Source organism: Marinobacter lipolyticus, from assembly GCF_018424605.1.
Taxonomy (GTDB): Bacteria; Pseudomonadota; Gammaproteobacteria; order Pseudomonadales; family Oleiphilaceae; genus Marinobacter; species Marinobacter lipolyticus_B.
This window is the reverse complement of the sequence record NZ_QTKT01000005.1, coordinates 57,672-115,342: the sequence shown is the minus strand read 5'-3', so window position 1 is coordinate 115,342 and position 57,671 is coordinate 57,672. Positions and strand designations below refer to the sequence as shown.

At 60.9% G+C, this 57,671-nt stretch carries 54 protein-coding genes (2 of these 54 cut by a window edge); 20 read left to right on the top strand and 34 right to left on the bottom strand.

The features are described 5' to 3' along the window. From leuS to DYI22_RS09060, 5 genes are all read left to right on the top strand, one after another. On the top strand, positions 1-33 hold the final stretch of the coding sequence (gene leuS, locus DYI22_RS09080) for a leucine--tRNA ligase (protein ID WP_213477877.1). It extends 2,553 nt beyond the left edge of the window; only the last 33 of its 2,586 coding nucleotides appear in the window; the start codon falls outside the window, past its left edge; its stop codon occupies positions 31-33. Position 34: 1 nt separating this feature from the next. Beyond that, entirely contained in the window at positions 35-613 is a 579-nt protein-coding gene (gene lptE, locus DYI22_RS09075) for an LPS assembly lipoprotein LptE (RefSeq protein WP_228300927.1), read from the top strand. 2 nt (positions 614-615) lie between these two features. Further along, positions 616-1,623 carry a DNA polymerase III subunit delta gene (gene holA / locus DYI22_RS09070; RefSeq protein WP_213477745.1) on the top strand — a complete coding sequence of 336 codons (1,008 nt, stop codon included), beginning with the start codon at positions 616-618 and terminating at the stop codon, positions 1,621-1,623. Positions 1,624-1,723: 100 nt separating this feature from the next. Next, positions 1,724-1,987 carry a hypothetical protein gene (locus DYI22_RS09065; RefSeq protein ID WP_213477744.1) on the top strand — a complete coding sequence of 88 codons (264 nt, stop codon included), beginning with the start codon at positions 1,724-1,726 and terminating at the stop codon, positions 1,985-1,987. A gap of 187 nt (positions 1,988-2,174) precedes the next feature. Beyond that, positions 2,175-2,810 (top strand): endonuclease, encoded by a 636-nt coding sequence (locus tag DYI22_RS09060; protein ID WP_213477743.1) that lies wholly within the window; start codon positions 2,175-2,177, stop codon positions 2,808-2,810. Between the two features lie 83 nt (positions 2,811-2,893). On the opposite strand, the gene DYI22_RS09055 is transcribed toward DYI22_RS09060, so the two are convergent. The 9 genes from DYI22_RS09055 to bioB all read right to left on the bottom strand — a co-directional run bounded on the left by DYI22_RS09055 (position 2,894) and on the right by bioB (position 12,439). Further along, positions 2,894-4,684, bottom strand: coding sequence for an acyl-CoA dehydrogenase C-terminal domain-containing protein (locus DYI22_RS09055; RefSeq protein ID WP_213477742.1), 1,791 nt, complete (start codon positions 4,682-4,684; stop codon positions 2,894-2,896). Between the two features lie 189 nt (positions 4,685-4,873). After that, positions 4,874-6,673: an acyl-CoA dehydrogenase C-terminal domain-containing protein gene (locus tag DYI22_RS09050; protein ID WP_213477741.1), complete on the bottom strand. Its 1,800-nt coding sequence runs from the start codon at positions 6,671-6,673 to the stop codon at positions 4,874-4,876. Positions 6,674-6,913: 240 nt separating this feature from the next. Then, positions 6,914-7,549, bottom strand: coding sequence for a putative metalloprotease CJM1_0395 family protein (locus DYI22_RS09045; RefSeq protein WP_228300926.1), 636 nt, complete (start codon positions 7,547-7,549; stop codon positions 6,914-6,916). Positions 7,550-7,600: 51 nt separating this feature from the next. Next, a complete protein-coding gene (locus DYI22_RS09040) occupies positions 7,601-7,846 on the bottom strand; it encodes a flagellar basal body rod C-terminal domain-containing protein (protein WP_213477740.1) in 246 nt (81 codons plus the stop codon). A 51-nt stretch (positions 7,847-7,897) separates the two neighbouring features. Further along, positions 7,898-8,590 (bottom strand): dethiobiotin synthase, encoded by a 693-nt coding sequence (gene bioD, locus DYI22_RS09035; protein ID WP_213477739.1) that lies wholly within the window; start codon positions 8,588-8,590, stop codon positions 7,898-7,900. Between the two features lie 3 nt (positions 8,591-8,593). Continuing rightward, positions 8,594-9,400, bottom strand: a complete 807-nt coding sequence (bioC, locus tag DYI22_RS09030; RefSeq protein WP_213477738.1) for a malonyl-ACP O-methyltransferase BioC — start codon at positions 9,398-9,400, stop codon at positions 8,594-8,596. An 11-nt stretch (positions 9,401-9,411) separates the two neighbouring features. Beyond that, positions 9,412-10,155, bottom strand: a complete 744-nt coding sequence (locus DYI22_RS09025) for an alpha/beta fold hydrolase (RefSeq protein WP_213477737.1) — start codon at positions 10,153-10,155, stop codon at positions 9,412-9,414. Beyond that, positions 10,152-11,342 carry an 8-amino-7-oxononanoate synthase gene (gene bioF, locus DYI22_RS09020; protein ID WP_213477736.1) on the bottom strand — a complete coding sequence of 397 codons (1,191 nt, stop codon included), beginning with the start codon at positions 11,340-11,342 and terminating at the stop codon, positions 10,152-10,154. The genes DYI22_RS09025 and bioF overlap by 4 nt, the downstream gene beginning before the upstream one ends. A 38-nt stretch (positions 11,343-11,380) precedes the next feature. Further along, entirely contained in the window at positions 11,381-12,439 is a 1,059-nt protein-coding gene (gene bioB / locus DYI22_RS09015) for a biotin synthase BioB (RefSeq protein WP_213477735.1), read from the bottom strand. 188 nt (positions 12,440-12,627) lie between these two features. Between bioB and DYI22_RS09010 the strand changes: the two genes are divergently transcribed. Further along, the gene (locus tag DYI22_RS09010) at positions 12,628-13,224 is read left to right on the top strand and encodes a ComF family protein (RefSeq protein WP_323132898.1); all 597 of its coding nucleotides are present in this window, start codon (positions 12,628-12,630) and stop codon (positions 13,222-13,224) included. Here the strand turns inward: DYI22_RS09010 and DYI22_RS09005 are convergent. Then, positions 13,221-14,330 (bottom strand): NAD(P)/FAD-dependent oxidoreductase, encoded by a 1,110-nt coding sequence (locus tag DYI22_RS09005; protein WP_213477733.1) that lies wholly within the window; start codon positions 14,328-14,330, stop codon positions 13,221-13,223. The two genes, DYI22_RS09010 and DYI22_RS09005, sit on opposite strands and share 4 nt — an antisense overlap. Positions 14,331-14,484: 154 nt before the next feature. Between DYI22_RS09005 and DYI22_RS09000 the strand changes: the two genes are divergently transcribed. Genes DYI22_RS09000 through cmoB form a run of 5 tightly spaced genes read left to right on the top strand, consistent with a single transcriptional unit; the run spans position 14,485 to position 18,071 of the window. Continuing rightward, positions 14,485-14,910, top strand: a complete 426-nt coding sequence (locus DYI22_RS09000) for a hypothetical protein (RefSeq protein WP_213477732.1) — start codon at positions 14,485-14,487, stop codon at positions 14,908-14,910. A gap of 22 nt (positions 14,911-14,932) precedes the next feature. Further along, on the top strand, positions 14,933-15,934 hold the full coding sequence (locus DYI22_RS08995; protein ID WP_213477731.1) for a serine/threonine protein kinase: 1,002 nt from the start codon (positions 14,933-14,935) through the stop codon (positions 15,932-15,934). Between the two features lie 30 nt (positions 15,935-15,964). Further along, positions 15,965-16,318, top strand: a complete 354-nt coding sequence (locus DYI22_RS08990) for a kinase (protein ID WP_213477730.1) — start codon at positions 15,965-15,967, stop codon at positions 16,316-16,318. Further along, entirely contained in the window at positions 16,311-17,069 is a 759-nt protein-coding gene (gene cmoA, locus DYI22_RS08985) for a carboxy-S-adenosyl-L-methionine synthase CmoA (protein WP_213477729.1), read from the top strand. Before DYI22_RS08990 ends, cmoA begins: the two co-directional genes overlap by 8 nt. Positions 17,070-17,078: 9 nt before the next feature. Beyond that, the gene (gene cmoB / locus DYI22_RS08980) at positions 17,079-18,071 is read left to right on the top strand and encodes a tRNA 5-methoxyuridine(34)/uridine 5-oxyacetic acid(34) synthase CmoB (protein WP_213477728.1); all 993 of its coding nucleotides are present in this window, start codon (positions 17,079-17,081) and stop codon (positions 18,069-18,071) included. 58 nt (positions 18,072-18,129) lie between these two features. Here cmoB and DYI22_RS08975 read toward each other — a convergent pair whose 3' ends face one another. From DYI22_RS08975 to DYI22_RS08925, 11 genes are all read right to left on the bottom strand, one after another. After that, positions 18,130-19,425, bottom strand: coding sequence for an adenylosuccinate synthase (locus DYI22_RS08975; RefSeq protein ID WP_213477727.1), 1,296 nt, complete (start codon positions 19,423-19,425; stop codon positions 18,130-18,132). 14 nt (positions 19,426-19,439) lie between these two features. Then, a complete protein-coding gene (locus DYI22_RS08970) occupies positions 19,440-20,621 on the bottom strand; it encodes an ATP phosphoribosyltransferase regulatory subunit (RefSeq protein WP_213477726.1) in 1,182 nt (393 codons plus the stop codon). Positions 20,622-20,801: 180 nt separating this feature from the next. Continuing rightward, positions 20,802-21,677 carry a protease modulator HflC gene (gene hflC, locus DYI22_RS08965; protein ID WP_213477725.1) on the bottom strand — a complete coding sequence of 292 codons (876 nt, stop codon included), beginning with the start codon at positions 21,675-21,677 and terminating at the stop codon, positions 20,802-20,804. Positions 21,678-21,679: 2 nt separating this feature from the next. After that, positions 21,680-22,870, bottom strand: a complete 1,191-nt coding sequence (gene hflK, locus DYI22_RS08960) for an FtsH protease activity modulator HflK (protein WP_213477724.1) — start codon at positions 22,868-22,870, stop codon at positions 21,680-21,682. 78 nt (positions 22,871-22,948) lie between these two features. Further along, the gene (gene hflX, locus DYI22_RS08955; protein WP_213477723.1) at positions 22,949-24,247 is read right to left on the bottom strand and encodes a ribosome rescue GTPase HflX; all 1,299 of its coding nucleotides are present in this window, start codon (positions 24,245-24,247) and stop codon (positions 22,949-22,951) included. A gap of 120 nt (positions 24,248-24,367) precedes the next feature. Next, positions 24,368-24,619: an RNA chaperone Hfq gene (gene hfq / locus DYI22_RS08950; protein WP_012136350.1), complete on the bottom strand. Its 252-nt coding sequence runs from the start codon at positions 24,617-24,619 to the stop codon at positions 24,368-24,370. Positions 24,620-24,653: 34 nt separating this feature from the next. Further along, positions 24,654-25,703: a tRNA (adenosine(37)-N6)-dimethylallyltransferase MiaA gene (miaA, locus tag DYI22_RS08945; RefSeq protein WP_228300925.1), complete on the bottom strand. Its 1,050-nt coding sequence runs from the start codon at positions 25,701-25,703 to the stop codon at positions 24,654-24,656. A gap of 7 nt (positions 25,704-25,710) precedes the next feature. After that, complete coding sequence (gene mutL, locus DYI22_RS08940) at positions 25,711-27,651, bottom strand: DNA mismatch repair endonuclease MutL (RefSeq protein ID WP_213477722.1); 1,941 nt, start codon at positions 27,649-27,651, stop codon at positions 25,711-25,713. Between the two features lie 20 nt (positions 27,652-27,671). Beyond that, on the bottom strand, positions 27,672-29,033 hold the full coding sequence (locus tag DYI22_RS08935) for an N-acetylmuramoyl-L-alanine amidase (RefSeq protein ID WP_416234582.1): 1,362 nt from the start codon (positions 29,031-29,033) through the stop codon (positions 27,672-27,674). Positions 29,034-29,061: 28 nt separating this feature from the next. Beyond that, complete coding sequence (gene tsaE, locus DYI22_RS08930; protein WP_213477721.1) at positions 29,062-29,568, bottom strand: tRNA (adenosine(37)-N6)-threonylcarbamoyltransferase complex ATPase subunit type 1 TsaE; 507 nt, start codon at positions 29,566-29,568, stop codon at positions 29,062-29,064. 19 nt (positions 29,569-29,587) lie between these two features. Continuing rightward, positions 29,588-31,138: an NAD(P)H-hydrate dehydratase gene (locus tag DYI22_RS08925; RefSeq protein WP_213477720.1), complete on the bottom strand. Its 1,551-nt coding sequence runs from the start codon at positions 31,136-31,138 to the stop codon at positions 29,588-29,590. Positions 31,139-31,270: 132 nt separating this feature from the next. On the opposite strand from DYI22_RS08925, the gene queG reads away from it, so the two are divergent. After that, complete coding sequence (queG, locus tag DYI22_RS08920; RefSeq protein ID WP_213477719.1) at positions 31,271-32,335, top strand: tRNA epoxyqueuosine(34) reductase QueG; 1,065 nt, start codon at positions 31,271-31,273, stop codon at positions 32,333-32,335. Here queG and orn read toward each other — a convergent pair. Next, on the bottom strand, positions 32,330-32,872 hold the full coding sequence (gene orn, locus DYI22_RS08915; RefSeq protein ID WP_213477872.1) for an oligoribonuclease: 543 nt from the start codon (positions 32,870-32,872) through the stop codon (positions 32,330-32,332). The genes queG and orn overlap by 6 nt on opposite strands. A gap of 260 nt (positions 32,873-33,132) precedes the next feature. Between orn and rsgA the strand changes: the two genes are divergently transcribed. After that, positions 33,133-34,188 carry a small ribosomal subunit biogenesis GTPase RsgA gene (gene rsgA, locus DYI22_RS08910; RefSeq protein ID WP_213477718.1) on the top strand — a complete coding sequence of 352 codons (1,056 nt, stop codon included), beginning with the start codon at positions 33,133-33,135 and terminating at the stop codon, positions 34,186-34,188. Positions 34,189-34,203: 15 nt separating this feature from the next. Here rsgA and motB read toward each other — a convergent pair whose 3' ends face one another. Both motB and motA read right to left on the bottom strand, forming a co-directional pair. Continuing rightward, a complete protein-coding gene (gene motB, locus DYI22_RS08905) occupies positions 34,204-35,163 on the bottom strand; it encodes a flagellar motor protein MotB (protein ID WP_213477717.1) in 960 nt (319 codons plus the stop codon). A 56-nt stretch (positions 35,164-35,219) separates the two neighbouring features. After that, entirely contained in the window at positions 35,220-36,071 is an 852-nt protein-coding gene (motA, locus tag DYI22_RS08900) for a flagellar motor stator protein MotA (RefSeq protein WP_213477716.1), read from the bottom strand. Positions 36,072-36,216: 145 nt separating this feature from the next. On the opposite strand from motA, the gene asd reads away from it, so the two are divergent. Next, complete coding sequence (asd, locus tag DYI22_RS08895) at positions 36,217-37,074, top strand: archaetidylserine decarboxylase (protein WP_213477715.1); 858 nt, start codon at positions 36,217-36,219, stop codon at positions 37,072-37,074. 32 nt (positions 37,075-37,106) lie between these two features. Here asd and epmA read toward each other — a convergent pair whose 3' ends face one another. Together epmA and efp are read right to left on the bottom strand one after the other, a co-directional pair. Then, positions 37,107-38,081: an EF-P lysine aminoacylase EpmA gene (epmA, locus tag DYI22_RS08890; protein WP_213477714.1), complete on the bottom strand. Its 975-nt coding sequence runs from the start codon at positions 38,079-38,081 to the stop codon at positions 37,107-37,109. Positions 38,082-38,090: 9 nt separating this feature from the next. After that, a complete protein-coding gene (gene efp / locus DYI22_RS08885; protein WP_213477713.1) occupies positions 38,091-38,666 on the bottom strand; it encodes an elongation factor P in 576 nt (191 codons plus the stop codon). A gap of 45 nt (positions 38,667-38,711) precedes the next feature. Here efp and epmB point away from each other — a divergent pair, with 45 nt between their 5' ends. From epmB to DYI22_RS08870, 3 genes are all read left to right on the top strand, one after another. Next, positions 38,712-39,752, top strand: a complete 1,041-nt coding sequence (epmB, locus tag DYI22_RS08880; RefSeq protein ID WP_213477712.1) for an EF-P beta-lysylation protein EpmB — start codon at positions 38,712-38,714, stop codon at positions 39,750-39,752. 222 nt (positions 39,753-39,974) lie between these two features. Beyond that, the gene (locus DYI22_RS08875) at positions 39,975-41,786 is read left to right on the top strand and encodes a GTPase (protein WP_213477711.1); all 1,812 of its coding nucleotides are present in this window, start codon (positions 39,975-39,977) and stop codon (positions 41,784-41,786) included. Between the two features lie 88 nt (positions 41,787-41,874). Then, positions 41,875-43,959 carry an EAL domain-containing protein gene (locus tag DYI22_RS08870; RefSeq protein WP_213477710.1) on the top strand — a complete coding sequence of 695 codons (2,085 nt, stop codon included), beginning with the start codon at positions 41,875-41,877 and terminating at the stop codon, positions 43,957-43,959. An 11-nt stretch (positions 43,960-43,970) separates the two neighbouring features. On the opposite strand, the gene serB is transcribed toward DYI22_RS08870, so the two are convergent. Together serB and parC are read right to left on the bottom strand one after the other, a co-directional pair. After that, positions 43,971-45,188 carry a phosphoserine phosphatase SerB gene (gene serB / locus DYI22_RS08865; RefSeq protein ID WP_213477709.1) on the bottom strand — a complete coding sequence of 406 codons (1,218 nt, stop codon included), beginning with the start codon at positions 45,186-45,188 and terminating at the stop codon, positions 43,971-43,973. Then, complete coding sequence (gene parC, locus DYI22_RS08860; protein ID WP_213477708.1) at positions 45,181-47,475, bottom strand: DNA topoisomerase IV subunit A; 2,295 nt, start codon at positions 47,473-47,475, stop codon at positions 45,181-45,183. Before parC ends, serB begins: the two co-directional genes overlap by 8 nt. A 270-nt stretch (positions 47,476-47,745) precedes the next feature. Here parC and DYI22_RS08855 point away from each other — a divergent pair, with 270 nt between their 5' ends. After that, positions 47,746-48,000, top strand: a complete 255-nt coding sequence (locus tag DYI22_RS08855; protein ID WP_213477707.1) for a hypothetical protein — start codon at positions 47,746-47,748, stop codon at positions 47,998-48,000. 113 nt (positions 48,001-48,113) lie between these two features. Next, positions 48,114-49,751: a methyl-accepting chemotaxis protein gene (locus tag DYI22_RS08850; protein WP_213477706.1), complete on the top strand. Its 1,638-nt coding sequence runs from the start codon at positions 48,114-48,116 to the stop codon at positions 49,749-49,751. A 33-nt stretch (positions 49,752-49,784) separates the two neighbouring features. Here DYI22_RS08850 and DYI22_RS08845 read toward each other — a convergent pair whose 3' ends face one another. Both DYI22_RS08845 and DYI22_RS08840 read right to left on the bottom strand, forming a co-directional pair. Beyond that, positions 49,785-50,369: a YceI family protein gene (locus DYI22_RS08845; protein WP_213477705.1), complete on the bottom strand. Its 585-nt coding sequence runs from the start codon at positions 50,367-50,369 to the stop codon at positions 49,785-49,787. 66 nt (positions 50,370-50,435) lie between these two features. After that, positions 50,436-50,987: a cytochrome b gene (locus DYI22_RS08840; RefSeq protein WP_213477704.1), complete on the bottom strand. Its 552-nt coding sequence runs from the start codon at positions 50,985-50,987 to the stop codon at positions 50,436-50,438. A 570-nt stretch (positions 50,988-51,557) separates the two neighbouring features. Between DYI22_RS08840 and DYI22_RS08835 the strand changes: the two genes are divergently transcribed. Further along, positions 51,558-52,853 carry an EAL domain-containing protein gene (locus DYI22_RS08835; RefSeq protein ID WP_213477703.1) on the top strand — a complete coding sequence of 432 codons (1,296 nt, stop codon included), beginning with the start codon at positions 51,558-51,560 and terminating at the stop codon, positions 52,851-52,853. Here DYI22_RS08835 and DYI22_RS08830 read toward each other — a convergent pair. The 4 genes from DYI22_RS08830 to DYI22_RS08815 all read right to left on the bottom strand — a co-directional run. After that, on the bottom strand, positions 52,837-54,615 hold the full coding sequence (locus DYI22_RS08830; protein ID WP_213477702.1) for an SLC13 family permease: 1,779 nt from the start codon (positions 54,613-54,615) through the stop codon (positions 52,837-52,839). The two genes, DYI22_RS08835 and DYI22_RS08830, sit on opposite strands and share 17 nt — an antisense overlap. 95 nt (positions 54,616-54,710) lie before the next feature. Beyond that, positions 54,711-56,606: a DNA topoisomerase IV subunit B gene (gene parE / locus DYI22_RS08825; protein WP_213477701.1), complete on the bottom strand. Its 1,896-nt coding sequence runs from the start codon at positions 56,604-56,606 to the stop codon at positions 54,711-54,713. 101 nt (positions 56,607-56,707) lie between these two features. After that, on the bottom strand, positions 56,708-57,097 hold the full coding sequence (locus DYI22_RS08820) for a protease complex subunit PrcB family protein (protein WP_213477700.1): 390 nt from the start codon (positions 57,095-57,097) through the stop codon (positions 56,708-56,710). A 110-nt stretch (positions 57,098-57,207) separates the two neighbouring features. Beyond that, positions 57,208-57,671 carry the end of a S8 family serine peptidase gene (locus DYI22_RS08815; RefSeq protein ID WP_213477699.1) on the bottom strand. It continues 2,089 nt past the right edge of the window, so only the last 464 of its 2,553 coding nucleotides appear in the window; its start codon lies beyond the right edge, outside the window — the gene reads right to left on this strand; it ends in the stop codon at positions 57,208-57,210.

Genomic DNA, 57,671 nt, shown 5'->3' with positions numbered 1-57,671 from the left:
CCGGGCAAACTCGTGAACGTGGTGGCCAACTGACATGACCAGCAGCCTGACCCTCGCCACATTCGTTCGCATCAGCAGTATCACGATGCTGTATGCCGTTATGGCGGGGTGCGGCTTCCAGCTTCGTGGAGCACCTCCGGTTCCCCCGGGGCTGCAGCCCCTGGCGGTGACCTGCGTTGAGCAGATCCCGGCACAATTGTGCCAGTCGGTGACCGAACAACTGGAGCTCGGTGAAATCGATGTGCGCCCTCCGGCGGAAGCCGATTACCTGCTGCGCCTGAGAGGATTCCAGCAGGATCGTCGCGCCAGTGCCATCACCGTGCAGGCGGCGGCCGCGGAGTATACCCTGCGCCACACCGTGCAGATTGACGTATTGACCCGCGATGAGCTGCCGCTGATCGCCGAAACCAGTCTCTACAGCAGCGAAACCTACCGCTACGACGAAACCAACGTGCTTGCGAAGCAGCGCGAGGAAGAGGAGCTTCGGCTGCAACTCTACGAGCGACTGGCGCAACAGATTATCTTCCGGCTCGCTCCGCTGAACGAAGCGCGCATCGCGGAGTTGCGCAAAGCAGCGGAGCGGGAGCAAGAGCAGACCGAAGAAAGCCGCTGACTATGAAAACCCAGCCGGCCCAGCTCCCTCAGCTCCTGAAAAAGTCCCTGGCACCGGTATACCTGGTGTCCGGTGACGAACCGCTGCTGGTTCAGGAGTGCTGCGACCAGATTCGCGCCGCAGCGCGGGACGCCGGCTTCCATGACCGGATGACCTATCACGCCGACCATCAGCTGGACTGGAGTGCGGTGGGAGAAGAGTTCGGTGCGCTTTCCCTGTTTGCGGAGCAACGCCGCATTGAAATCCATCTGCCCACCGGCAAACTCGGCGATGGTCGCGCGGTGCTGGAGCGGGTGCTGCAGAATCCACCGGATGACATCATTCTGCTGCTGATCAGCGCTCGTCTGGACGCGGCGGAAACCCGGCGCAAGTGGTACAAGGAACTTCAGAACAAGGGTGTGCACGTGCCGGTCTGGCCGGTGGACGGCGACAAATTCGCCGGCTGGCTGCAGCAGCGGGCACGAGCACGGGGCCTGCAGCTGACACGCGGGGCACTGGATATGCTCGCTGAACGGCTGGAGGGAAACCTGCTTGCCGCCAGCCAGGAACTGGACCGCCTGGCCTTGTTCCGCGGCGACAAAACCATCGACGAGGAAGCCATTGAACAAGCGGTGCAGGACAGCTCCCGTTTCAACGGCTTCGAACTCGTTGCCGAACTGCTTGCCGGGCGCGCCGCGCACGCGCGCAAGATGATTGGCGTACTGAGGCAGGAAGGCGAGAACCCACTGGGATTGCTGGCCGTGCTGACCCGCGATCTGAATCTGACGCTGGAACTGAGCGCCGCCCTTGGGCGCCGGGAAGCACCCGCTGGTTTCCTCAAGCAACGCGGTGTGTTCCAGCCCCAGCGGGCCCGCACCATCGAACAGGCCGCCCGTCGCCTTTCCCGCCTCCAGCTGCACAAGGCACTCGAACTGTGCAGTCAGATTGATCGGGCCACCAAAGGCTTCGAAACGGCCTCACCCTGGCACTTCCTGGAAGATATGGCCACCCATCTGAACCGATCGATCTGATCCAGATCAAGCCTGCCGCCACTGTGTCGGCGGCGCTATTGACAGTTTTTCCCGTTCCGGAGCATTGTATAAGCATCATCAGACAACGGAGGTGCTTGGTATGAATTTTCAGGACGATCTCAGGAAACTCGCGGACAAGATCAGACAGTACCGCGACGAAGCCCGGGTTCAGCTACACCTGGCGCGGGAAGATGTCAAAGACGAGTGGGATGATCTTGAAAAGGACTGGGAAAAGTTTCGCAACAAGCTCGATAGCGTCATTCATGATGCGGAAGACGCCAGTCACGATGCCAAAGAGACCGCCCAGCGACTCGGTGAAGAGGTCCGTGCGGGCTATCAGCGCCTCCGCGACCGCCTGAAGTGAAGTGTTAACTGGTTAACACAATGCTACAAAACGAGACAACAGAGACTCTGTTTCACGGAGTCTCTGTGCCATACTTCACAGTGTAAGTGAACCAAGTGTCATTTTATTGACCGCCTCTGGTTATCCATTAACCAAAGGTGGCCCGAATGGCAAAGGCACTTGCCGGCACTGCGAGGTATAACAAGCCATGAATAGAACAAAACTTGCCACCCTGACATTTTCTCTCTTGCTCCTGCCACCGCTGGTGATCGGCCAGAACACCCGGTTCAGTGACCCCGATGCCGTCGCCCGTGACCAGTTCTGGGGCACCCTGTACGCCGGAGGAGGTACGTCCTTTTTCTGTGATACCCCGTTTTCCAGTAAGGGCTTCACCATGACCGAAGGGCACATCTACCCACTGTCTGTGGTTCGCAGCTCCCTGGGCTGTGGCACGTCCCGTCAATGCAGTAACGACGATCGCTACCGCCAGATTGCCTCCGACCTCCACAACATGGTGCCGGTTTCCAGCCGCGTGGAAATGCGGCGGCGCAATGCCCGTTATGACCAGTTGGGCGCTGGGGCACGGGAGGACGAATGCGGCAACCGGGAAAGCGCCCAGTTTTTTGAACCACCCGCGCCGGTCAAGGGCGATGTCGCGCGTACCGTCGCCTACATGGTCGATACCTACGACCTGCCCTGGGTTGGCACCTCCACCGTGTTCAAAAACTGGAACCGGATGGATCCACCGGATGATCGTGAACTCACCCGTCACCGCCAGGTCAGCGAACTTCAGGGCAATGACAACCCGTTCATCGCACAGCCGGAGCTGATTGAAAGCCTGTAACCCACCAGCCTGGCCATCCTCGATAAAAAAGGCAGATCCCGAAGGATCTGCCTTTTTTATCGGAAAGGTCTGATCGCGAGGGATCAGAACTCCTCGGCGGTGAGCGCCATCATGGCGTCACTGCCACTGCGGATGCCTTCCGCCAGAGACACCGTCTTCGGTAACAAACGGTCAAAGTAGAACCGAGCCGTTTTCAGCTTGCCGGTGTAGAAACCGGAGGTGTCACCCTCGGCTTTCGGCGCGGCCGCCTTGACGATCTTCGCCCACATGTACCCCAGCGCGGTCAGACCAAAGAGGTCAAGGTAGTCCACCGAGGCAGCCCCGATGGCGTCAGGGTTGTCGCCGGCCTGCTTGATGACATGCTCGGTAACATCGGAGAGGCGCTCAAACGCGGCTGCCAACGGCTCGAGGTACGGACGCAGATTCTGGTCGCCGCTGTTCTCCTCGATGAACGCTGCCACATCGTTGGCAAACAGTTCGTACAGCTTGCCCTGGCTACCCACTACCTTTCGGCCCATCAGATCCAGCGCCTGGATGCCGTTGGTGCCTTCGTAGATCTGGGTAATCCGGCAGTCGCGCACCAGCTGTTCCTGACCCCACTCGCGAATGAAGCCGTGACCACCGAACACTTGCTGCCCGATGATGCACGCATCCAGGCCACGATCGGTCAGAAACGCCTTGGCAACCGGAGTCAGCAACGCCACCATGCCTTCGGCATGCTTGCGGCGTTCGTTGTCCTCGGCGTACTTGGAAATATCCAGCCACTGGGCAACGTAGGTCGAGAAGGTACGACCGCCTTCCACGTAGCTCTTCATGGTCAGCAGCATACGGCGCACGTCCGGATGCACCAGAATCGGGTCGGCCGCTTTTTCAGGCTGCTGGGCACCAGTCGGTGCGCGGCTCTGGATGCGCTCAAGGGCGTATTCGCGAGCACTCTGTAGCGAAGCTTCCGCTGCGCCGATACCCTGGATACCAACACCCAGGCGCTCGTAGTTCATCATCGTAAACATCGCCGCCAGGCCCTTGTTTTCCTCGCCCACGAGCCAGCCTCGGGCACCGTCGAAGTTCATCACGCAGGTGGCCGAGCCCTTGATGCCCATCTTCTTCTCGATGGAGCCACAGCTGAAGCTGTTGCGCTCACCCAGCGAACCGTCTTCGTTCACCAGGAATTTCGGCACCAGGAACAGGGAGATGCCTTTCGGACCCTTGGGCGCGTCCGGCAGCTTGGCCAGCACCAGGTGGATGATGTTCTCCGCCATGTCGTGCTCGCCCCAGGTAATGAAGATCTTGGTACCTGTTACGTTGAAAGAGCCATCGTCGTTCGGCTCGGCCTTGGTGCGGATAATACCCAGATCGGTACCGGCGTGTGGCTCGGTCAGATCCATCGCGCCAGACCAGACGCCGGAATACATATTCGGCAGGTACTTTTCTTTCAGTTCCTGGCTACCGTGGGCATCCAGCGCCAGACAGGCACCGGCGGTCAGCATCGGAGCCAGGCCAAACGCCATGTTAGCGCCCTGCATCATTTCCTCGAACTGGGCAACCAGCGTCTTGGGCATGCCCATGCCGCCGAATTCCGGGTTACCGCCCAGGCCGTTCCAGCCACCTTCCACGATGGTCTGATAGGCTTCCTTGAAGCCCTCCGGGGCAGCAACTTCGCCGTCAGTCCACTTCGAGCCCTGCTCATCACCTTCGCGGTTCAGGGGTGCCAGTACACCACTGGTGATTTTGCCGGCCTCTTCCAGAATGGCATCGGCCGTATCCGGGTCCACGTTTTCCGCCACTTTTGGCAGTGAGGCCCAGAGTGCCGGGGCATCGAAAACTTCGTTCAGAACAAAGCGCATGTCACGTAAAGGTGCCTGATAATCAGCCATCTAAAAACTCTCCAAAATCCAGTCAGTCTGTCGGCGCGCCTCCAGCGGTCGGCTGTGGCGCTCCTCTCGGCTATGTGTCCGCTCAAGGTTATTTTTATAGGTGCGTATTCTACCCTATTGGCGAGGCTAACTCATGAAAAAAGCCCGCCTCCGGGGAGAGCGGGCTTTCTGGGTCTGCCTGCCCGCGCCTTAGATGGCGAAGGCGTCTTCCGGCATGTCCATCAGGCTGTCTGCGCCAGCCAGCATCATTTCTGCGTGGCCCTTGGCGCGCGGCAGCATGCGCTTGAAATAGAAGCGCGCTGTCTGAACCTTGGCGTTGTAGAACGTTTCCTCGGTGGTGCCCTCGACCATCTTGTCCAGCGCAACCTTGGCCATACGCGCCCACAGATAGGCAAATACGGCGTAACCAGAGTACATCAGATAATCCACAGACGCCGCACCGACTTCTTCGCGGTTCTTCATCGCGGTCATGCCGATCTTCATGGTGAGGTCGCCCCACTCCTTGTTGATCGCTGCCAGCGGTTCGATGAATTCCTTCAGCTGTTCATTGTCGGCGTTTTCCTTGCAGAACACGTGAACCTGCTTGGTGAAGCCTTTCAGGGATTCGCCCTGGGTCATCAGAACCTTACGACCCAGCAGGTCGAGCGCCTGAATGCCGGTGGTGCCCTCGTAGATCATGCCGATACGGGCATCACGTACGTTTTGCTCCATGCCCCACTCGGAAATGAAGCCGTGGCCACCGAATACCTGCATGCCCAGGTTGGCCGCTTCGTAACCGATTTCAGTCAGGAACGCCTTGGCAATCGGAGTCAGGAAGCCCAGGGCTTCGTCAGCCGCCTTACGGTCTTCCTCGGTTTTGCCGCTGTGAACAATGTCCGCCTGCTGCGCGGTCAGGTAGATCAGCGCACGGGCGCCTTCGGCAACCGCTTTCTGAGTCAGCAGCATCCGACGCACGTCCGGGTGAACGATGATCGGATCGGCAATGCCTTCCGGATTCTTCGGGCCGCTCAGCGAGCGCATGGCCAGACGGTCCTTGGCGTAGGCCAGGGAACCCTGGAAGCCCAGCTCGGCGGCGCCCAGACCCTGGATCGCGGTACCGATACGAGCCGTGTTCATAAAGGTGAACATGCAGTTCAGGCCTTTGTTCTCCGGCCCGATCAGCCAGCCCTTGGCACCATCGAAGTTCATCACGCAGGTGGCGTTGCCGTGGATGCCCATCTTGTGCTCGATGGAACCACAGGAAACAGCGTTGCGCTCACCGGAAGATCCGTCGTCGTTCGGCAGGTTCTTGGGCACGATGAACAGGGAGATGCCCTTGGTGCCTTCAGGTGCGCCCGGCAGGCGCGCCAGCACGATGTGGACAATGTTCTCCGCCATGTCATGCTCACCGGCAGAGATAAAGATCTTGGTGCCAGTAATGTCGTAGGTGCCGTCGGCGTTGGGCTCTGCCTTGGTGCGCAGGGTGCCCAGATCGGAACCACAGTGCGGCTCGGTCAGGCACATGGTGCCAGTCCACTCGCCGCTGATCAGTTTGGTGAGGTAAGTCTGCTTCTGCTCCTCGGTGCCGTGGGCCTCAATGGTGTTGGTCGCACCGTGGCTCAGGCCGGGGTACATGCCCCAGGACCAGTTGGAGGTGCCAACCATCTCGCTCATGACCAGGCCCAGAGAATGAGGCAGGCCCTGACCACCGTAGTTGGGATCGGCAGTCATGGACGGCCAGCCGCCCTCAACGTACTGCTGGTATGCTTCCTTGAAGCCGGTCGGCGTTTTAACGCCGTCTTCGCTCCAGGTACAGCCTTCTGTGTCACCCACCTGGTTCAGCGGAGACAGTACCTGCTCACAGAATTTGGCACCTTCCCCGATGATGGCGTCCACCATATCCGGAGTTGCATCCTCGGCACCTTCCAGATTGGCGTAGTGCTGCTCGCTATCCAGCAGCTCGTTCATTACGAATTTGATGTCACGCAGGGGCGCTTTATATTCAGGCATGTAATCCACCTCAGGTTTTCGGTCGCATCTGCAACGCTGGCTGCAGAACTTGGCCTTGGGGTTTGCTCAGACACCGTGACGCTGTCGCGCCACAGCCTTAATTAAACACTTGTTTGAAACATACGTTTAGAGGCACAGAATTGTCAATAGCCGGGCCCGAAATTTGTGTTGAGTTTTGTGGCCGACGAGGGCCCCGGGAAGGGGTGTGCAAGAAGGGGTTACGGGGAAAAGTAAATCGAATCAGGCCATTATTGAGCGCGAGCGAATGACCTCCGGCTCATTCATCCTTGCGACCGACTCATAGGCATCTCGAGCCTGGCGCATGACGCCCGGACTGTCCCCGTCCTCTGGCGACATCAGCTCGCGGGACATTTCCGCCTGGGCCTGTAACATGGCCTGCATCGCCTGGGCAGCGACGGCCCGATCCTGGGCTGCCGGCGCCATAGCGGCGGCACGGACCACCCGCATCTTTTCGATAGTGGCCTGCGGATCGCCCTGCACCGGCGCAACATCAATGGGCACTTCGCCCCCAACGGCGTATTGCGCGCCGTCGGGGCCGCGTTCGTAGACATAGGAAATGGCCCCGGCGTACTGACCGCCCACCGCCTGGTGAGCCGCCTCGTGCGCCCTCACCTCCCGATCCCGCGCCTTGAGTTCAGCCAGCTCCCGGAGCTGCGCCTCGTCCAGCATCTGGCCTTTGTTCGCGGCCTCTGCCTTTCGCTCGCCGGCAGCCCTGTCTGGCCGCTCCCTGCGCGCTTTGTCAGCGCCCGCTGATTCCGTCGGGCGGCTGACGTCACCCGCGACAGCCGGGCGGCCGGAAGCAACGCCATTCAGCGGGGGTGCAGACGCAACAGAGGGGGAAACACCGGATATCATGGCGTATGGGGATCAGCGGTAAAGGGTCGGGGGCGGAATCGCAAGGCCCGATCAGGCCTTGAGATCCAGCAGCGTGCCAAGCGTTTCGTCGGCCGTTCGGACGACCTGGGCGGACGCCTCGACGCTGCGCTCATAGAGCTTGAGATCGACCATCGGTTCGATCAGGGAGCCGGCGCCTTCAGCGGTGCCTTGCGGACCATCAACTCCGCCACGGGCAATCTTGCGGGCTGCGTTTTCCATGCCCATCATGCCGTCCTGGATGCCCTGTATTCCGATACCCAATGTGTTGTTGATCATAATCAGACCACCTGATGACCGATAATTGACTTAAGTAAGCCATAAAAATGGTCAATTTTCAAACAAAGGATCGATATTGAGGTAACGAGCCAGATCTGCCGGCACCGGCTTGGATTGCCAAGGAATAACCCCCAGGCAGGGCGCGGCGAGGTGCATCAGCAGATAATTCAGGGTTTCCTGCTCGCAGCTCATGGGCTCCTGGTCCGGGCGGTTAGCCACCCATCCCGCCAGCGTCAGGCCATCGTTTCGAATGGCTTCAGCACTCAGCAACGCGTGGTTAATGCAACCCAGCCTGAGTGGCACCACAAGAATAACCGGCATGGACAGTTCCCGCGGCACGGCCGAGTAGGTTTCGCGATCGTTCAGCGGCACCCGCCAGCCACCGGCGCCCTCGACCAGGAACAGATCCGCGGGGCGGATCTGCAGCCCACGACAAAACCCCACCAGACGCTGCGCCGTCAACTGGCGGCCGGCCATATCGGCCGCCACATGGGGCGCAATCGCCGGCTTCAGGGCAACGGGATTGACCTGATCGTAGGGTAAGGGTTCGGTCATCGCCGACTGCAGGATCAACGCGTCTTCGTTGCGCAGTCCATAAGGAGTATCCTCGCAGCCCGACGCGATGGGCTTCATCGCCATGGTGTGCTTGCCCAGCGCCCTGGCGGCCTCAAGAATGGCCGCGGAGGCAACCGTTTTGCCTACGCCGGTGTCGGTTCCGGTTACGAAGTAGCTTCTTCTCGCCATATCTCAGTGTCCATATGAAATCCAGCATGCGCCGTAGGATGCCACAACTTTACCGGACGGCGCCCGCGGATAATGCTCCAACATTGCGCGAACGCGACCGGGGGCGGTCATAGTGCGGCGACGGTCGTCGCCCTTGTAGACCGCTCCGAGGTGTTTCAGTTCGCGGATAAGTTCCAGTGGCGAATCGTAGCCAAGCACCACGGTTTCCGTGTTCACGGCCGCGCCCGGCAACCGCGCACAGGCATGACCGGTGACAGCCGCCCGGGTTTCGAAACGGTTCACATGACGCCGCCCCGGATCCGCCTTCTCCCAGGCCTGCGCGAGCTCATGGAGACTGCCATCAAGCAGCGTGGAGCACTGCAGCATCCCACCGCGCGCCAATACCCGCCGGCACTCGTCAAACACCTGATCCGGGCGGTCGCACCATTGCAGCATCAGGTTGCTGAACACCACATCGAAGGTGCCGTCGGCAAACGGCAGGCGCTCGGCATCTGCCTGCGCCCAATGGACCTTTCGGTCAGCCCTCGTCCGCGCATACTGAAGCATGCCCGGAGACAGATCGACAGCGCTGATGCGCGCGTCGGGGTAGCGACGCGCCAGTTGGCGGGTAAAGTAACCAGTCCCACAACCCAGATCGAGTATACGCAGCGGCTTGGCATCCGGGCGCCCCACTGGCAGGCGCTCCAGCATCGCCTTGCCCATCAGGCGCTGAAGCCGGGACGCCGACTCGTAGGTATCACTGGCGGCGCCGAAATCACGGGCGATCTCATGCTTTGGAGCCGACGCCCCCGAAGCCGGCAGCGCTGTCATACTGATTTCCATCACGCGGCCCCGACCGGCTCGTCCAGAAAGTCCGCAATTATTTGTTGGCACTCCATGGCCGCTTGCTCCGCGGGCCAGTGCGCCATGCCACTGACTACCCGGGCGCGGTGGCAACCGGCCAGATCCTGCCAGTCCGACCAGGGTCGGACCACGGCATCCTGCTCACCCAGCAAGTGCAATGCCGGCGTTGTGGAGCCGGCCCAGAGTGCACGCTGATCTCCCGATCGCAGCCAGTCCAGCCCCTTGTCGAGGCTGGCATGGGACACTGGCACGCCTGCTTCCAGCCAGGGCTTCAACCGTTTTCGGGCCTGCTGTTCGTGGCGATCGCCGTTAATCATCAACAACAGAAAGTGGAGCCAGTACCGCTCCGGGTCTTTGGCAATGCCCCGGGCAAAGGCTTCAAACTCCCGCTGCGGCATACCACTGGCCCAGCCTTCGTCGACGGTAAAGCGAGGAAAACCGCCGGAGGTCACCACGGCAGTTACCGCACCGGTCTGTCGTTGTGCGGCAGCCATGACGATCTGCGCCCCCAGGGACCATCCCAGCCATACCGCCGGTTCCGGGTAGCGGCCCAGCAATTCGTCAGCCACATCCGATACCGAATCGCAGGAAGACATCAGCTCGTCATCCAGAGTGACCGTGATTACCTTGCCCGGCCACTGGTCATAGAGTCCCGAGAGCATTTCGCAACGCACCCCCCAACCACCAACGACGACCAGGGTGCCAGCTCGCTGTTCATTCATGCCATTTGTTCCGGGTACGGGCTATCCATAGCGGTAATGAACGAGCGGCAACTGCCAAGGCCTGCCAGCAACCTGTCAACATCCTCAAGAGTGTGGGCCGCACTCAAGGTCACCCTCAGACGGGCTTCACCTTCGGGCACGGTAGGAGGGCGAATGGCCGTGACCAACAGACCCTGGGCCTCGAGGGCCTCACTGAGTGCAAGCGCGGCCCAGTTATCACCCACCATGATGGGCTGGATCGGGGTGACCGAATCCATCAGCTGATAGCCAAGCTGCCGGGCACCGGCGCGGAACCGGTCAATCATGCGGTCCAGATGCGCCCGCCGGTCGTTCGAGCGCTCGATCAGATCCAGACTGGCACAGGTCGCAGCCGCCAGCGCCGGCGGCATTGCGGTTGTGTAGATATAGGTACGCGCCTTCTGCACCAGATAGTCCGTCAGAACCGGTGGACCGGCCACAAAGGCGCCGCTGGTGCCAACGGCCTTGCCCAGCGTGCCAATCACCAGCGGTACGTCGTCTTCCGACAAGCCCTGGGCCACCACACTGCCCCGCCCCTCAGGGCCGAGCACGCCAATGCCATGGGCGTCGTCCACCACCAGCAAGGCATCGTAGGCACGGCATACGGTTGCCAGCTCCCGCAGCGGCGCCACGTCACCGTCCATGCTGAAGACGCCGTCGGTCACCACCAGCTTGTGGCCCGTGGTCTTTGCCAGCATCGCCTCCAGTGCCGACACATCGCCGTGCCGGTAGCGTTTCACCGTCGCGCGGCTGAGAATGCAGCCGTCGATGATCGAGGCATGGTTCAGACGATCGGAAAAAATCGTATCACCCCGCCCCGCCAGAGCCGAGATAACACCCATATTGGCCATATAACCGGTGGAGAAAAACAGCGCCGAACTGCGTTGCGTAAACGCGGCGAGACGTTCTTCCAGACGGTGGTGAGCGTCATGGTGGCCGCAGATCAGATGGGAGGCGGCACCGCCAAGCCCGGCGTCCGGCAACGCCTGGCGAAGCGCGTCAATATTGCCGGGGTGGTTCGCCAGGCCCAGGTAATCATTGCTGCAGAACGACAACAAAGGCCGCCCACCAACGGTCAACTCGGGCTGCTGGGGACCAGAGACAAGCCGGCGGCTACGGTACAGGCCTGCCTGCTTGCGCTGTTCAAGTTCTGCCGCAAAATCTCGCACTTGGTCAATTCCCGGGCAAAGGTTCTCAGGAGGCCGTTTTATGCGGATTCACGGGTGGCGTCGTAGAACATGTGACGGGTCGCCTCATACTCTACCGCTTCGGCAATCGCTTCCTCTTCCTGCGCTTCGGTGGCGCACTGTTCGCGCTGCTCTGGCCGGATGCCCAGGCGACGGAACAGCGCCATGTCGGCGTCAGCCTCCGGATTGGAGGTGGTCAACAGCTTCTCGCCATAGAAAATCGAGTTGGCGCCAGCCATGAAACACAGCGCCTGCATTTGCTCGTTCATGTTTTCGCGACCGGCAGACAATCGCACGTGGGACGCCGGCATCATGATGCGGGCAACCGCGATGAGACGCACGAAATCGAACGGGTCCAGGTCTTCCACGTCTTCCATCGGCGTGCCTTTTACCTTCACCAGCATATTCACCGGCACGCTTTCGGGGTGGTGCGGCAGATTTGCCAGCTGCATCAGCAGGCCAACACGGTCGTCTTCATCTTCACCCATGCCCATGATGCCGCCGCAGCAGACTTTCATGCCGGCTTTGCGCACGTTGTCCAGGGTGTCCAGGCGATCCTGATAGGTGCGGGTGGTGATGATGTGGCTGTAGTACTTCTCGGAGGTGTCCAGATTGTGATTGTAATAATCAAGCCCGGCCTCGGCCAGGTCGGCCGCCTGGTCTTCCTTCAGCATGCCCAGCGTCATGCAGGTCTCCAGACCCAGTGATTTGACCTGACGAACCATGTCGAGCACATACGGCATATCTTTTTTGGTCGGGCTGCGCCAGGCTGCGCCCATACAGAAACGGGAGGCACCCTTGTCGCGCGCTGCCTTCGCTTCTGCGACCACCTTCTCAATTTCCAGCAACTTTTCCTTTTCGAGGCCGGTGTTGTAATGACCGCTCTGAGGACAGTACTTACAATCCTCCGGGCAGGCACCGGTCTTGATGGACAACAGGGTGCTGACCTGGACTTCATTGGGGTCAAAAAACTCCCGGTGAACACTCTGGGCACGGAACAGCAGGTCATTGAACGGAAGCTGGAACAGTTCGCGGGCTTCCTGCAGAGTCCAGTCGTGGCGAAGGTTGGTAGCGGTCATATTGGGTCCCTGTTAACCTTTTCAGGCTTACTGGTTTACGGATTTACCGAATGATAAAGGGACTGGATCTTCTGTCAACCTTGATGCAACGAAAGGTTAACAGAGCACGAACGGCAGGACACTGCGTTGCCTGCCTCGATCGCAGGGCAATCAACGGCTTATGCGCGGGCTGCCAGGGCGATTTACCGGTGAACCGCTGGCACTGCCAACGCTGCGCCCTGCCGCTGGCGATCCCCTCCCCCGACCTGACCTGCGGCGAATGCCTGCACATTACGCCGCCTTTCTGCCGCACGCTGGCACCCTGGCGCTACCAGTACCCGGTGGATGCCATGATCGGCCGCTATAAATATCGCGGTCAACGCAAGTTCGTGCGCCCGCTGGTGGCCGGACTGGCCACCTACCTCGAACAGCACTTGGGCGCCAACCCGTTGCATACCCCGCAGCTGATCATCCCCGCCCCGATGCATCCGAAACGCCGTCGCCGGCGGGGTTTCAACCAGGCCGACGAGATTGCCGAGGTGCTGTCGCGCCAGCTGTCGATCCCGTGGTCCGCCCGGTGTGTCACTCGTAGCCGGCAAGCCAGGCCCCAGCGAGAACTGGGTCGTGAGGAGCGCCTCGCCAACCTGCGGGGCGTCTTCACCGTTACCCAGGAGCTGCCACCGCGGGTCGCCATCGTTGACGACGTGGTAACCACCGGTGCCACCGTGCGCACCCTGGCCGAGGCGCTGCAGGCAGCCGGTGTGGAGGACATTCAGGTGTGGGCGCTGGCACGGACCCCGGGCTAGAGCCCGCCGGCGACGTGCCGGGCGATGGCCAGGCAGGAGGTCAGACCGGGCGACTCAATACCGAACAGATTCACCAGCCCGGGGATGCCATGCACCTGCGGCCCGTCGATCCGGAAATCCGCGAAGCCACCCCCCGGGCCGCTGAGCTTGGGGCGAATGCCCGCATAAGCAGGCTGCAGGCGGCTGGCATCCAGCTTCGGCCACCACTGGTGGATGGACTCGATGAATCCGTCGACCCGCGCAGCGTCGACGGTGTAGTCCTCACGGGCCACCCACTCCACGTCCGGACCAAACCGCGCCTGACCGGCCAGATCCAGCGTCAGATGCACCCCCAGCCCGCCAGGCTCCGGCAGCGGGTACACGAGGCTGCTGAAAGGATGGCGCCCACTGTAGGAAAAGTAGACTCCCCGTGCGAGCCATTGCTGTGGCCGGGCGGACGCAGGCAAACCGAGCCATTGCCGGGCCAGTTTCACCGCGCCCAGCCCCGCCGCATTCACCACCGACCGTGCGGTCAACTGACACGGGGCGCTCCCACCGATACTCAGGTGATGCGCTCCCGCTTCTGAGAGCGCCGCCTCGACAGGCGCTCCGGTGACCAACTGCCCCCCGCGGGCTTCCACATCCGCCAGCAGGGCGAGCATCAATTCATGACTGTCAACGATGCCGGTCAGCGGCGAGTAAAGCGCGGCACAGGCATCCACCTCGGGCAGTGCGGCTCGTACCGCAACCCCATCATGAAACTGCAGCGTCACGCCATTGCGCCGGGCCTGTTGCTGCAGCCGCCGAAGTTCCGCAAGGCGACCCGGCTGGGTGGCGACAATCCATTTGCCGGTTTTGCGGTGGCCGATACCCCGCCGCTGGCAATAGTCGTACAGCAGGCGACGACCGTTGACGCACAACTGCGCTTTGAGCGAATCCTGCGGATAGTAAAGCCCGCCGTGAATCACTTCGCTGTTGCGGGAGGAAATCCCCTCACCAAAGTGCCGGCCGGCTTCCAGCACCAGTACCTCGCGCCCGCGAAGCGAAAGCTCCCGCGCTACGGCGAGCCCGACCACCCCGGCTCCGATCACCACCGCGTCAGCCGCGAACGTTTCTGTTTTAACCATTGCACCCTGCCTTTGCGGCTCAGCCTGACCCGGTGAGAGTATCGCAGAACGGGAACAGGCGGAAAAAGCCCCTGGCCCCGGTGCATTCGCATTACGGCAGCGGCGCAGAAACGCTATACTCACCCAATACGTTGTTGCAGGGAGCAGATGCGGGATGTCGGACAGGAAGCAGTTTTTAGTCGTAATGCTGGTCGCCGCGGTTTTTGTGGGCTGGCTTGGGTGGCGAGGGTTTGAAGTGATCAGCCTGAACCAGAAACTGCAAGCAGACGAACTGGTGGCGAACTATCCATACCAGCACCGTGTTCTGCGGGTAGAAGGCTCCACTGCCATCATGAGCTCCCTGCGCTCTCACGACACCTCGACACGCTATGCACTGACGACGATCTTTCCGACCATGGGACGCCTTGGCGACGACGACCGGCGCTGGCAGCACGCGGAACGGAAGCTGGCGAGGGTGCAGGCACGCGCCGGCGATATCGTGCTGAGCTCCGGCGGGGTCAATCGCGTGCGCTGGGAGCTCGACGAGAACTGGTACCATCTTAACAACATGCAGGCCCGCTCAACGCAGGCCAAGCAGTAGACAAGGCCCTGATCCTGACTTTATGACCGAAACCTCCAGCCATCCCTACGACGCACTGACCCCGGATACCATTCTGGACGCCATGGAGAGTGCGGGATTTGTCATTAACGGACGGCTGTTTGCTCTCAACAGCTATGAGAATCGCGTTTACCAGATCGGCATTGAAGACTCCGCCCCGCTGATCGTGAAGTTCTATCGGCCCGGTCGCTGGTCGGAAGCGCAGATCCGTGAAGAACACACCTTCACCGCCGAGCTCACCGCAGCGGACATTCCCGTGGTGGCGCCGCTCACCCTTCCCACGGGCGATACTCTCGGGCGCTGGCAGGAGTTCCTGTTCGCGGTGTTCCCGCAACGCGGGGGGCAGGCCCCCGACACCAGCGTGACCGACACCCTGTACCGGCTCGGACAATGGCTTGGCCAGCTTCACAATGTGGGCGGGAAAAGCAACTTCGAGCATCGCCCGGCGGTGGATATCCTGAACGGCATCAGCGAGAAGAACCAGCTACTGACCGACGGCAACTGGATTCCCGCGGACCTGCGGCCGGCCTGGGACAGTCTGATTCCCGATCTGTTTGACGCCTGTGCCCGCCGCATTGACGACGCCGGCGAGGTGGCGAGCCTCCGGCTCCACGGCGACTGCCACGCCGGCAACATACTGTGCCGAGAGGAACAGATGTTGTTCGTTGACCTCGATGATTGCCGCAGTGGCCCAGCGGTTCAGGATCTGTGGCTATTGTTGAACGGTGACGATACCGAGCGCGGCGCGCAGTTTGGCGAACTGCTGGAGGGGTACGAAATGTTCCGCGAATTCAATCGCCGCGAACGCCACCTGATCGAGCCTCTGCGCTGCTATCGTCAGATCGCCCACTGCGCCTGGCTGGCCAAGCGCTGGGACGACCCCGCCTTTCCGCGGTTTTTTCCATGGTTCGTCCAGCCCAGGTTCTGGTCGGATCAGGTACTGGCGATGCGGGAACAGCTGGCCGCATTGCAGGCACCCCCTATCAATATCCCCGGCCAATACTGAGGCCGTCTGCATTATCCCGGAGACTTTCCAATGAGCGAGAAAGAAGCCAGATTCACGGCCCGCAGTCTGATTGCCACGGCCATCGGCGCCGTTGTCGCGACCGTTGTGGTGCTGGAAGCCAGCGGCCGAATCGATCATGCCACAAACAAGGACAACGTGCCGGTGGGTGAATTTGAAGCCATCCATGTGACCCCGGGTGAAGAGTTCCGCATGTCACCGAAATCGTCCGAACTTCATGCCGTCTGCGAGCAGGGCTATCTGGCGATTGCCGCGGATGTGGATCCGGACTTTCGCGGCATCGTAGTCGACTACAAGAACCGGGGCGTGCGCTGCAGCCGCGGGGCCGTACCGGAGGCAACGGGAGGCCCGGCCAAGGATGAGTGACCAGCGCAAGCCTCCAGTCCAGGAAACCGACCGTCTGTTTGCCACCGAGCGCAACCCGGAGGATTTCCGCTTTGATGCCTCGGTCGCGCGGGTGTTTCCGGACATGATCCGACGCTCAGTACCCGGTTACACCACCATCATTCCGATGATCGAAGTGATCACCGAGCAGTACGTGCAGGCTGGCAGCAACTGCTACGATCTTGGCTGTTCACTGGGGGCATCCACCCTCGCCATGCGCCACGGTATTCGCTTTATGGACTGCCGGCTCACCGGGGTCGATAATTCCGCAGCGATGATCGAGCGCTGCGAGCATTACATCGCACTGGATGATCATCCCCTGCCCGTCGAGTTGCGCTGCGAAGACATTCTGGCGACCCCGCTGGAGAACGCGTCGGTGACCACCCTGAACTTTACGCTGCAATTCGTGCCGCCCGATGAGCGTGCCGGCTTGCTGACACGGATTGCGGAGGCGACTCGGCCCGGCGGCGCGCTGATCCTGTCCGAAAAGATCCGCTTTGATTCGCCACAGGAGCAGGACGCCCAGACCCGGCTTCACCACGAGTTCAAGCGCGCCAACGGCTACTCGGACCTGGAGATCAGCCAGAAGCGCTCGGCCATCGAGCAGGTGCTGATCCCAGAAAGTCTGTCGGATCATCGCCAGCGCTTGCTGGACGCCGGTTTCGATCAGGTCATCGTCTGGTACCAGTGCTTCAATTTTGTCTCCATGCTTGCGACCCGTTCCCCGGCCTGAGGAGTGACCATGGCAACTTTCAACTGGCGGGACTGCTACCAGCCTCTTCTGGATGAACTTGAGGACAGTGGCCTCGGCCGATGGCGCGAAGCGCTGAGCCTTCAGCTTGAGCGGCGTTTCGAGGACAACCCCCACGGCGACATCGCCCGCTGGATGGCGGCATTATCACAGCTACCCGCCATCAGCGAACCGCAGGTCAGCCTCGACTCCGCCGCGATTACCCTGAGCACCGACGCCCCGCTGACAGACGATCAGAGCACACAGCTGGAAATGGGGCTGCGCGGGCTGATGCCCTGGCGCAAGGGGCCGTTCGATTTTTTCGGCACCTTCGTTGATACCGAGTGGCGCTCCGACTGGAAATGGGAACGGGTTGCCCCCTACCTGTCAGATCTGCGCGGACGACGCATCCTGGATGTTGGCTGCGGCTCAGGCTATCACTGTTGGCGGATGCTCGGTGAGGGTTCCGGCCGGGTGATCGGCATCGATCCTGGCCTGCTGTTCCTGTTCCAGTTTCTCAGCGTGAAGCACTACCTTCCCGCGGCTGCAGTGGACCTGTTACCGGTCCGCATGGAAGACCTTCCCGCGGGCCTGGAAACCTTTGACACCACCTTCTCCATGGGGGTGCTCTATCACCGCCGGTCGCCGCTCGATCATCTGCTGGAACTGAAGGACACGCTGCGCCGGGGCGGCGAACTGGTGCTGGAAACACTGGTGGTGGAGGGCCCGGAAGGGTACAGCCTGATGCCGGAGGATCGCTACGGACAGATGCGCAATGTCTGGTTTTTGCCCAGTTGCGACACCCTGCTTCGCTGGCTTGACCGCACCGGATTCCGCAATGCCCGGGTGGTGGATGTGACCGACACCACCATTGAAGAACAGCGTCGCACCGACTGGATGCGCTTCAATTCCCTGGCAGATTTCCTGGATCCCGACGACCACAGCAGGACCATCGAGGGCTACCCCGGCCCCCGACGAGCGACCATCATCGCCGAAAAGCCCTGATGTTCCTCTACCGGAATCAAAAAACCCGCTCGAGAGCGGGTTTTTTGTTGGTCGCGGCTTACTCGCCGAAGGGGTGGCGCAAGGTAATCGTTTCGACCCGATCCGGACCGGTCGAGATGATGTCGATCGGTGCCTCAATCTGCTCCTCGAGGAAGCGAATATAGGCACGGGCGTTCTCCGGCAGCTGCTCCAGTGTCGTCAGCCCGACGGTGCTTTCCTGCCAGCCCGGCAGCTCAGCGTAAACCGGCTCGATGTCATCGTAGGTATCGCAGCCGATGGGCGGGCGGAAAATTTCGCCCTGCGGCGTCTTGTAGCCCACACACACCTTGACCGTATCCATACCGTCCAGCACGTCCAGCTTGGTCAGACAGATACCGGATACACTGTTGATCTGGATGGCGTGACGCAGCGCTACCGCATCAAACCAGCCGCAGCGCCGGGAACGACCGGTGGTGGTGCCGATCTCGTTGCCCTTGACCGCCAGGTGTTGCCCCATATCGTCAAACAGCTCGGTCGGGAACGGACCCGAACCAACCCGAGTGGTGTAGGCTTTGGTGATGCCCAGCACGTAATCCAGGAACAGCGGACCAAAGCCGGAGCCGGTAGCGGTGCCGCCGGCCGTGGTGTTGGACGACGTGACGTACGGATAAGTGCCCAGATCGATGTCCAGCAGCGAACCCTGGGCACCCTCGAACAGAATGTGCTCACCGCGCTTGCGGTAATCGTGCAGCATGTCGGTGACATCCGCCGCCATGGGCAGAATCTCCTCGCCCATCTGGCGCAGTTCCGCCAGCGCCGCATCAATATCCTCGGCCTCTTCCTTGAAATACTCGGTCAGCACGAAGTTGTGGTAGGACATGATTTCCCGCAGCTTCTCCTCGAACGACACCGGGTTGCACAGGTCGCCGAGACGCACACCACGGCGGGAGACCTTGTCCTCGTACGCCGGGCCGATGCCGCGGCCGGTGGTACCGATCTTCTCGTTACCCTTGGCGCGCTCCCGGGCCTGATCGATGCGAACGTGGGTGCGCAGAATGATCGGACAGGCCAGGCTGATTCGCAGGCGGTCGCGCACGGCCACGCCGTTGGCTTCCAGCTCACGCACTTCTTTCAGCAGCGCTTCCGGCGACAGCACAACGCCGTTGCCAATCATGCAGTGGACGTGCTGACGGAGAATACCGGAGGGAATCAGGTGCAATGCGGTCTTCTTGCCCTCGATGACCAGCGTGTGCCCCGCGTTATGTCCGCCCTGGAAGCGAACCACGGCAGAGACCTTGTCGGTCAGCAGATCAACAATCTTGCCTTTGCCTTCATCACCCCACTGGGTGCCCAGCACAACTACGTTTTTACCCATGATTCTCTCTCAATTCAGCTCAGTTGATCCACGACCCACTGGCCGCCACGCTTTACCAAAATTCTGTCGCAGCCCCGGGCAGCGGGATCTACGTCTGTATCCTCGGGCAATGCCCGTACCACGGTTTCCGTCATTCGCAGGCCGGAAATCACCCCTTCGAGTGCCGGATCGGCATCGGCCGGCGCCCATATTGCCCCGGCTCGGCGGGTAATACGCTCACCCAGGGACACCAGCGCGCGGATATCCAGACTGAACCCCGTTGCCGGGCGGGCCCGCCCGAAATCGCTGCCGATGGCGTCGTAACGCCCGCCTTTGGCCACCGCATCGCCGTGACCCGGCACATAGGCAGCAAACACCAGGCCGGTGTGGTAGTTGTAGCCCCGCAGTTCGCAGAAATCGAAACCGAAGCGGATCTCCGGAAAATCGCGGATCAGCATGTCCGCAACGCGCCCCAGCTGATCCAGCGCGGCGGTCAGCGCCTCGGGCGCACCCGCCAGAATGCTGCGGGCTTCTTCCAGCGCCTCCGGGCCTCCGCTGACCCGCGCCAGCGCCCGCAGGCGACCGCCGGCAGAGTCCGGCTCGCAATGGCCCAGCAGCGCATCCAGCTCAGGCACCGACTTGCGGGCCATGGCACCAAAAATAGCGTCGGAGGTTGCCCGGTCAAACCCGGCCTCACTCATCAATGTCTCGTAGATCGACACATGGGCCAGATCCAAGTGCACCCTGGGCAGGCCGGAGACTCGCAGCGCCTCCAGCATCAGGCTGATCACTTCCAGGTCCGCCGCCTCGGAGGCACTGCCAAACAGCTCACAACCGGCCTGGATCGGGGTGCGCCCGGTCAGCATATGCCGCGGACGGGTATGCAGTACATGGCCGGCATAACACAGGCGGGTGATTCCGTCCTGGCCGAGGGTGTGGGCATCAATGCGTGCGGCTTGCGGCGTCATGTCAGCGCGCACACCCATCATCCGCCCGGTCAGCTGATCGGTCAGCTTGAAGGTTTGCAGCTCCAGATCGTGCCCGGTGCCGGTGAACAGGCTTTCGAGGTATTCGATCAGCGGCGGGATGACCAGCTGGTACCCCCAGCGCTGACAGGTGTCCATTACGTCCCGGCGCAGGGATTCAATCTGTCCTGCCAGTGGCGGCAGAATGTCTTCCACGCCATCCGGAAGTAACCAGCGATCAGATACTGTCATGAGATTCCGTTGTCCGTTCTGCCCCGCGTCGGCCAGAGGCGGCGGGAGTGCACAGGATTTAGGGCGAAGCCGGGAGCAGGAGAGAAACCCGACCCAAAACCGGCAGAATTTTACACTGTTGCCAGACACAAAAAAACCGGAATACCGAGGTATTCCGGTTTTGCACGCTGGTGATGGCGTTTAGCGGGCGCCCTGTGGGTCCTTGAGGAAACGCAGGAAGTCGCTGTCAGAGTCGATCACCATGATGTCGTCTTTGCTGGAGAAGGTGTTCTGGTATGCCTGAAGACTCCGGTAGAAACTGTAGAAGTCTTCGTTCGAACCATACGCCTCGGCGTAGATCCGGGCGGCTTCACCGTCACCTTCACCGCGGGTCTGCTCGGCCTCGGCAAAGGCCTCGGCCAGCACCACCGTACGCTGACGATCGGCATCCGCACGGATACCCTCAGCCAGCTCACGACCCCGGGAGCGGAACTCCTGCGCCAGCTTTTCACGTTCGGTTGCCATGCGGCGGTATACGTTTTCACTCACCTCGCCCGGGAACTCGATCGCCTTGACCCGGATATCGAGAATCTCGATGCCGAATTCCGAGATGGCGGTTTCGTTGGCGCGGTCACGCAGCGTGTGCATCAGCTCATCGCGCTGACCGGACACCACTTCCACCATGGTGCGAACACCGAACTCATCCCGCAGACCGTTGTCTACCCGGGACTGCAGCAGCGACTGGGCGCGGTACTCGTCGCCACCGGTGGCACGATAGAACTGGTCCACATCGCGGATTTTCCAGGCGATGTAGGAGTCCACGTCCAGGGGTTTTTTCTCGATGGTCAGATACTGACGGGAGGGCAAGTCCATGGTCAGCACGCGAATATCGAACTCGCGAATCTGGTCAATCACCGGCACCTTGAAATGCAGCCCCGCCCGCATGTCGGTCTCGATCAGCTCACCAAACCTGAGCTTCACGCCCCGGTGGGTTTCCGGAATGATGTACACGCTCGACAAAACCAGCAGGACGACAATGAGGGCGCCTGCGAGGCCCACTACACCTTTGGGTCCCATAATTATCTGCTCCTCCGAATACCGGTTTCCTGCCGCCCACGCAGCTCCTGGATGACCTGATCGGTCAGGGTCTGGATGTTGACCTGCCCATCAGAACCGTCTGCCGACGAGTTGCTGCCGCCGGCCATGCGGCCCTGGGTCAGCCGATCCAGCGGCAGATACATCATGTTGCCGCTGCTTTCGGTATCCACCAGGACCTTGCTGGTGCTGGACAAAACACTTTCAAGCGCCTGCAGGTACATGCGCTCACGGGTTACCTCTGGAGCCGCCCGGTAAACATCAAGCATGGCGAGGAAACGGGAGGTTTCACCATTGGCCCGCTCGATCACCTCCTGCTTGTACGCCAGCGCTTCTTCGATCATCCGTTGGGCCTGGCCCCGCGCTTCCGGAACCACCTTGTTGCGGTAGGTCTCGGCTTCTTCCTTCACGCGTTGCTCGTCTTCCCGCGCCCGCTGAACCTCGCGGAACGCATCCTGAACGGCATCGGGGGGCTGGGTGCTCTCCACGTTGACCCGCACAATCTCGAGACCGGCGCCATAATCCCGCAGGAATGTCTGCAGCCGCTGCTCGACCCGAACCGCGAGCTCGGCCCGGCCTTCGGTCAGCACCTGATCCAGGGTGGAACTGCCCACCTCGTGGCGCAGGGCACTGTCAGTGGCGAACGCCAGTGCCTCGTTGGAGTCACGGATATTCAACACGTAGGCCCTGGCATCGCCAACGCGGTACTGCACCTGCAGGTCCACGGTGACCAGGTTTTCATCCTGGGTCAGCATCTGCCCGCTTGATTCCGCGGTGCGCACGTTGGTTACGCGAACCTTGGTGACGTCATCAATCAGCGGCACCTTGAATCGCAGGCCGGGGCTTTCGGTGCGGCTGAACTCGCCAAAGCGCAAGACAACGGCGCGCTCCTGTTCATCGACGGTGTAGAAGGACTGGAAAATGATGTAGCCCACCACCAGGATACCGGCGAGAGCCAGGATGGCACCGAAGCCGCCACCGCTGCCAGAGGACGAACCGCCGCCGGAGCCACCGGAGCGACTGCCCTTGCCGCCCAACAGCTTGTTGAGTTTGTCGAGACCCTTTTTCAGCGCCTCGTCGAGGTCTGGCGGACCCTGATCATTGCCGCGACGACCACCACCGGTTCCCCAGGGATCGTTGTCGTTACGGTTACCACCCGGTTCATTCCAGGCCATAATGCTCTCCGTTCCTGACTGATAGAAATTGCTGCAAATACTAGGGATTTATAAGCGCCCCGGCAATAGCGATACCGATTACTCTGTGCCTGTGTCCAATCTGAGATCCTGTTCCCGCATGTCCGCGCGGCTCAGTAACTGCAACCAGTCACGATTCTGCAGGCGCACTTCCAGAACCGTGTCGCCGCTTTCCCGGTGCTCTTCGCTCAACACCGAGCCGGCCTCGTGCAGCAGAGCACGCAACTTGCCATCCTGCGGCCCCAGCAACACGTGATGATGCACCACGTCCTCGGCGAGGCGCTCGACAATGGCATCGAACAGCCCCTGAATACCTTCGCCGCTGACCGCGGACAACCACACCCGCACCGGGATACCGTCCTCATTGCGCTCAATTCGCGGCGTGAAGTCGTCCAGAAGATCAATCTTGTTGAAGACCTGAAGCGTGGGGATCTCATCCGCGCCGATCTCCGCCAGCACCTCCTCAACCTGCTCCATGTTCTCATCCCGACGGCTATCATGGCAGTCGATGATATGCAGCAGCAGGGTGGCCTGGGTGGTCTCTTCCAGGGTCGCGCGGAACGCCTCGACCAGCTTGTGGGGCAGATGGCGGATGAAGCCGACCGTATCCGCCAATACGACCGGACCGATATCCGGAAGTTCCAGGCGGCGCAACGTGGGGTCCAGCGTCGCAAACAGCTGATCTGCAGCGTATACGGAGGAAGTGGTGATATGGTTGAACAGCGTTGATTTACCCGCGTTGGTATAGCCCACCAGAGACACCGTGGGAATGTCCGCGCGCTTGCGGGCCCGTCGGCCCTGATTGCGCTGGCGGCGCACCTTCTCCAGACGCTTGTGGATCGACTTGATGCGTTCGCGCAACAGGCGGCGGTCCGTTTCCAGCTGGGTTTCACCCGGCCCTCTCAGGCCGATACCGCCTTTCTGGCGCTCCAGGTGGGTCCAACCCCGGACCAGGCGGGTCGACATGTGCTCCAGCTGGGCCAGCTCAACCTGCAGCTTGCCCTCATGGGTACGCGCCCGCTGTGCAAAGATATCCAGTATCACGCCGGTACGGTCCAGCACCCGACACTTGAGTTCGCGCTCGATATTTCGCTCCTGCGAAGGGCTGAGCGCGTGATTGAACAACACCACATCCGCCTCGTTGGCGGTGACGGCATCGCGGATTTCCTCAAGCTTGCCCTCCCCCACGAACAACCGCGGGCTCGGCTGCTTCCGGGATCCGTTCACCAGACCTACGGGCTCGACGCCCGCGGATGTGACCAGTTCACGGAACTCATCCGGGTCTTCGGTCTCTTCGTGAGAGGAAAAATCAATGTGGACGAGAATCGCCCGTTCACCGACATCGGGACGCTCAAACAAGTGGCAAAAACTCCTTGGTCATCAAATTCTCAGGGGCATAAAAACAAACACCCGCGCCCCTCGGAACCGCTAAGGATTCGTCGGAAACGCGGGTGGCAAAAACCGGTAGGTCCGGGCAACTCAGTCTTCTGCCTCACCCTCTCCGCCGGGTGCCTGCGGAGGAATGCGAACATTCCGTGCCGGAACAACGGTGGAAATCGCGTGTTTGTAAACCATCTGGCTGACAGTGTTTTTCAGCAAAATCACAAATTGGTCAAAGGATTCGATCTGGCCCTGCAGTTTGATGCCATTGACCAGAAAGATGGAAACCGGAATGCGTTCCTTGCGCAAAGCATTGAGGTAAGGGTCTTGTAAGGAATGCCCTTTTGACATGTGTTTTCTCCTGTTTATAGGTAAGTACAGATCGTCATTTTTCAGAATTAAATGTGGTGCGAAGTCTGATATTTTTCAAGGCTGCCTCAGTGATATGTGGGTCTTCACTGTTCAGCCATGTTACACCGGACCACTTGCGCAACCAGGTTAACTGCCGCTTGGCAAGCTGGCGGGTCGCTGCCACCCCTTTGCTGACCATGGCGTCGTAATCATCCTCGCCTTCGAGATGCTGCCAGGCCTGTCGGTAACCGACGCATCGCATGGAAGGCAAGCCAACACTCAGATCTCCGCGGGCCATCAATGCCCTCACCTCGTCGAGAAAACCCGCTTCCAGCATATTCAAGAAACGCCGGCGGATCCGCTCGTGAAGGACCTTTCTGTCAGACGGAGCAACAGCAAGCTGCACCACAGTATACGGAAGCGACGGGGTTTCGTCTGCCTGCCAATGGGTGAAATAGGTGTAATCCTCGACATTTCCGATAACGGGCTGCGATTCCCCGGCGCCGGCGCTCTGGGACTGCCAGAGTTCAGAGATGGGCCGGCCGGTCAGGCGAATCACCTCAAGCGCCCGCATCAACCGTTGCCGATTGTTCCGGTGGATCAGCTCCGCAGCCACCGGATCCCGGGCCCTCAACTCTTCGTGCAGAGCGGCCCAGCCCCGCGTTTCCGCCTCTTCGGCCAGCGCCCGACGCAGCGCCGGATCGGCCGACGGCAGATCGGACATGCCATGGAGCAGCGCCTTGAAATACATCATGGTGCCGCCCACCAGCAGCGGAATTCGACCCGCCCGGGTAATCGCCGCCATGGCCTCCAGAGCATCGCGCCGGAAATCGGCGGCGGAATACCGCTCCGCCGGATCGCAGATATCAATCAGCCGGTGGGGGGCGCGAGCGAGTTCCGCGGCCGAGGGTTTGGCCGTTCCGATATCCATGCCGCGATAAATCATCGCGGAATCCACACTGATGATGTCGCAGGGCAACTGGTCGCACAGGGCCATGGCCAGGTCGGTCTTTCCGGATGCCGTCGGCCCCATCAGAAATATCGCGGGCGGCAGCGGGGGCTGCGCGGCAGGGTGGTCACTCATGGCGGCTTCAGCGACCTCTCAGGAACAACTTGTCCAGTTCCGACAGCGTCACCACCGTCCATGTCGGTCGGCCGTGGTTGCACTGGCCACTGCGCTCGGTCGCCTCCATATCCCGCAACAGGGTGTTCATCTCGGGAATCGTCAGCTGCCGGTTTGCACGTACTGACCCATGGCAGGCCATGGTTCCCAGCAGCTCATGGGTGACGGCTTCCACGCGATCACTCTGGCCGTTCTCGATCAGATCCGCGAGCACATCCCGCACCAGCTGCTCGGTATCGGCACCCCGCAGCAGCGCAGGCACCTGGCGAATCGCCAGGGTTTCCGGGCCGATTCGCTCCACCTGGAGGCCAAGCTGCTGCAGCTCGGTAACATGGCTTTCCGCCAGCGCCGCCTCTTTTTGGCTGACTGCCAGTGAAACCGGCACCAGCAGGGGCTGGCTTTTCAGATCCTGCGCTTCCAGGGCTCGTTTCATGCGCTCGTATGTGATGCGCTCATGGGCGGCGTGCATATCCACCACAATCATGCCCTGCCGACTCTGGGCAAGAATGTAGATGCCGTGGAGCTGGGCAATGGCATACCCCAGCGGTGGCTCTGCCTCGCTGTCCACCGGCGGCGTCGGTTGCCCGGCGGCCAGCTCATGGGGCGGGGCGGCGCCGGCGTGGCCGCTCCTGTCCAGACCACCGCCTTCATTCAATGACTGGTAAAAGCCCATCTGGTCCCGCGCCTGCCACTGGTGCTGGTGTTGGGCAGTTGCCCCGGGAGCGCCCGCGGGACTGCGATCGAACACCGAACCGGTTTCGCCCCAACTGCGTCCACCGAAGGCCCCGCCTGCGGATTCGGCGGCGCCTCCGGTGGACGCGGCGGTGCCGATACTTCCGGGCACAGCCATTGCGGCACCTTCACGCACCTCCGATTGCGCCACAGCGCCCCGCAGATGGTCATCCGGGCGCACGTCCGCGAGGGCTTTGTGAAGCGTGCGAAAAATAAAATCGTGCACCAGGCGACCATCTCGGAAACGCACTTCGTGCTTGGTGGGGTGCACGTTGACATCCACCGTCGCCGGATCCACCTCGAGGTAGAGCACGAAAGCGGGGTGGCGGTTATTGTAGAGAACATCCCGGTAGGCCTGGCGCACGGCGTGGGCCACCAGTCGGTCGCGAATGACGCGACCGTTGACGAAGAAATACTGCAGATCGGCCTGGCTGCGGGAGAATGTCGGCAACGCCACCCACCCCCAGAGCCGCAGCCCGGTCGCCTCGGCGTCAATCACCACGGCGTTGTCGATGAACTGCTGGCCGCACAGGGCGCCAATCCGGCGCTCCCGATCCAGCGGGCTGGCCGCAGGGCGCAGACTCTGAATCACCCGCTGGTTGTGGCGAAGGGTGAATCCCGCATCGAATCGGCTCAGAGCCTGACGACGGATGCATTCGTCCACATGGTTGAACTCGGTTTTTTCGGTGCGCAGGAACTTGCGCCGGGCCGGGGTATTGAAGAACAGGTCCCGCACCTCAACGGTGGTGCCGACCGGGTGGGCCGCCGGCGAGATGCGCGCGTCCATGTCACGGCCTTCCACCTCCACCCGGGAAGCGGCCTCTTGCGCTTCGGTGCGGGAGGTGAGCGACAACCTCGACACCGAACTGATACTGGCCAGCGCCTCGCCACGGAAGCCCAGGGAAGAAACCGCCTCAAGATCATCAAGGCTTTCGATCTTGCTGGTCGCGTGGCGACTGAGAGCCAATGGCAGGTCCGCTTCGCCGATACCGAAACCGTCGTCCCGCACCCGAATCAGCTTTACACCGCCCTGCTCAATGTCCACGTCGACGCGGCTGGCACCTGCATCGAGGGCGTTCTCCACCAGTTCCTTGACCACAGAAGCAGGACGCTCCACCACTTCGCCTGCAGCAATCTGGTTGGCAAGCCGTGGTGACAGCAATCGTATGGCGGGCATAGTTCGGGAAAACCTCTTGTTCAGGATGCGGGAATGCGAATGGTCTGCCCTACCATAACACGGTCGTCGTTCAGCCCGTTAAACCGCATCAGCTCGCTGACCGTGGTCTGGTTCTCCCGCGCCACACCCGACAGCGTGTCACCTCGGCGGATACGATACTGCCCAGCGGTATTACCGCCCTGGCGGCTAGCCTTCTGGTACGCCAGCAGGGTACCCGGTGGCGGTGTTTTCGAGAAATAGTCGTGAATACCATCGAACACCGCGTTGGCCAGCTTGCGCTGGTAGGCGGAACTGGCCAGATTGCGCTCCTCCTGAGGATTGGAGATGAAGCCGGCCTCCACAAGCAACGACGGAATGTCCGGAGATTTCAGCACCACGAACGCAGCCTGTTCCACACCCGGCTTATGCAGTTTGGTGACATTACCCAGCCTGCCCAGTATCGAGCTGCCAACACCCAGGCTTGAGTTGATGCTGGCGGTCATTGACAGGTCCAGCAGCACGCCGGCCAGCATTTCGTCGCGGCCACTGAGAGACACCCCACCGGCACCGCCGATGAGGTCGGAGCTGTTTTCACTTTGCGCCAGCCAGCGAGCCGATTCACTGGTTGCGCCCCGCTGGGAGAGCGCAAAGACCGACGCGCCCCGCGGCTGCGGCGTGCGGAATGCGTCGGCGTGCATCGACACAAACAGGTCGGCGTTGTGCTTACGGGCCAGCAGGGTGCGCCCTCGCAGGTCAATGTAATAGTCGCCGGTACGGGTCAGCTTTGCCGTGAAGCCGGGTTTCTGGTTGATCAGGCTTTGCAGGGTTTTCGCCATGGACAGCACCACGTCTTTCTCGCGGGTACCCCGGGGACCGATAGCGCCGGGGTCCTCCCCACCGTGGCCGGCATCGATCACCACGATGATGTCCCGCTTGCCGTTGGGGCTCTGGGTGACTGTTGGCTGCGCGGCTTTCTGGGTTTTCAGCCCGCCTTCATCGATCAGATCAACCACCAGCCGATGCCCGTACTGCTGGTTGGGCTCGAGCTGGAAACTGCGGGGTTTGATATTGCTTTTCAGATCCAGGACCACGCGCAGGTCATCGCCATTTCGTCGAGCGCTGCGAATGCGCTGGATCGGGCTGCCGGACAGATCGAGCGCGGAGAAATCGGTTTTCAGATCGACATTCTTCAGGTCGATCACCAGCCGCGATGGGGCGCTCAGCGAAAACACGTTGTGATCCACCTTGCCGGCGGTATCCAGCACCAGGCGGGTATGGTCCGGTGCGGGCCAGATCCGCGCTCCCTCCACGCCGGTTCCGGCCAGTAGCACGCCGGACCACAGCAGCAGTGCGAGCGCGCCACCAGCCGTCAGACACTTATGCATTGCCTTGATGATCATCATACTGCCTACCCATTGTTGTTCTGGCCCGCTATGGCGCGGGCGTATCCGTTGCAACCGTGTTCAGGGCCGTCAGCATGTGACGACCGGAGGGCGTACCCGCGACAATATGCGCGGAACGCCCCTCTCCCTGCCGGACAAGGGTAATTTGCAGGTCCGGCACAGGCAGCACCCCCTGTCCCCGCTCCGGCCATTCAATCAGACACAGGGCGCCACCCTCGAAATAATCGCGGATCCCCATGTACTCCAGCTCTTCCGGATCGCCCAGCCGGTAAAGATCAAAGTGATAGGCCGCCGGTGCAAGGTGTTCGTAGGGTTCTACCAGAGTGTAGGTCGGGCTCTTGACCGCACCTTCATGCCCCAGCCCGCGCATGACGCCGCGGCTCAGGGTGGTTTTTCCCATCCCGAGATTGCCTTCCAGAAAAATCGTCACACCCCGGCCGGTGTTCCTGACCAGATCCGCCAGCCTGAGTCCGAACGCTTCGGTTTCCGCCTCATCAGCGAGGAACAACCGCAGCTCAGGTTGTGTTGCTTGCATGACCACCTCGACTCACCGTTCAATGCCTGCTGTGAGCAAGCTCCGCCTCTGCCAGTAACTCCGGCAGCGCATCAATCACATCCATCGGCAACAGCCCCATGTACCCGCGACGGCTGGACGCCCTGTCCGCTGCCGCCAGATGCAACGCGACACCCATTCGTGCCGCCAGCGCGGGGTTTTCTAGCTGACCATACAACGCGCCGATGACACCACAAAGTACGTCACCCATACCCCCGGTTGCCATCCCGGGATTGCTTCCACTGACGATATAGGGTTGCGGATCTCTGTCGCCGTCGACCAGGCTACCCGCCCCCTTCAACACGATCGTTCCACCATAAACCTGGCGCAGCTGCGCAATCGCCTTGAGACGGTCTGCCTCAACCTCCGCAACCGGGCACTCCAGCAGCCGGGCCGCCTCCCCCGGGTGGGGCGTAAGGATGTGCGCTTCGTCCTGCACCGCCACTCGCGTCGCCATCAGATTCAGGGCATCTGCATCCAGCACCCGGGGTTTACCACTGGCAATGACCTGTTGCAGCATCTGCTGCCCCCACGCCCCCTGGCCAATACCGGGGCCACAAACGATGACATCAGCGGCTTCTACCAGCGCAGCCAGCTCGGAACCGTGAACCAGCCCCTGCACCATGATCGACGGGCATCGCGCCAACGCCGGGGCCACATGTTCTGGTCGCGTGGCCAGTGTTACCAGGCCCGCGCCCGTGCGGGCCGCGGCCTCCGCGGCAAGAATTCCAGCGCCGCCGAACCCCCGGTCGCCCGCCACCACCAGCACGTGGCCGAAACGCCCCTTGTGGGCTGTCACCGGTCGTCGCGGCAACGAAGTCTTCACCGTGCGCCAGTCAGCCCGGCGCGCCAGCGGCAGTTGACCGGCGCCCGTCAGCCAGACTTCGGTCCCCAGTGGCTCGAAGCAGACGTCGCCGGCGGCCTCCGGGCCCTGGCCGGTAAACAGCCCTGCTTTGAGGCCGATGAAGGTCACCGTCAGATCGGCCCGCAGGACGTCGCCAGCCGCACCGCCGGTACTGGCATCCAGGCCTGAAGGCAGATCCACCGCAACCACCGGCACGTGCATCGCCAGACAGCGGCGAATCATCTCCGCCACCGGCTCTCTTGGCGCTCCGGTGACCCCGGTGCCGAGCATGGCATCGACAATCAGCCCCGCCGAGGCAAACTGCTGATCGCGCTCGGCGCCTGACAAGGCCTCCAACTCCAACACCTCGACCCCGTCTCCGCAGGCTTTCTGCCAGGCTTTGCGGGCATCGCCAGCCAGCTTCTCCTGCGGCAGAACGGCGAGGCAGGTCACCGGCAGGCCATGCCTCTGAGCGGCGGCCGCCACCAGATAACCATCGCCGCCGTTATTGCCCGACCCGCACAATACCAGAATCCTGCCAGGCTCGGGCCACCGCTGTATCATCCGCCGGAACACCGAGGCGGCCGCCGATTGCATCAGATCAAAGCCATCAACACCCTGCTGATCGATCACATAGTGGTCAATCTCCCGCACGGCATCTGCAGAGTAGAGCTCTTCTGGTAGAATGTGGTGATCCGTCGGAGGCATATTACCCGCGCTCCAGGCAAAGAAATCAGTTTAAGAGAATTGGCCAGATACCTGTAAAGCATAGCAAAACACAGAAAAAGGTCATAACTTAATCAGATTAAACTTCCGTACGCTCATTCTGTTTGCGTGACCATGACCGTGAAATCGACCGAAGCCCTTGAAAACCTGCCAGATTCCATTCGCACCTGGGCTCGGGAACTGGGTTTCAGCGACGCCGGCATCACCTACCCCGATACCGGCGTGCACGGTGAACGCCTGCGTAGCTGGCTCGCCCAGGGCTACCACGGCGAGATGACCTACATGGGCGACCACGGCGACAAGCGCTACACCCCCACTGCGCTGGTACCCGGAACCCTGCGGGTAATCTCCGTACGCATGGATTACCTCGCATCCCCGGACAGCCCGAAAGAAGCACTCACTGACCGGGAACGCGCCTATGTTACCCGCTACGCCCTGGGCCGCGACTATCACAAACTGATGCGCAAGCGCCTCGCAACCCTGGCCAAACGCATCGACGACGCCATCAGCGGTCACGACTATCGGGCTTTCGTGGACAGCGCCCCGGTTCTGGAGCGGGCCCTTGCCCAACGGGCGGGCCTGGGCTGGATCGGCAAGAACAACATGCTGATTCACCCCAAAGCCGGCTCGTTTTTCTTTCTCGGTGAAATCTTCACCAGCGCCCCACTCCCGGTGGACGAACCGTTCGAGACCGACCACTGCGGCAGTTGCAGAGCCTGCCTCGAGTTGTGCCCGACCGATGCCTTCGTGGGCCCCCATCTGCTCGATGCCCGTCGCTGCATCAGCTATCTGACCATCGAGCAGAAAGGCAGCATTCCGGAAGAGTTGCGCCCGCTGATGGGCAACCGGGTGTTCGGCTGCGACGACTGCCAGCTGGTATGTCCCTGGAACAAATTCAGCAAGCCAACCCAGGAGCCGGATTTCCAGCCCCGCCACGGCCTGAACAATAGCGAACTGGCCGAACTGTTCCTGTGGACCGAGGCCCAGTTCCTCAAACGCACCGAAGGCTCCGCGATTCGCCGCACCGGCTACGAAGGCTGGCTACGCAACCTGGCCGTCGGCCTCGGCAACGCGCCATCCACCATCCCGGTCATCGAAGCTCTGAAACAACGGGCAGACCATCCTTCCGGCATGGTCCGCGAGCACGTCCGCTGGGCCCTGAAGCAGCACGGCCTATAGCTTGAAGAAGGTTTCCCGGTAATGGCGCAGCTCGTTGATGGAATCGCGAATGTCGTCCAGCGCCAGGTGACTGCCCTTTTTCTTCACACCCGCCAGCACATCCGGCCGCCACCGCCGCGCCAGTTCCTTGATGGTGCTGACATCCAGATTGCGGTAATGGAAATAGCCCTCCAGCTCCGGCATGTACTTCACCAGAAAGCGGCGATCCTGGCCGATGCTGTTGCCGCACAGCGGCGATTTGCCCGGCGCTACATACTGTTTCAGAAACTCGATGGTTTCCTGTTCCGCGTCCCGCTCCGACACGCTGCTCTCTTTGACCCGCTGGGTAAGACCACTCTCGCCGTGGGTCCGTGTGCACCACTCGTCCATCGCATCCAGCAGGCTGTCCGGCTGACGGATGGCGATCACCGGCCCCTCGGCCACCAGGTTCAGCTCCGAGTCGGTGACGATGGTCGCCATCTCGATGATTCTTTCTTTTTCCGGATCCAGACCGGTCATCTCCAGGTCGATCCATACCAGGTTGTTCTCGTCCACCATGTGTTCTTCCTCGAAACCGTCGGGTTGGTGCAGGGTACTGGCGGGTGCCACGGTCCGGGACTGTCGGAGGCCATGGATGGCCGGAGATCAAGCGCACAGGGATGTGCTTGTAGCGTGTCCCGGAGCGTGGCACCCGCCAGTGCCCGTAAAGTCAGATATATTCTCAGAGGTTGATGCCGATCATGCGGGCTGCGATCCTCAGGTTAGCGTATGATGGCACAGCAAAACCTACCCTTCATCAGGATTTCAGCAACTTCTTTATGGCAAAACGGCGACTGAACAAACAGCAGCAATGGCGGATCAAGAAAATTCACGCGGAACGCACCGCGCGGGTGTCCCGTAAGGAAAAGGCCATTGAGGAGCTGACGGAAGCCGGTGAACTGGGGCCCGAACAGCAGGGGCTCATTATCGCCCATTACGGCCAGCAGCTGGACGTGGAAGGACTGGAGGGGGACCATCAGGGCGAGGTGGTACGCTGTTTTGTGCGAGCCAACATCGACGGCCTGGTGACCGGCGACAAGGTGATCTGGCGGCCCGGTAAAAGCGAGACCGGGGTCATTGTTGCCCGCTGTGAGCGCACCAACCTGCTGCAGCGCCCGGACAATTTCGGCGCACTGAAACCCGTCGCGGCGAACATCGACCACATCATTCTGGTGATCGCGCCAGAGCCGGAGCCCCACGACAACCTGATTGACCGCTATCTGGTGGCGGCCGAAAGCACCGACATTCCCGTGGTCATCCTGCTGAACAAGACCGATCTGCTGACGGACCTGAACCAGCAGGCCATTGATGAACTGCTGGAGCGCTACGAGACATTGGGCTACAACGTGGTGCGCACCTCCGCGATGGCCTCAGGCAGCACGCCGTCACCGCAGGTGGAAGATCTGGTGCGAAATCAGACCAGCGTGTTTGTGGGGCAGTCCGGCGTGGGGAAGTCGTCGATCATCCAGACGTTGCTGCCGGATGAATCACTGCGGGTTGGCGCACTCTCGGAGAGTACCGGTAAAGGCACACACACCACCACCACCGCGAAACTGTTCCACCTGGCGATCGGCGGTGACCTGATCGACTCTCCGGGCATCCGCGAGTTCGGTCTGTGGCACATGACGCCCCAGGAGCTGGAGTACGGCTTTCGGGAAATTCGCGACCTGATCGGCCAGTGCAAGTTCCGCAACTGTCGCCATCTGGGGGATCCGGGCTGCGCCATTGATGCAGCCGCGGAAGAGGGACGTATCAGCTACCCGCGCCTGAAAAGCTTTCACCGCATTCTCAAAGACATGACCGAGCAGCAGGCCCGCGGGCTCAAGCTGGACTGAATACCGCTCGGGCGGTTACCAGTTCAGCTCTCCCTCCGCAGGCTCTTCCCGTTCCTGCATCCAGTCGCCCTGCTCCAGACTCTCCATCGCCTCCTCCTGCTCCGCTTCGGTCGGCGCGGTCAGGTCAATCAGCGGCTCATCGCTTTGCCCGGCGTTGCTCTGGATACCCTCGGCGGTTTTCTTGTTGAGTACGATGATGGAAATGCGGCGATTGACCGGCGCGGTGGGGTCGTCCTTGTCGAACAGCACCGAATCACTCAGCCCGACCACACGGGCGATCTGCCCGGCCCCGACCCCGCCGGCCACCAGCGCCCGGCGTGCGGTGTTGGCACGATCGGCGGACAACTCCCAGTTGGTGTACCCCGGGCGTCCGCCAAACGGCGTAGCGTCGGTGTGGCCGGTAATGCTCAGCTTGTTGGTGACCGCCCCCAGTGGTTTGGCGAGCTCGAACAGGATGTCCTGGGAGTAGTACTTAAGCTCGGCGCGGCCGCTGTCGAACATCGGGCGCTGGGAGCGGTCGACGATCTGAATTCTCAGCCCTTCGCTGGTGATGTCGATCAGCAGCTGATCCTTGAACTCCTGCAGGGTTTCACTCTGCTCAATGCGCTCCTGCAACTCCTGGAACAGCTCCTCCATCTGCCGCTGCTCCAGGGTCTCGGCCAACTCTTCAACCACCTGGTCCTCGATCTGGATATCGCTGCGCTCAAGATCCTGGGCGCTCTCGTTGACCACCGAAGCGCTACCTTCCAGATCCACCGGGTTGGGCGATCCACCCTCGGTAAAGCCGACCGGGTCCTTGAAATAGCCTTCCACTGCCAGCTTCTGCTCTGGAGTGGCGGTGGCCGTCAGCCACAACACCAGGAAAAACGCCATCATGGCGGTGGCAAAATCGGCGAACGCAACTTTCCAGGAGCCGCCGTGATGGCCGGCGGCAACCTTTTTTTTGCGCTTGACGATGATCGGTTGTTCTTCCACTAACCTGCTCCAACAGCCCCGGGGTTGATTACGTCGGCTTCGTTACTTCAGCTACGCTACTTCGAGCGAACGTGATCGTTAAGCTCCTGGAATCCAGGCCGCTTGTCAGTGGGAAGCGCCTTGCGCCCGAACTCAATGGCCATCTGCGGGGCCTGACCGGAAACCGTGGCCACCACAGAGGCTTTCACGCACTCGTAGGCTTTCAACTCGTATTTCGCGGCGTGCTCGAGGGCGATCGAAGTGGGACCAACAAAACCGTAGCCCATCCAGATGCCCAGGAAGGTCCCGACCAGCGCGGCTGCGACGCTCAGACCAATTTTCTCGGGGCCTTCAGTCAGGAAGTTCATGGTGATCACGATGCCAAGCACCGCTGCCACAATACCCAGCCCCGGCAGGGCATCGGCAATCTTGTTCACCGCGTGTGCCGGCTCTTCCAGTTCGTGCTGGCGACTGTCAATTTCGTTCTCCATCATTCCTTCCAGCTCATGGGTGGCCATGTTGCCGGAACTGATGATGCGCAGGTAATCGGTGATAAACGCCAGCAGGTACTTGGATTTCATGACGGCGGGATAGCGGGTAAAGATCTGGCTGGATTCGGGGTTATCGATATCCTCTTCGATGGCCATCACGCCCTGTTTGCGGGATTTGTCGAAAACGTCGTACAGCAGGCTGAGCAGGTCGACATAAAACGCCTTGTTGTAGGGCGAGCCGGTCAACAGGCGCATGCAGCCCTGAAACACCTCTTTCACCGTATGCATCGGGTTGGCGATGATAAAGGACCCGACGGCCGCGCCCCCGATGATCAGAACCTCTGTCGGCTGCCACAACACCGCAAGGTTTCCGCCGTGGAGAACGTACCCGCCGAGTACACTCGCAATGACTACAACTGCACCGATTATAAGCAACATGGGAAGAGCACACGCCTTATGTAGTAGTTTTGACTGACCCGATCATAGCAAGCGCCGATGCCAACCGCGAAGCTGAGAAACAATTTCTATACACGCGGCTGTATTTGGTAAACTTCGCGCCTTTGAGCGCAAAGGATACGGTTTAATGTTCGACAAGCTTTTTGTTCTGAGCCAGTACATCACCCCGCAACTGGCGGTTTCCCGGCTGGCTGGCCGACTCGCCGACAATGACCGGGCACCGGCGCTCAAAAATCGTGTCGTGCGCTGGTTTATCGACCGCTACGGCGTAAACATGAGCGAAGCTGTGGATTCCGATCCCGAAGCCTATCCGAGCTTCAACGCCTTCTTTACCCGCGCGTTGAAGCCGGGCCTGCGTCCCATTGATGACGGCGAGTCGGTGCTGGTCAGCCCCGTTGACGGCGCCATCAGCCAGCTGGGCCAGATCACCGGCGACCGGGTGTTCCAGGCCAAGGGCCAGTCGTTCAGCCTGACCGAGCTGCTCGGCGGGGACGAACAGAGAGCACAGGTCTTCAACGAGGGCGAGTTCGCCACCATTTACCTGTCACCTAAAGATTATCACCGCATCCATATGCCTCTGGCGGGAACGCTGCGGGAGATGGTCTATGTGCCGGGCAAGCTGTTTTCCGTCAATCCGGTGACTGCGGAGAACGTGCCCAATCTGTTTGCGCGCAACGAACGGGTGGCCTGCATTTTCGACACAGAGGCCGGCCCCATGGCCATGGTACTGGTGGGTGCAATGATTGTCGGCAGCGTGGAAACCACCTGGGGCGGCGTGGTCGCTCCGGGCACGGGCCTGGTGACCACCACACGCTACGACGATCAGCCGGACATCTGTTTCGAGAAGGGCGAGGAGATGGGCCGCTTCCGTCTCGGCTCCACCGTGGTCCTGGTCATGCCGAAAGGCGCCGTCCGCTGGAACGAAGGCGAAGCGCCCGGTGGCACTGTGCGCATGGGCGAAGCCTTCGGCACCGTTACTTCCTGAAAGCTGCCTTCCCGGCCCCGGTCAAACCGGGGTCAGGCGATTTCCAGCGGAAACGCCAGCACATCCGAGATATCACTGGTCCCGAGTTTGAGCATCAATAACCGGTCCAGGCCCAGGGCGACGCCGGCACAGTCCGGCATACCTGCCTCAAGGGCCGCCATGAACGACTCATCGATGGCCATCACCGGCTTGCCGGACTGGCGACGGAGCCGGTTATCCGCCTCGAACCGCCGGCGCTGCTCACCGGCATCGGTCAGTTCCCAATAGCCGTTGCACAATTCGATCCCTTCCACATACAGCTCGAAGCGATGCGCCTGGGCCACTCCGTCCTGCACGCTGACCCGTGCCAGGGCTGCCTGCGATTGCGGGTAGCCGGTAATGAATACTGGCCCGACCCCGGCCAGCGCGGGCTCAACCAGGTAGCTCATCAGCAAATCCAGACACCCGTCACGCCCCAGCGCCATGACCTGTTCCGGCTCCAGCCACTGCTCACACCGCCGCATCAGCTCGCGATCCGTTGCTACAAACGGATCCAACCCGGCGAACTGCAACAGCGCCTCGCGGTAACGCAGCACTTGCGGGCGCGCGCAGCCAAGCCAGCCCACCACAAGATCGCTGACCTCAGCCATCAGATCAACGTCGGTGAAGCCCGGGCGGTACCACTCCAGCAGGGAAAATTCCGGATTGTGGCGGCCGCCCCGCTCGCCATCACGGAATACCCGGGCGACTTGATAGATAGGGCCGGAGCCGGCCGCCAGCAATCGCTTCATATGATATTCAGGCGACGTTTGCAGCCAGCCTTCACCGGGCGCACCCGCGACCGGGGTCAACTCGGCCGGCACCCCATCCAGGTTGGCATCGGTCACGCCGTGGCGCCCGAGTACCGGCGTTTCCACTTCCAGCACACCCCTGCGCGCAAAAAAGCCGCGCAACCAGGTCAACTGGTCTGCACGGCTTTTCAGGGCGCTCAGTGAAGCGCGGGGCTGCCACTGCGCTGCGTCAGACACGGAAGTAGCCTAGCTGCTCTTGACGCGGTTCACGTATTCGCCGGACCGGGTGTCCACTTTCAGCACTTCGCCGATGGTGATGAACAGCGGAACGTTGACCACCGCGCCGGTCGACAGAGTGGCCGGCTTGGAGCCGCCCTGGGCAGTGTCACCTTTCATTCCCGGGTCGGTATCAACCACTTCCAGCTCGACGAAATTCGGCGGCGTAACCGACAACGGCGAGCCGTTGTACAGAGTGACGGTGTACACGTCCTGTTCCTTCAGCCACTTCAGGGTATCACCCACCGCCTTGGCGTCGGCGGGATACTGTTCGAAGGAGCCGTCAGTCAGCATGAAATGCCAGAACTCGCCATCGGTATACAGGTACTCCATGTCCTGATCGATGACGTCCGCCGATTCAAGACTTTCGCCGGACTTGAACGTACGCTCCCAGACCCGGTTGCTCATCAGGTTACGAAGCTTGACCCGGTTGAAAGCCTGGCCTTTGCCAGGTTTTACGAATTCGTTTTCCAGAATCACGCAGGGATCGCCATCCAGCAAAACCTTAAGACCGCCGCGAAATTCGTTGGTAGAATATGAAGCCATGAAATGTTCACCCGAAAAGATGCAATTAAAAATTCAAAGGTCGCTATGATACAGCGAACCCCGGCCCGTATAGAAGCCCGCCAGTCTGATAACGACGAGCGAAGCTGGCAGCAACTGCTGGCCGGCTCAGTCACCACCCCCGAGGCATTGCTGGAACGGCTGGGGCTTGATCCGGCGCAATGGCTGGCAGGCGCCGAGCAGGGCCACCGGCTGTTTCCCATTCGGGTACCGGAGCCCTATCTCAGTCGGATGACCCGGGGCAACCCGGCGGACCCCCTGCTGCGCCAGGTACTGCCACTGGCCGAGGAAGGCCAGGCTGCTGCCGGCTTTGTTGCCGACCCGCTGCAGGAGGCCGGCGCCACGGCCACCACCGGGTTGATCCGCAAATACCGCAGCCGCGCCCTGCTGATGGTCACCGGCCAGTGCGCGATCAACTGCCGCTACTGCTTCCGGCGCCACTTCCCTTACGAGGATCACCGGCTGTCACCAGCCGACCGGGAACAGGTGGTCCGGACACTGGCACAGGACACCCGCATCAACGAGGTCATTTTCAGCGGCGGCGACCCGCTGGTGGCCAGCGATCGGCTATTGGCGGCCTGGGCCGAGGCGATCGGCAACATACCCCACATCCGGCGGTTGCGGATTCACACCCGCCTGCCGGTGGTAATCCCCCAGCGCGTGTGTGATACGCTGGAAGCGTGGTTGTCGGCCACCCGCCTGCAGACCGTGATTGTGCTGCACATCAATCACCCCGCCGAACTGGATCAGGTTACTCGCCGGGCCCTGCGCCGCCTGAGCGCCTGCGGCGCCACCCTGCTGAACCAGAGCGTCGTGCTCAGAGGCGTCAATGACAACGCCGGGGTGCTCTGCGAGCTGAGCGAGGCACTGTTCGAGGCCGGCGTGCTGCCCTATTACCTTCACGCCTTCGACCCGGTGGCCGGCGCCCATCATTTTGACGTCAGCGACGACGAGGCCCGCAGTCTGGTCCGGACCATGCTGGGAGACCTACCCGGCTTTCTGGTGCCTCGGCTGGTCAGAGAGACCCCGGGTAAAGCAGGCAAGACTCCCCTGGACCTGTTTGCGTGACCGATTCGGCAAAGATGGCCTAAAATCACTTGTGAAACTTTGTCAACGCGTGAATTTCTCGCTTTTTGTTCTGCTTTTGCTATTTTAGAGTTCTATTTTACTAACGATAAAAAACTGTATTTACGGCGTTTTCTGACCAGTGGGGTTCTCCTGTAGCCAGTGCCCGCCGTATCTGACAACATTTCGGGTACCAGCTGTGCCCCTTTTACCTGGCGTGTACTCATGGAAGGAAAGACTCTGAAACCCGACCTTCGGGTTCCCGAACAGAAAACAGCAAGTCTCTCGTTCTGCGAGACCTCTCCAAAAGCCTTCCGGGACTGGATCAAACAGCTCCCGATGGCCAACATCGGAGAGGCGTCCCGCCAGCTGTATCACGCCATTATTGAACTGAATCATCTGTTTATAGCACCGCAGCAGCGGTTCCAGTTTCTGGAGCTGATACGCCCGAAGATCCACTTTGTCTGCACTGAGCTGTCACGCCACTACCTTGGACTGGCCGTAGCACTGCCAGAGAAGCAGCGCAAAATCGCCAACCTTTCCCAGGCGCTGCAACTGCATTGTGCCAGCGGCTACAAACTCTGTGTGCTGGAACTGCTCGACAACGGTGGCCTGGACAAGAACCGCAAGGCGGTCGCTACCGCCACCCATCGGGCCATTTCCGAACTGGCGGCCACCATCGTCCGGGCACACCAGCTGTATTGCCCCAGCCCAGCCCAGAGCTGGCTGGAATGCCACCGACTGTTCCGGTTTGCGCACCGCAACAAACTGGCCAACCTGACGGTGGAGGACGATACCCTTATCCACCGCCACAGCAGTACCGTGGAAGACAGCTACAAACGGGTACTCCTGCTGGGGTGCGCGCGGCCTAATCAGCTACGGCAGAATGAGTTGCTGCAGACCTACGAGCTCTTCGAGACCTGGACCCAGCACACGGAATGCGGCCCGGATATTGGCGAAGACAGCCTGTTTGTGGTCAATATGGAACGCGATACACCGCCGGTGTACCGCAGCCTGCTGGAGCAGAAACCGGGGGCTGACACCTTTGGCTTTGACACCCGCGAACTGTCGCGGATGCTCGCAGAGGCCCTGCATTCGAGCACATCGAAAGCCCGCGGCGGCGACAAGCCTGCATCGCCACTGCAGTTACCGCACCGCGTCAGCGAAACCCTCCTCACCCACCTGAGCCAGGCGCTGGGCATCCTCGCCAAACGCAACTTCAACCGCATCGCCAGCCAGGGCACCCTTGAGGTCTGTGTCGGGCTGTCCGCTGCACACTTCTTTATTGCCGGTGAGAAGCACTTCAACGAGTTCGTCCGCGGCAATGATAACGGTGATGAAGAGAACCTGTTTATCCGCGCCTCCCGCAAGAAAGAGGACGCCTGGGCGGGTGCCCACGATGCCGGCCCGGCAGAGGATCGGCTGTTGTCGGCGGACACGCCGATCAATTTCCGGGGCAGCCATGGCCAGGCCGCGTCGGCCAGTGTCGACAAGGCCCGCCCACCCTCGCATCAGGCCCTGCTGATCAACACCAGCCCCGGCGGCTATTGCGTCGCCTGGGAAAGCAATGTGCCCCCGTCTCTGCAGGCAGGGGAGATTCTCGGGGTGCGCGAACAACCCAGCCACCCCTGGAGCGTCGCCGTGGTGCGCTGGCTCCGCCAGGTTCGCAATCAGGGCACCCAGATCGGCATCGAGCTGCTGGCACCCAGTGCGTCACCCTGCGGTGTCCGGCTGATCCAGAAGGTGGGAAACAGCAGCGAATACCTGCGCGGTCTGCTGCTGCCGGAAATCAGTGTCGTCAATCAGGCCGCCACCCTGATCACACCGCGCCTGCCATTCCAGTCCGGCAGCCGCATCTCCCTGCTTCACGACGGCCGCGAAGACAGTGGCCAGCTGCTGCGCAAACTGTCGGCCACCGGCAGCATCAGCCAGTTTGAACTCAAACTGCAGAATTCCGGCTCCGCGGCCACCGGTACGACGCCACCTTCAGCGGGCACCAACGAGGATGAATTTGACTCTCTGTGGCCCTCCCTGTAGCTTCAGGAGCTCCGGTGGCGCTGACCGAGAGTCGCTTCCACGGCGCGCCCTACCGCACTCTCCACGGGTATCACGAGACGTCTGACGAATGCAGAAAAAGAACACGACCGTACACCTTCTGATTCTTGACCCCTCACAGAACGACGCAGAATCTCTGGTCAGCCTGCTGAGGAATTCCGGGAAAGCCACCCGGGCTCACCGCATCACGTCCGAAGAAGATCTGGAAGAAGCCCTGAAAAACGGGAGCTGGGATCTGCTGCTGGCGCGGGACGTCGAGCAGGAGTTTGGTGCAGACGACGCGCTGGCGATGATACGCCGCATGGACAAGGACATTCCTTTCGTTCTGCTCACCGGCGACTACAGCCGGGAACAGACGGTGGCCATGATGCGGGCCGGCGCTCGTGACACGGTGCAGTTCGACTACACCGATCAGCTGGTGCTGGTGGTCAACCGGGAGCTGTCGGCCCTGGAGGATCGCCGCCGCCGGCGCGTGCTCGAATCCCATCTGCGGGAAGCCGAGCAGCGCTGCCAGCTGCTGCTGGAAAGCTCCAAAGACGCCATTGCCTACATCAACGACGGCATGCACATCTACGCGAACCAGTCGTACATGGAATTCCTCGGGTACGACGATATTGATGACCTGATCTGCATTCCCGTGCTCGACACGCTGAACCCGGAAAGCCAGGACAAGTACAAGGAGTTCATGAAGTCGTTTACCGAAAGCGGTGAAGACGGCATGACCCTGACCTGCACCGCCCGCCGCAGCGACGACCAGGAGCTGAACGTGGTGATGTCCGTGTCCGCCGCCACCTACGACGGCGAGGCCTGCACCCAGATTGTGCTGCAACCGGAACACAGTGACGCCGAGCTGGAAGAGAAACTGCGCCAGATCAGCAGCCAGGACCTGCTTACCGGGCTGTACAACCGTCAGCACCTGATGGATGCACTGGGCCAGGCGGTGGCCAAAGCCGGCAAGGACAACGAGAACGGCGCGCTGGCGTATATCGCGCTGGACAACTTTATGAGCCTGAAGAGCCAGGTAGGGATTGCCGGGGCGGATCTGCTGCTGGGTGATCTGGCCAACATGCTGCGGGAACACGCGCCGGAGAACGCCATTCTGGCGCGGCTGAGCGACGATGCATTCTGCCTCCTGTGCCAGCCAGGTGATGACAAGGCATTGGCCAGCCAGTGCGAGAGCCTTTGCAAAGCGGTGGAAGATCACCTGTTCGAAATCAACGGGCGTACGGTGCAGCTGACCCTCAGTATCGGCGTGGCAGCGATCACCGAGAACTCACCCAAGGCGCCGGATGTCATGGGCCGGGCCCACACCGCGTCGGCCGACCTCAAGAAACAGGACGGCCATGACCAGGGCAACGGCGTACTGATCTACAATCCGGCGGACTACGAGACCCTCGACGAGAGCAATTCCGCCGAGGCCATCCAGAAAGCGCTGGACGAAAACCGATTCCGCCTGCTGTTCCAGCCGATCATCAACCTCCGGGGCGAAGGCGAAGAACATTATGAGGCCTTTGTGCGCATGCTGGACAAGGAGGGCGAAGAAGTCTCTCCCTACGACTTCCTGCCACCGGCCGGCCCCTCGGACATGAGCATCAAGATCGATCGCTGGGTGATTCTGCAAACCATCAAGCAGCTGTCCAGCCACCGCTCCCGCGGGCACGATACCCGGCTGTTCCTCAACATCACCGCGGAAACCCTGGAAGACAAAACCTTCACGCCCTGGCTCAGCGTGGCCCTCAAGGCCGCCCGCCTGCCCGGCGACTCGCTGATCTTCCAGATCCGCGAAGGCGATGCCAACAACTTCATGAAGCAGGCCAGGGAGTTTGCCAAATCGGTGCGCGAGCTCCATTGCAAGGTCTCGATCTCTCAGTTTGGCTGTGCCCTGAACCCGTTCAACACCCTCAAGCACATCGACGTGGATTACGTGAAGATCGACGGCTCCTTCACCGAAGAAATCCAGAAGAACGAAGAAGCCAAGGAAGAGGTCAAGGAAATGGTCAAGAGCCTGCAGAGCGCCGGCAAGCTGACCATCATCCCGCTCGTCGAGAATGCCGGTGTGTTGGCAACGCTGTGGCAGGCCGGGGTGAATTACATCCAGGGCTACTACCTGCAGGCGCCGGTACCGGAAATGAACTACGACTTCGGGGATCACTGATCCCCGGTCGTTCAGAGCCCCTGGTTGCTTTCGCTCTCGCGGAAGCCGATCAGGTACAGGATCGCGTCCAGCCCGAGAGTGGATATCGAGTGACGGGCGGATTCCTTGACCAGTGGCTTGGCACGGAAGGCTACGCCTAATCCCGCCTGACTCAGCATCGGCAGGTCGTTTGCACCATCCCCCACCGCGATGACCTGCTCCCGGGAGATGTGCTCCTTGCGGGCAATTTCCAGCAGCAACTCCGCCTTGCGGTTACCATCCACGATCCGACCAGACACCCGGCCGGTGACCTTGCCGTTCGCAATCTCCAGCTCGTTGGCATAGATGTAATCAATGCCCAGCTTGCTCTGCAGATGACGCGCAAAGTAACTGAACCCGCCAGAGAGGATGGCGGTGCGGTAGCCCAGCGACTTCAGACTGCGAATCAGATGTTCTGCCCCTTCCGTCATTTTCAGACGCGCGGCAATACCCTCCAGCACGGACTCGTCCAGCCCCTTGAGCAACGCCAGACGCTCGGCAAAGCTCTGACTGAAATCCAGCTCGCCCTGCATGGCTCGTTCGGTGATCTCTGCCACCTGATCGCCGACGCCGGCTTCCCGCGCGAGTTCGTCAATCACCTCGGCTTCGATCAGGGTGGAATCCATGTCAAATACCACCAGCCGGCGGTTTCGACGGAAAATGGAATCTTCCTGGAAGGCAATATCCACATTCATCTCGCCGGCGATGTGCAGGAAATCCGCCCGCAACTGCTCAAGGTCCGAGGGTGTGCCGCGCACCGAGAACTCGACACAGGCGATGCGGTTCTCCGACGGATTCAGTGAGGGGCGGGCAGACAGCCGACTGATGTTGTCGATATTGAGACCATGACGTGCGGTGATGGCCGACACCCGGGCGATCTGCTCCGCCTTGATATCCCGCGACAGCAGCGTAACGATGTAGCAGGCGCGGTTTCTGGCCTCGGCCCAGGTCTGGTATTCGCGCTCGGTGATCGGCGCAAAGCGCACCTGCAGGTCCAGCGCATGCAGGCGGAACAGCAGATCGCGGATAACCGGGGACGATTTGGAGGCGTCCGGAATCTCGATAAGAATGCCCCACGTGAGATGATCGTGGATCACCGCCTGGCCAATATCCAGAATGCGAACGTCGTACTGCCCCATAATACCGGTGATTTCAGAGGTCAGGCCCGGCTTGTCGCGTCCTGAAACGTTGATCAGAACCAATTCACTCACTGTCGGTGAACTCCTCTTCAGCCGTGTTACCGGCGGCTGCGATTACGTCAATGCCATCCACCCGCTGCAACCCGCGGGGGAGCTTGTGGCCACGACGACCGCGCTCACCGAGGTAATGCTCCAGATCACTGAACTGCAGGCCCATCTTGCGCTTGCCGGCGCGAATTTCCAGATTGTCGTCTTCGGCAAACACCGCCACCGCGACGACGTACTCCTCGCGGTTCTGCACCCGCGCCGAGGGAATGCTGATGATCTTGTTGCCTTTACCCTTGGCCAGCTCCGGCAATTCACTGAGCGGGAAAACGAGCATCCGCCCCTCGTTGGAAATGGCGCCCAGGAACAGCGGCTTGTCGGTCGCCGGCACCACCACCGGCGGCATAATTTTCGCGCCCTTGGGCACGCTGACGACCGCCTTGCCGTTGCGGTTCTTGCTGATCATATCCTCAAGGGACGTCACGAACCCATACCCCCCGTCGGTGACCAGCAACACCTTGCGCGTGGGGTCCCCCATCAACAGCCCGGAAAACGCCGCGCCCGAGGGCGGATTGATACGGCCGGTCAGCGGCTCCCCCTGCCCCCGGGCAGACGGCAGACTGTGGGCCATCAGCGCATAGGCGCGCCCGGTCGAGTCAAGGAAGACGGCCTGCTGGTTGTTTCGCCCCTTCGCCGCCATGGCGAAACGGTCGCCGGACTTGTAGCTCAAGCCCTCCGGTTCAATGTCATGACCCTTGGCGGCGCGGACCCAGCCCTTTTCCGACAGGACCACGGTGACCGGGTCGTTGGACACCAGATCCAGGTCACTGAAGGCCCGGGCTTCCTCCCGTTCGACGATCGGTGAACGCCGCTCGTCGCCAAAGGTTTCCGCATCGGCCTGAAGTTCCGCTTTGATCAGTTCACGCAGACGATCTTCCGATCCCAGAATGGCCTGTAGTTCGTCGCGTTCGGCAGACAGCTCATCCTGTTCACCACGGATCTTCATTTCCTCGAGCTTGGCCAGATGGCGTAATTTCAGCTCCAGAATGGCTTCCGCCTGATCCGCCGACAGGCCAAAGCGAGACATCAATTCCGCCTTGGGCTTGTCCTCGGTGCGGATGATCTCGATCACCTCATCGATATTGAGGTAGGCGATCAGCAAGCCTTCCAACAGGTGCAGCCGTGCCAGCACCTTGTCGAGACGGTGCTGCAGGCGACGGGTGACAGTGGTGCGACGGAAACTCAGCCACTCCGTCAGCATGGTTCTCAGGCCCTTGACCCCGGGCCGGCCATCGTTACCGATGACGTTGATATTCACCCGGTAGGTTTTCTCGAGGTCGGTACTGGCAAACAGGTGCGCCATCAGCCCGTCCAGATCCACCCGGTTGGAGCGCGGCACAATCACCAGACGCGTCGGGTTTTCATGGTCGGATTCGTCCCGCAAGTCCGCCACCATCGGCAGTTTCTTGGCCTGCATCTGCTGCGCAATCTGCTCCAGCACCCGCGCTCCGGACACGTGATGGGGCAGATCGGTGACGACGATTTCACCACTTTCGCGCAGCCACCGCGCCCGCATCCTCAACGAGCCGCGGCCGGTCTCGTACATCTGGCGGATATCCTTGCGGGGGGTGATGATTTCCGCTTCGGTGGGGAAATCCGGCCCTTTTACGTGCTCGCAGAGATCGTCCACCGTCGCGTCCGGCTGATCAAGCAGGCGAATACAGGCGGCGGTGACTTCCCTGACGTTATGGGGAGGAATGTCCGTTGCCATACCCACGGCGATCCCGGTGGTGCCGTTCAACAGCACGTGCGGCAGCCGGGCGGGCAACACCGACGGTTCCTCCATGGTGCCGTCGAAATTCGGTACCCAATCCACCGTGCCCTGGCCCAGCTCACTCAGCAACACATCGGCGAACGGCGCCAGCCGGGATTCGGTATAACGCATGGCCGCAAACGATTTGGGGTCATCCGGAGATCCCCAGTTGCCCTGGCCATCCACCAATGGGTAGCGGTAGGAGAACGGCTGCGCCATCAGCACCATGGCTTCGTAGCAGGCGCTGTCACCGTGCGGGTGAAACTTACCCAGCACATCGCCCACTGTACGGGCGGATTTTTTGTACTTGGAAGTGGACTTGAGCCCCAGTTCGGACATGGCGTAGACAATGCGCCGCTGAACCGGCTTGAGACCGTCGCCGACGTTCGGCAGCGCCCGATCAAGAATGACGTACATGGAATAATCGAGGTAGGCCTTTTCCGTGTAGTCCCTCAGCGAAACCCGCTCAAAGCCTTCGTCCGTCGTCTGAAACTCTGGCATGGATGCCTCTTTTTACCTGTTGTGAATTCTGCCGGCGCTTGCTGCCCGTCAACCGATCACTGACCGGTCCGGATTTGAGGGCACATTATATGGACGCAAGCCGCGATACACCAATAACCACCACGCAATAGTTGGCATCGCGGCCACTACAAATGTCCTCGATAGCCATTTCCAATAGCGGAATTCCCGCATGGAGACTCTGTAATGCTGGCCGTATGCTCGCCAGACGTGGATAGATGACCGTTTTTCACCCTGAGCAAGCGGAACACTATGAAACCGAATATGAAAGCCTGCGGGCAAGCCATGGTTACCGCCCTTGTCAACGCGGTGCTCGCCCTGGCACTGATGCTACTCGTGGAATTCGCCATCAGCGGCACCTTTCAGGTAGCCGAACCCTATCTCTGGGCGGGCGTGTTGATCTGGCTGGTCATTTTTGTCGCCCAGTTCTGGCGTCAACGCCATCTCTGTCGTTCCGACGACCAACGCGTAATCCGAGGAACACAGGAATCTACTGACCTGCCCTGACACTCGTCGCTCATGGCATTACAGGCCCTTACAATTTGTATCCGTGAACCCCACCGTTGCGCTGCTATCTTTAGGGAAGTGTTCTCTCACTTTTCGAAAAGGTAAGCAGCCTCATGAATCTGAGCACCTCTCTCGGCCTGCGGACCAAGATTGCCCTGCCCTTTGCAATCTCCGCCATCGCGCTTGTCATCATTGGTCTTTTCAGTGTCCGAACGGCGCAGAATCTGGTCGCCGACACCGACGACATAGCCGACCGCTACCTCCCCGCCGTGAGTGAAGTGCTCAATGGCGACCGCGACCTGTATCAGGCCCTGGTCGCACAGATGGAAGCCATTGACGCTGCCGCCACCGGTGAGCCGGGTGGCGGCTTCGAAGACGAATTCAACGAGAACGTACAGCAGGCCAAAGACCGCATGGCAGAAGCCGCCAGACGGCTCGCAGGCACCGGCGTTGCCCCCATCATGACGGGATTCGATTCGGCGTTTCAGCGCTGGGAGCAGTCCGCCCGCAACACCATGGACATGGCATCCGCCGGAAATGCCTCGGCCGCCAGGACCCGCCTGAACGAGGAAAGCGCCCCACGCTACTCGGCACTGAGGCTCTATTATGACAAGGTCGGCGCCCACGCCGATGAACTGGCCCAGGGGCGTGCACGGGAGGCTTCCTCAGAGGGCCAGAGCAGCTCGGTGTTCATCCTGACGATTACGGTGCTCGCGGTGATCGTCAGCATCGCCCTCTTCCTCGCATTCATGAAGATGATCATCAAGTCCATCACGGTGCTCAGACAACAGCTCGATAACATCGCCCAGGGAGAGGGCGACTTGACCCAGCGCGTCCCCGTCGAGACAGACGACGATCTTGGCCGGCTGGCCACCAGCTTCAACCAGGTACTGGCCAATCTGCAGACGATGATCGGCGCGATCCAGCAGCTGAGCAGCCAGCTCGATGACGGTGCCCGGGAGCTGGCGACGGCCGCGCGGGAGAACAATGACGGCATCAGCAAACAGACCGACTCCATTTCCATGGTGGCCACGGCGGTCAATGAAATGCAAAGTGCCATCGAAGAGGTGGCCGGCAACGCCTCCCGCGCTGCCGAGGTAACCCGGGATGCCCAGGAAAAAGGCAACAACAGCGCCACCATTATTCGTAATTCCTCTGAGCAGGTGCAGAGACTGGCCGCCCAGATCAACAAAGCCGTGGAAGTCATTCGCAGGCTGTCCCAGGACTCGGAAAACATCACCTCGGTCCTGGATGTCATCCGCGGCGTTGCCGACCAGACCAATCTGCTGGCCCTTAATGCCGCGATTGAAGCCGCCCGCGCCGGCGAGCAGGGCCGCGGGTTTGCCGTGGTGGCCGATGAGGTGCGTACGCTGGCCAAGCGCACCCAGCAGTCCACTGAAGACATTCAGACCATGATATCGGCACTGCAGAACGGGGTGTCGGACATTGTCTCAGTGATGGAAACCGGCAGTAAGGAAGCCGTGGCCACCGAGAAACTGGCAAGTGAGGCGGAAAGTGAGCTCAACGGCATTCTTGTCGCTATGGCAGACATCAGCGACATGAACACCAGCGTGGCCTCGGCCACGGAAGAACAGACCCAGGTGGTGGATGAAATCAATCGCAGCGTGACCGAGATCAACGACCTTGCTGCAGAGAGCGCCAAGCGCTCAAAAGGCATTGACGCCATCGGCAAATCCCTGGCGGGCTTTGCCGATGAACTCAAGGGGCAGACGGGCCGGTTCCGGGTCTGACCCGGAACCGGCAGCTAACGCCAGCAGTGAACCTTACTGGCGAATGCCTTCTACTGAAATTTCAATGTGCACGGTTTCCGAGGCCTTGCCCAGGTCCATCGGAATGCCGAAGTCGGCGAGCTTCAGCTCGGTTTCCGCCTCAAAGCCCATGCGGTAGCCGCCCCAGGGGTCGTCACCGTGGCCCAGCAGCTCCGCCTCCAGGGTGATTTCCCGGGTGACGCCCCGCAACGTGAAATCACCGATGATATCGGCTTCGTCGCCATCGTCATCCAGCACAATTCGCGTGCTCTTGAACGTGGCTTCCGGGTACTCGTCTACGTACAGGAAATCCTCACTGCGCAGGTGCTTGTCGCGTTCGGCGTGATTGGAATCCACGCTGGCGGTATCGATGGTCACCTCCACAGAGCTGTTCTCCGGATTCTCGGCGTCATAGGTGAACTGACCATCAAAGTCGTTAAAACGTCCGTAGAGCCAGCTGTAGCCCAGGTGTGAGATCTTGAACGTGACAAACTGATGGGCGCCTTTGGTGTCAAACGCATAAGTACCACTGTGCTCGGACGCCTGAGCGGCGCCGATCAGTGACATGGACACGGCAGAAGCCAGCAGAAGTTTCTTCATAATGCATTCCCTTTTGTTGAGATTGCCCGCGCAGGGGCGTTCGATAGTTGATACGCAAATGCAGCGTCAGCGGTTGCTGCCCAGCATCCGGCGCAAGGTGTCGTCTTTGTCCAGAACGTGATGCTTGATGGCGGCCAGCCCATGGGCGCCGGCGAGAATGACAATGGCCCAGGTACTCCAGTAATGCACCTCGCCAGCAATGTCTTCCATGCCCTTGATCCGGCCCGTCAGTGAGGGAACATCAAACCAGTTGAACACACTGATCGCCGAGCCATCCGCGGTTGAAATCAAGTAACCGCTGACCATCACCACAAACAGCAGAACGTAAAGCAGGCCGTGGGCTACGTGAGCGAGCCGGATTTCCCAGCGCTGGTGACTCGGCAGCGGCCGTGGCACCGGGTTGGCCACGCGCCAGATCACCCGAAAAACAACGGCCAGGAACAGCAGGATGCCAACGCTGCGGTGAATATCCGGCCCCAGCCGGTACCACTCATCGTAGTAGGACAGCCCCACCATGTAATAGCCCAGACCGAACAGACCGAACACCGTCACCGCCACCAGCCAGTGAATCGCTATGCTGACAACACCGAAGCGGGTCGACGAATTACGTATCTGCATGAAAAGAAAAACCTCGTTCCCTGATTGGTGATGTTTCCTGATTCTTGAGTCTAGAAAGCCCGGGCCGCAAAACCAACCGGAATGTTTTGCATACGAAAGTCAGTTTTTCTGACCAACTATCCCACGTAAAGTTCAGCCGGCACCCGGCGCGGGCTGCATCCCGGCAAAGCGTTAAGTCTAAGGTCTGATACGGGTAATACGGATTGTTGAAATCCATCAGCAAGATAGAATTTGCACATACTTAAATACCCGCTTGGGTGACTCATTGACCGGAAGGCATAAACATGGAATTTGAATTCGACGAAAGCGTTGTAATCCCCAGCAACAACTGAACCGCCAGCGGCCTCCCAATGGCCGCTGCGGCCCTTTTCCCGGCCCGGATCGATCCCTCGCTTATCGATCATTTCCCAGTTTTTCACATTAACTGGTGGCAATATCCCCGCATTTTTGGCAATCTCCCCTCATCACAGGGCCACGTGACATTTTCTTAACAGGCACCTGTATTCTCTGTTTACAGTTCGACCAGCTCACGCTGCTGTCGTTGCATTCGTCAATAGACCAGAACCGCCTATGTCGCGAACCCTTCCTGAAACGTTGGCAGCACCGGATGTTGATTTGCTGTCCCCCATGCTCAACAAGGAAGGTGACTCTTGGACCGCGGACTATCAGGGCCTGACCCTGCGCACGGCGCTGCAACCCATATTCAGCATTTCCCACAAGCGGGTGGTGGGTTACGAAGCACTGATTCGCGCCTTTGATAACGACAACGCCGCCGTTCTGCCCCTGCACCTTTTCGGATTGCCAACCTCAAGCGCGGAAAACCTGCTGCTAGACCGGCTGTGCCGCTACCTGCACATCCGCAACTACACCGGCTTTCACGATCAGTTGAACTGGCTGTTTCTGAACGTGTCTCCCCAGGTTGTAACCAGCGGCACCCAGTCCGACTCCTTTTTCGGTCAGCTGCTGGAGAAAACCGGCCTGCCCCCGCATCGCATTGTGATGGAGATCGTGGAGCAGCCCACCGATGACGCCGACCGTCTGCGGGAAACCGTCGCCTACTATCAGAAGCTGGGCTGCCTGACGGCGATTGATGATTTTGGTGCCGGCCATTCCAATTTCGAGCGCATCTGGAATCTGTCACCGGACATCGTCAAGCTTGATCGCAAACTGCTGACGCGGGCGACCGAAGATCACAGGGCCAGGCAGATCCTCAATGGCATTGTGTCGTTGCTGCATCAGTCCGGCTGCCTGGTGTTGCTGGAGGGGGTGGAGACGCGGGATCAGGCGCTGATCGCCATTGATGCCGGGGTCGATTTTGTTCAGGGGTTCTATTTCAGAAAACCGAGCACGCTGTTGGCGGACATCCCGACACAGGCGGACGATTTCGATCATCTGCTCAGCGAATACAAGAGTCAGAGCCAGGTCAGGAGAGACCCGACCCAGCAGCTCACCCAGTTTTTTACGGGTTACTTCCAGGCCACCATCGAAAAGCTTAACCAGGGCATGGCCATGCCGCAGGCGTGCGCGCAACTGCTTGGCCACCCGACGGTGTCCCGCTGTTATCTGGTGGACAATAAAGGCGTTCAGATCGACGACACGCTGGTCTCCGATGCCATGGCAAACAGCCTTGACCCCAGATTCCGGCCGCTGGAGAGCACCACCAGTGCGGACTGGTACCGCCAGCAATACCTCCGCCAGGCCATCGCGCAGCCAGAGCGCCTGCAGGTGACCACACCCTACCTGTGTATTACCGGCGCCTATATGTGTGTGACCCTATCGCTGGGCTATTACTATCGTGGCGAGCTGCGGGTACTGTGCTGCGACATTCTGGCCAACCCCACCGACGGCATCAGACGCCAGGGCTGATGCCGTAGACGAGGCTGATCACGGTGACGGTCAGCAGCCCGATGAACAGGTTCATGGGCAGGCCCACTTTGACGAAATCCGAGAAGCGGTAACCGCCGGGGCCAAACACCATCATGTTGGTCTGGTAGCCCAGCGGCGTGGCAAAACTGGCCGATGCCGCCATCATCACCGCAATGACAAAGGGTTCTGCGGGCACCCCCAGGGACGTGGTCATCGACAGCACCACCGGGATAACCAGCACCGCCGCCGCGTTATTGGTAATCACTTCAGTCAGCACCGACACCGTGACATAGACCAGCAGAATGGTCAGCAGCGGATGACCGTCACTGACGCCCAGAATGCCCTCGGCCACATACCCCGCCGCTCCGGTCTGCTCAAGGGCCGCACCCAGTGCGAAGGCCGCAGCGATGGTCAGCACCACCGGCACATCCACCGCCTTCTGGGCCTGCCCCACCGAGCAGCAGCCACTGAGAATCATCAGCGACGCCCCCAGCAACGCCGCGTTAAGCATGCTTAAAAACCCACAGGCCGCTGCCCCCACCAGGACCAGCAGGATGCCCCAGGACAGCCAGGCGCGATCATGCCGGGGTGTTTCGGTTTCCAGATCGTTGATCAGCAGGAAATCCTTGTTGTAACGCTGGCGCGTAACGAAGGCCGGGCGCGCTTCCAACAACAGCACGTCACCGGGCTTCAGACGGATATTGCCAAGATTTCCGGACACCCGCTCACCGCCCCGGGCCACCGCCAGCACCACCGCACCGTAGCGGTCGCGGAAACGGGCGTCACGGATGGTCGAACCCAGTACTTCCGACTGCGGCGACAGCGCCGCTTCCACCAGCCGGCGTTCAGCGCGGTCCTTGCTCAGGCTGGGCTCATCGTCGTGAACGGAGGGGACGATACCGTTGATGCGCAACAGATCCGATATGGCCTGGGTATCCCCGGCGAACACCAGCCGGTCTCCGCCCTGCAACCGTTCCTCGGAAGGAACCGCCGTGACCACGCTGCCATCGCGCTCGATTTCCACCAGATACAACCGTTCCAGCTCCCGCAAGCCTGCTTCACCGACGCTTCGACCCACCAGCGGACCGTCGAAAGCGACGGCTACTTCGAGGGTGAACTCGCGCATCGAGCCGAACTTCTGCTGATCCTTGCGGTCCGGTAGAAAGCGCGGCAACACCAGCAGCATGACCGCCACACCGATTACCGCCACCGGCAGCCCCACCGCCGTGATGGAGAAGATAGAGAAGCCCTTTTCGCCGGTCAGTTGCTGGTATTGCCCGTTGACCACCAGGTTGGTGCTGGTACCGATCAGCGTCAGGGTGCCGCCAAGAATGGCCGAATAGCTAAGGGGGATCATCAGTTTGGACGGGGCGATACCAATCTTGCGGGACCAGGCGTGAATCGCCGGAATCATGGTGGCAACGACGGGGGTGTTATTGAGGAAGCCGCTCAGCAGCGATACCGGAATAGCAATGCGGGCCTGCGCCGAGCGCACACTGCGGGGTGAACGCAGCAAATGGTTGACCACGAGATCGACGCCGCCGGAATGATGAATACCCGCAGCCACCACGAACATGGCGACCACGGTGATCAGACCGCTGTTACTGAAGCCGGCCAGGGCCTGATCGGCGGAGACAATGCCACTGGCACTGAGCACCACCAGCACCCCCATCATCACCAGATGGGGGCCGAACCGGCCCACACTCATCAGTATCAGCGCCACACCTGCCAGACTCAGCGAAAACCAGCCCTGCCAGTCCATACATCCTGCATCCTAACGATAAAGGACGCAGGATAACGGCTTTGCCGAATACTTAGAAAGAATAAAGGATGCTTTTTAAAGCACTTTCAGCAATATCAAACTTCGATATCGGCCATATTGCCGTAGGTTTCCAGCCACACCCGGCGGTCAGACGCACGCTTCTTGCCCAGCAGCATATCCATCCGGCTGTCGGTGTCGTCGCCGTCCTCAATGGTCAGCATGACCAGCCGGCGGGTATCCGGCGCCATGGTGGTCTCGCGCAGCTGCAACGGGTTCATCTCACCAAGGCCCTTGAAACGGGTGGTCTGGATCTTGCCACGGCGGTTTTCCGCGGCCAGACGATCGAGGATGCCCTGCTTTTCGTGCTCGTCCAGTGCGTAGAAGGTTTCCTTGCCAAGGTCCACCCGGTACAGCGGTGGCATGGCCACAAACACGTGCCCGGCAGCAACCAGCGGGCGGAAGTGTTTGACGAACAGCGCGCACAGCAGCGTGGCGATGTGCAGGCCATCGGAGTCCGCATCCGCCAGAATACAGACCTTGTTGTAGCGCAGGCCGGCGAGGTCGTCCGAACTCGGGTCCACGCCAATGGCCACCGCAATGTCGTGCACTTCCTGGGAGGCCAGAATCTCACCGGAATCCACTTCCCAGGTATTGAGAATCTTGCCCCGCAGCGGCATGACCGCCTGGAACTCACGATCCCGGGCCTGCTTGGCGGAACCACCCGCCGAGTCACCCTCCACCAGGAACAATTCCGAGCGGGCAGTGTCACTGCCGGAGCAGTCGGCCAGCTTGCCGGGCAACGCCGGGCCCGAGGTCACTTTCTTGCGCGCCACTTTCTTCGACGCCCGCAGCCGCTGCTGAGCGTTGCTGATAAACAGTTCGGCCAGGATTTCCGCCACATCGGTGTGCTGGTTCAGCCACAGGCTGAAGGCATCCTTGACCACGCCGGAGATAAACGCCGCCGCTTCCCGGGACGACAGCCGCTCCTTGGTCTGTCCGGAGAACTGGGGTTCCTGCATCTTGAAGGACAGCACGTAGGCGCAACGCTCCCAGATGTCCTCCGGCGACAGCTTGACGCCCCGGGGCAGGATGTTGCGAAACTCGCAGAATTCCCGCATCGCCTCCAGCAGACCGGTGCGCAGGCCGTTGACGTGAGTACCCCCCTGCGCCGTCGGAATCAGGTTAACGTAGCTCTCCATCACCGCTTCGCCACCTTCCGGCAGCCATTGGAGGGCCCAGTCTACCGCTTCCTTGTTACCGGAAAAGCTGCCGGTGAACGGCTCCAGCGGTACCGCCTCAATGTCAGCCAGCGCGGTGCGCAGATAGTCCCGCAGCCCGTCTTCGTAACACCACTCGTCCTTCTCGCCGGTTTTCTCCTGCACGAAAGTCACCGTCAGCCCCGGGCACAGCACCGCCTTGGCCCGCAGATTATGGCGCAGGCGACTGACCGAGAAATTGGGACTGTCAAAATACTTGGCGTCGGGGGTGAACTTCAGGCGAGTGCCGGTATTGCGCTTGCCAACGGTGTCCACTACTGCCAGCTCGGTGGCTTTTTCACCGTCCGCAAAGGTCATGCGGTGCAGCTGGCCATCGCGCTTGATGGTGACTTCCAGGTGCGTCGACAGCGCGTTGACCACCGACACCCCGACCCCGTGCAAGCCACCTGAAAAGTTGTAATTGCCCTGGGAGAATTTGCCGCCGGCGTGCAACCGGGTAAGGATCAGCTCGACCCCCGGCAGCCCCTCTTCCTTATGCAAATCCACTGGCATGCCGCGACCGTCGTCCTCCACACTCAGCGAGCCATCGCTGTAGAGCACCACATCAATCCGGCGGGCGTGCCCGGCCAGCGCCTCGTCCACACTGTTATCGATCACTTCCTGCGCCAGGTGGTTGGGACGGCTGGTGTCGGTGTACATGCCCGGACGCTTGCGGACCGGATCAAGACCACTCAGGACTTCAATGGCATCGGCGTTGTATTGTTGCTGGCTCATAGGCAGGAAGGAACTCCGCGGATTTGTTATCAAACTGGCCCATAGCTTAGGGATTCGCGGAGAAAGATCAACGGTTGTTTTGTGCCGGTGTGATGGGACGATCAGCGCTCGCGGGTCAGGGTCTTTATACCGGCGCCGGACACGGTGAGCCGCTTCCAGTTCGCGGGCGTCACCGCCATCACTGCGCAGGGCGTGGTCAGCACCTGGGTCACCATGGCATCGGCGGCCGGCTGCCGGACGCTGACGCGAACTTCCAGAACGCCATCGCGGATCACCGAATCCTCCAGAGTAATGCCGTAGCCTCCTGTCGTTTTCTGCCCCAGACTCACCAGTAGCAGATGCTCGCGCTCGAAATCCACGGCTTTCAGGGAGTCCAGGGGTAGATTCCGGGTGGGCAGGCCGGACAGCCGTTCTACCTGCGCCACGTTATCGAGGTAAACCAGACCCGGCGCTGCCAGCCCGCAATGGTCCGACTGGGTCAATTGCCGCACCAACGGCGCACCCTCCGCCGTTTCCGAATAATTCGATGCGCAGCCGGCTAAAAGAAGACTCAAAAAAAGGGAGCCTACAGCTCGACTGACGGGAAGCTTCACGATGGACCTCAAGGTTCTGCACTCCTCCTGCGCACCGGCTCGTCGCCAGCAGGGACGGTTCTCAGGCGGTATCCCTTGAAGCCAATTCGTGGCCCCCCGAGTGAACTAATTGCGGGCCGCTGAAAGCTCGTGCTCATTCTCAGAGAACTCAAGGACTCATCACCAATCTGCAAAGGTTGTGGTAGTCCGTTAACAGGGTACTCAGCACAGGCTTCACCGCTTTCACAAATCAGCCCATTATTATCGATGTCCGTGCCCGCAACCAGAAAGTAGCTACCTGGTTCAACGTCGCCAAATTCAAAACTGTACTGACCGCCATTGGCCGTAGCCACCGTCTGATACCCCGTGGACCGGCTCTCATCATCAGAGACCAGCAACACGTAATGCCTGCCCGCGTTGCGTTCATCTCCTGGATCAATGAGCCTCGCGTTGACGGAGATGGATAGTGTTCTGTCAGAGCCATCTCCCTGAT

Coding starts and splice junctions, on each gene's coding strand:
- lptE (WP_228300927.1), top strand. CDS start 35: ATGACCAGCAGCCTGACCCTCGCCACATTCGTTCGCATCAGCAGTATC.
- holA (WP_213477745.1), top strand. CDS start 616: ATGAAAACCCAGCCGGCCCAGCTCCCTCAGCTCCTGAAAAAGTCCCTG.
- DYI22_RS09065 (WP_213477744.1), top strand. CDS start 1,724: ATGAATTTTCAGGACGATCTCAGGAAACTCGCGGACAAGATCAGACAG.
- DYI22_RS09060 (WP_213477743.1), top strand. CDS start 2,175: ATGAATAGAACAAAACTTGCCACCCTGACATTTTCTCTCTTGCTCCTG.
- DYI22_RS09055 (WP_213477742.1), bottom strand. CDS start 4,684: ATGGCTGATTATCAGGCACCTTTACGTGACATGCGCTTTGTTCTGAAC.
- DYI22_RS09050 (WP_213477741.1), bottom strand. CDS start 6,673: ATGCCTGAATATAAAGCGCCCCTGCGTGACATCAAATTCGTAATGAAC.
- DYI22_RS09045 (WP_228300926.1), bottom strand. CDS start 7,549: ATGATATCCGGTGTTTCCCCCTCTGTTGCGTCTGCACCCCCGCTGAAT.
- DYI22_RS09040 (WP_213477740.1), bottom strand. CDS start 7,846: ATGATCAACAACACATTGGGTATCGGAATACAGGGCATCCAGGACGGC.
- bioD (WP_213477739.1), bottom strand. CDS start 8,590: ATGGCGAGAAGAAGCTACTTCGTAACCGGAACCGACACCGGCGTAGGC.
- bioC (WP_213477738.1), bottom strand. CDS start 9,400: ATGACAGCGCTGCCGGCTTCGGGGGCGTCGGCTCCAAAGCATGAGATC.
- DYI22_RS09025 (WP_213477737.1), bottom strand. CDS start 10,155: ATGAATGAACAGCGAGCTGGCACCCTGGTCGTCGTTGGTGGTTGGGGG.
- bioB (WP_213477735.1), bottom strand. CDS start 12,439: ATGACCGCTACCAACCTTCGCCACGACTGGACTCTGCAGGAAGCCCGC.
- DYI22_RS09005 (WP_213477733.1), bottom strand. CDS start 14,330: ATGGTTAAAACAGAAACGTTCGCGGCTGACGCGGTGGTGATCGGAGCC.
- DYI22_RS09000 (WP_213477732.1), top strand. CDS start 14,485: ATGTCGGACAGGAAGCAGTTTTTAGTCGTAATGCTGGTCGCCGCGGTT.
- DYI22_RS08995 (WP_213477731.1), top strand. CDS start 14,933: ATGACCGAAACCTCCAGCCATCCCTACGACGCACTGACCCCGGATACC.
- DYI22_RS08990 (WP_213477730.1), top strand. CDS start 15,965: ATGAGCGAGAAAGAAGCCAGATTCACGGCCCGCAGTCTGATTGCCACG.
- cmoA (WP_213477729.1), top strand. CDS start 16,311: ATGAGTGACCAGCGCAAGCCTCCAGTCCAGGAAACCGACCGTCTGTTT.
- cmoB (WP_213477728.1), top strand. CDS start 17,079: ATGGCAACTTTCAACTGGCGGGACTGCTACCAGCCTCTTCTGGATGAA.
- DYI22_RS08975 (WP_213477727.1), bottom strand. CDS start 19,425: ATGGGTAAAAACGTAGTTGTGCTGGGCACCCAGTGGGGTGATGAAGGC.
- DYI22_RS08970 (WP_213477726.1), bottom strand. CDS start 20,621: ATGACAGTATCTGATCGCTGGTTACTTCCGGATGGCGTGGAAGACATT.
- hflC (WP_213477725.1), bottom strand. CDS start 21,677: ATGGGACCCAAAGGTGTAGTGGGCCTCGCAGGCGCCCTCATTGTCGTC.
- hflK (WP_213477724.1), bottom strand. CDS start 22,870: ATGGCCTGGAATGAACCGGGTGGTAACCGTAACGACAACGATCCCTGG.
- hfq (WP_012136350.1), bottom strand. CDS start 24,619: ATGTCAAAAGGGCATTCCTTACAAGACCCTTACCTCAATGCTTTGCGC.
- miaA (WP_228300925.1), bottom strand. CDS start 25,703: ATGAGTGACCACCCTGCCGCGCAGCCCCCGCTGCCGCCCGCGATATTT.
- mutL (WP_213477722.1), bottom strand. CDS start 27,651: ATGCCCGCCATACGATTGCTGTCACCACGGCTTGCCAACCAGATTGCT.
- DYI22_RS08935 (WP_416234582.1), bottom strand. CDS start 29,033: ATGATGATCATCAAGGCAATGCATAAGTGTCTGACGGCTGGTGGCGCG.
- tsaE (WP_213477721.1), bottom strand. CDS start 29,568: ATGCAAGCAACACAACCTGAGCTGCGGTTGTTCCTCGCTGATGAGGCG.
- DYI22_RS08925 (WP_213477720.1), bottom strand. CDS start 31,138: ATGCCTCCGACGGATCACCACATTCTACCAGAAGAGCTCTACTCTGCA.
- queG (WP_213477719.1), top strand. CDS start 31,271: ATGACCGTGAAATCGACCGAAGCCCTTGAAAACCTGCCAGATTCCATT.
- orn (WP_213477872.1), bottom strand. CDS start 32,872: ATGGTGGACGAGAACAACCTGGTATGGATCGACCTGGAGATGACCGGT.
- rsgA (WP_213477718.1), top strand. CDS start 33,133: ATGGCAAAACGGCGACTGAACAAACAGCAGCAATGGCGGATCAAGAAA.
- motA (WP_213477716.1), bottom strand. CDS start 36,071: ATGTTGCTTATAATCGGTGCAGTTGTAGTCATTGCGAGTGTACTCGGC.
- asd (WP_213477715.1), top strand. CDS start 36,217: ATGTTCGACAAGCTTTTTGTTCTGAGCCAGTACATCACCCCGCAACTG.
- efp (WP_213477713.1), bottom strand. CDS start 38,666: ATGGCTTCATATTCTACCAACGAATTTCGCGGCGGTCTTAAGGTTTTG.
- epmB (WP_213477712.1), top strand. CDS start 38,712: ATGATACAGCGAACCCCGGCCCGTATAGAAGCCCGCCAGTCTGATAAC.
- DYI22_RS08875 (WP_213477711.1), top strand. CDS start 39,975: ATGGAAGGAAAGACTCTGAAACCCGACCTTCGGGTTCCCGAACAGAAA.
- DYI22_RS08870 (WP_213477710.1), top strand. CDS start 41,875: ATGCAGAAAAAGAACACGACCGTACACCTTCTGATTCTTGACCCCTCA.
- parC (WP_213477708.1), bottom strand. CDS start 47,475: ATGCCAGAGTTTCAGACGACGGACGAAGGCTTTGAGCGGGTTTCGCTG.
- DYI22_RS08855 (WP_213477707.1), top strand. CDS start 47,746: ATGAAACCGAATATGAAAGCCTGCGGGCAAGCCATGGTTACCGCCCTT.
- DYI22_RS08850 (WP_213477706.1), top strand. CDS start 48,114: ATGAATCTGAGCACCTCTCTCGGCCTGCGGACCAAGATTGCCCTGCCC.
- DYI22_RS08845 (WP_213477705.1), bottom strand. CDS start 50,369: ATGAAGAAACTTCTGCTGGCTTCTGCCGTGTCCATGTCACTGATCGGC.
- DYI22_RS08840 (WP_213477704.1), bottom strand. CDS start 50,987: ATGCAGATACGTAATTCGTCGACCCGCTTCGGTGTTGTCAGCATAGCG.
- DYI22_RS08835 (WP_213477703.1), top strand. CDS start 51,558: ATGTCGCGAACCCTTCCTGAAACGTTGGCAGCACCGGATGTTGATTTG.
- DYI22_RS08830 (WP_213477702.1), bottom strand. CDS start 54,615: ATGGACTGGCAGGGCTGGTTTTCGCTGAGTCTGGCAGGTGTGGCGCTG.
- parE (WP_213477701.1), bottom strand. CDS start 56,606: ATGAGCCAGCAACAATACAACGCCGATGCCATTGAAGTCCTGAGTGGT.